Annotated in this window: 52 protein-coding genes and 1 pseudogene (2 of these 53 only partly in view); 30 read left to right on the forward strand and 23 right to left on the reverse strand. The window is 66.2% G+C overall.

Annotated features, from left to right (window positions below):
* Positions 1–378, forward strand: partial view of a CoA ester lyase gene (locus ABIA30_RS13630; protein ID WP_370066095.1) — the 3' end only. The gene continues 579 nt to the left of window position 1, outside the view; the window shows 378 of its 957 coding nt (coding positions 580–957); its start codon lies off the left edge, out of view; its stop codon occupies positions 376–378.
* On the opposite strand, the gene ABIA30_RS13635 is transcribed toward ABIA30_RS13630, so the two are convergent.
* On the reverse strand, positions 375–899 hold the full coding sequence (locus tag ABIA30_RS13635) for a DUF4190 domain-containing protein (RefSeq protein ID WP_370066097.1): 525 nt from the start codon (positions 897–899) through the stop codon (positions 375–377). The genes ABIA30_RS13630 and ABIA30_RS13635 overlap by 4 nt on opposite strands.
* 55 nt (positions 900–954) lie before the next feature.
* Here ABIA30_RS13635 and ABIA30_RS13640 point away from each other — a divergent pair, with 55 nt between their 5' ends.
* Genes ABIA30_RS13640 through ABIA30_RS13665 form a run of 6 tightly spaced genes read left to right on the forward strand, consistent with a single transcriptional unit; the run spans position 955 to position 6,319 of the window.
* Positions 955–1,443, forward strand: a complete 489-nt coding sequence (locus ABIA30_RS13640; RefSeq protein ID WP_370066099.1) for a general stress protein — start codon at positions 955–957, stop codon at positions 1,441–1,443.
* A 55-nt stretch (positions 1,444–1,498) separates the two neighbouring features.
* Positions 1,499–2,896: an extracellular solute-binding protein gene (locus ABIA30_RS13645; protein WP_370066101.1), complete on the forward strand. Its 1,398-nt coding sequence runs from the start codon at positions 1,499–1,501 to the stop codon at positions 2,894–2,896.
* A 5-nt stretch (positions 2,897–2,901) separates the two neighbouring features.
* On the forward strand, positions 2,902–3,774 hold the full coding sequence (locus tag ABIA30_RS13650; protein WP_370066334.1) for a carbohydrate ABC transporter permease: 873 nt from the start codon (positions 2,902–2,904) through the stop codon (positions 3,772–3,774).
* The gene (locus tag ABIA30_RS13655; protein WP_370066103.1) at positions 3,771–4,619 is read left to right on the forward strand and encodes a carbohydrate ABC transporter permease; all 849 of its coding nucleotides are present in this window, start codon (positions 3,771–3,773) and stop codon (positions 4,617–4,619) included. Before ABIA30_RS13650 ends, ABIA30_RS13655 begins: the two co-directional genes overlap by 4 nt.
* Before the next feature lie 3 nt (positions 4,620–4,622).
* Positions 4,623–5,738: an ABC transporter ATP-binding protein gene (locus ABIA30_RS13660; RefSeq protein WP_370066105.1), complete on the forward strand. Its 1,116-nt coding sequence runs from the start codon at positions 4,623–4,625 to the stop codon at positions 5,736–5,738.
* Positions 5,735–6,319 (forward strand): suppressor of fused domain protein, encoded by a 585-nt coding sequence (locus ABIA30_RS13665; protein WP_370066106.1) that lies wholly within the window; start codon positions 5,735–5,737, stop codon positions 6,317–6,319. The genes ABIA30_RS13660 and ABIA30_RS13665 overlap by 4 nt, the downstream gene beginning before the upstream one ends.
* Before the next feature lie 9 nt (positions 6,320–6,328).
* Here the strand turns inward: ABIA30_RS13665 and ABIA30_RS13670 are convergent, their stop codons facing one another.
* Together ABIA30_RS13670 and corA are read right to left on the reverse strand one after the other, a co-directional pair.
* Positions 6,329–6,604 (reverse strand): hypothetical protein, encoded by a 276-nt coding sequence (locus tag ABIA30_RS13670; RefSeq protein WP_370066107.1) that lies wholly within the window; start codon positions 6,602–6,604, stop codon positions 6,329–6,331.
* A 221-nt stretch (positions 6,605–6,825) separates the two neighbouring features.
* On the reverse strand, positions 6,826–7,929 hold the full coding sequence (corA, locus tag ABIA30_RS13675; RefSeq protein ID WP_370066108.1) for a magnesium/cobalt transporter CorA: 1,104 nt from the start codon (positions 7,927–7,929) through the stop codon (positions 6,826–6,828).
* 88 nt (positions 7,930–8,017) lie between these two features.
* On the opposite strand from corA, the gene ABIA30_RS13680 reads away from it, so the two are divergent.
* Both ABIA30_RS13680 and ABIA30_RS13685 read left to right on the forward strand, forming a co-directional pair.
* Positions 8,018–9,187, forward strand: coding sequence for an NADP-dependent malic enzyme (locus ABIA30_RS13680; RefSeq protein ID WP_370066109.1), 1,170 nt, complete (start codon positions 8,018–8,020; stop codon positions 9,185–9,187).
* Positions 9,188–9,195: 8 nt separating this feature from the next.
* Positions 9,196–10,035, forward strand: coding sequence for a glycine betaine ABC transporter substrate-binding protein (locus tag ABIA30_RS13685; RefSeq protein WP_370066336.1), 840 nt, complete (start codon positions 9,196–9,198; stop codon positions 10,033–10,035).
* On the opposite strand, the gene ABIA30_RS13690 is transcribed toward ABIA30_RS13685, so the two are convergent.
* The 4 genes from ABIA30_RS13690 to ABIA30_RS13705 form a co-directional block, all read right to left on the reverse strand.
* Positions 10,032–10,865, reverse strand: a complete 834-nt coding sequence (locus ABIA30_RS13690) for an SDR family NAD(P)-dependent oxidoreductase (RefSeq protein WP_370066110.1) — start codon at positions 10,863–10,865, stop codon at positions 10,032–10,034. The genes ABIA30_RS13685 and ABIA30_RS13690 overlap by 4 nt on opposite strands.
* A gap of 41 nt (positions 10,866–10,906) precedes the next feature.
* Positions 10,907–11,698 (reverse strand): class I SAM-dependent methyltransferase, encoded by a 792-nt coding sequence (locus ABIA30_RS13695; RefSeq protein WP_370066112.1) that lies wholly within the window; start codon positions 11,696–11,698, stop codon positions 10,907–10,909.
* A 121-nt stretch (positions 11,699–11,819) separates the two neighbouring features.
* Entirely contained in the window at positions 11,820–15,518 is a 3,699-nt protein-coding gene (locus ABIA30_RS13700; protein WP_370066114.1) for a multifunctional oxoglutarate decarboxylase/oxoglutarate dehydrogenase thiamine pyrophosphate-binding subunit/dihydrolipoyllysine-residue succinyltransferase subunit, read from the reverse strand.
* Positions 15,519–15,685: 167 nt separating this feature from the next.
* A complete protein-coding gene (locus tag ABIA30_RS13705) occupies positions 15,686–16,453 on the reverse strand; it encodes a hypothetical protein (protein ID WP_370066116.1) in 768 nt (255 codons plus the stop codon).
* A 140-nt stretch (positions 16,454–16,593) separates the two neighbouring features.
* Here ABIA30_RS13705 and ABIA30_RS13710 point away from each other — a divergent pair, with 140 nt between their 5' ends.
* Complete coding sequence (locus ABIA30_RS13710) at positions 16,594–17,859, forward strand: multidrug effflux MFS transporter (protein WP_370066118.1); 1,266 nt, start codon at positions 16,594–16,596, stop codon at positions 17,857–17,859.
* 10 nt (positions 17,860–17,869) lie between these two features.
* Positions 17,870–19,633 (forward strand): MFS transporter, encoded by a 1,764-nt coding sequence (locus ABIA30_RS13715; protein WP_370066120.1) that lies wholly within the window; start codon positions 17,870–17,872, stop codon positions 19,631–19,633.
* Between the two features lie 89 nt (positions 19,634–19,722).
* On the opposite strand, the gene ABIA30_RS13720 is transcribed toward ABIA30_RS13715, so the two are convergent.
* The 4 genes from ABIA30_RS13720 to ABIA30_RS13735 all read right to left on the reverse strand — a co-directional run bounded on the left by ABIA30_RS13720 (position 19,723) and on the right by ABIA30_RS13735 (position 27,437).
* A complete protein-coding gene (locus tag ABIA30_RS13720) occupies positions 19,723–21,081 on the reverse strand; it encodes an FAD-binding oxidoreductase (RefSeq protein ID WP_370066122.1) in 1,359 nt (452 codons plus the stop codon).
* The gene (locus ABIA30_RS13725; RefSeq protein ID WP_370066124.1) at positions 21,078–24,500 is read right to left on the reverse strand and encodes a TM0106 family RecB-like putative nuclease; all 3,423 of its coding nucleotides are present in this window, start codon (positions 24,498–24,500) and stop codon (positions 21,078–21,080) included. Before ABIA30_RS13725 ends, ABIA30_RS13720 begins: the two co-directional genes overlap by 4 nt.
* A gap of 43 nt (positions 24,501–24,543) precedes the next feature.
* The gene (locus tag ABIA30_RS13730) at positions 24,544–26,742 is read right to left on the reverse strand and encodes an alkaline phosphatase family protein (RefSeq protein ID WP_370066126.1); all 2,199 of its coding nucleotides are present in this window, start codon (positions 26,740–26,742) and stop codon (positions 24,544–24,546) included.
* A 152-nt stretch (positions 26,743–26,894) separates the two neighbouring features.
* Positions 26,895–27,437: an LppP/LprE family lipoprotein gene (locus ABIA30_RS13735; protein WP_370066338.1), complete on the reverse strand. Its 543-nt coding sequence runs from the start codon at positions 27,435–27,437 to the stop codon at positions 26,895–26,897.
* A 110-nt stretch (positions 27,438–27,547) separates the two neighbouring features.
* Here ABIA30_RS13735 and ABIA30_RS13740 point away from each other — a divergent pair, with 110 nt between their 5' ends.
* The 4 genes from ABIA30_RS13740 to ABIA30_RS13755 all read left to right on the forward strand — a co-directional run bounded on the left by ABIA30_RS13740 (position 27,548) and on the right by ABIA30_RS13755 (position 32,122).
* The gene (locus ABIA30_RS13740) at positions 27,548–29,359 is read left to right on the forward strand and encodes a DEAD/DEAH box helicase (RefSeq protein ID WP_370066128.1); all 1,812 of its coding nucleotides are present in this window, start codon (positions 27,548–27,550) and stop codon (positions 29,357–29,359) included.
* Positions 29,356–30,444, forward strand: a complete 1,089-nt coding sequence (locus ABIA30_RS13745) for an acyltransferase family protein (RefSeq protein WP_370066130.1) — start codon at positions 29,356–29,358, stop codon at positions 30,442–30,444. The genes ABIA30_RS13740 and ABIA30_RS13745 overlap by 4 nt, the downstream gene beginning before the upstream one ends.
* Before the next feature lie 125 nt (positions 30,445–30,569).
* Complete coding sequence (locus tag ABIA30_RS13750; RefSeq protein WP_370066132.1) at positions 30,570–31,316, forward strand: class I SAM-dependent methyltransferase; 747 nt, start codon at positions 30,570–30,572, stop codon at positions 31,314–31,316.
* 89 nt (positions 31,317–31,405) lie between these two features.
* A complete protein-coding gene (locus ABIA30_RS13755) occupies positions 31,406–32,122 on the forward strand; it encodes a siderophore-interacting protein (RefSeq protein ID WP_370066134.1) in 717 nt (238 codons plus the stop codon).
* Here ABIA30_RS13755 and ABIA30_RS13760 read toward each other — a convergent pair.
* The 4 genes from ABIA30_RS13760 to ABIA30_RS13775 all read right to left on the reverse strand — a co-directional run bounded on the left by ABIA30_RS13760 (position 32,107) and on the right by ABIA30_RS13775 (position 36,253).
* Positions 32,107–32,724 carry a TetR/AcrR family transcriptional regulator gene (locus ABIA30_RS13760; RefSeq protein ID WP_370066135.1) on the reverse strand — a complete coding sequence of 206 codons (618 nt, stop codon included), beginning with the start codon at positions 32,722–32,724 and terminating at the stop codon, positions 32,107–32,109. The two genes, ABIA30_RS13755 and ABIA30_RS13760, sit on opposite strands and share 16 nt — an antisense overlap.
* Positions 32,724–33,956 (reverse strand): cytochrome P450, encoded by a 1,233-nt coding sequence (locus ABIA30_RS13765; protein WP_370066137.1) that lies wholly within the window; start codon positions 33,954–33,956, stop codon positions 32,724–32,726. The genes ABIA30_RS13760 and ABIA30_RS13765 overlap by 1 nt, the downstream gene beginning before the upstream one ends.
* Positions 33,957–34,059: 103 nt before the next feature.
* The gene (locus ABIA30_RS13770; RefSeq protein ID WP_370066139.1) at positions 34,060–34,812 is read right to left on the reverse strand and encodes a class I SAM-dependent methyltransferase; all 753 of its coding nucleotides are present in this window, start codon (positions 34,810–34,812) and stop codon (positions 34,060–34,062) included.
* Positions 34,813–34,888: 76 nt separating this feature from the next.
* Entirely contained in the window at positions 34,889–36,253 is a 1,365-nt protein-coding gene (locus ABIA30_RS13775) for an FAD-binding oxidoreductase (RefSeq protein WP_370066141.1), read from the reverse strand.
* A gap of 91 nt (positions 36,254–36,344) precedes the next feature.
* Between ABIA30_RS13775 and ABIA30_RS13780 the strand changes: the two genes are divergently transcribed.
* From ABIA30_RS13780 to ABIA30_RS13790, 3 genes are read left to right on the forward strand one after another with little or no spacing between them, the layout of a single operon-like run.
* Positions 36,345–36,692, forward strand: a complete 348-nt coding sequence (locus ABIA30_RS13780; RefSeq protein WP_370066143.1) for a hypothetical protein — start codon at positions 36,345–36,347, stop codon at positions 36,690–36,692.
* A gap of 32 nt (positions 36,693–36,724) precedes the next feature.
* A complete protein-coding gene (locus ABIA30_RS13785) occupies positions 36,725–37,552 on the forward strand; it encodes a uracil-DNA glycosylase (RefSeq protein WP_370066340.1) in 828 nt (275 codons plus the stop codon).
* 3 nt (positions 37,553–37,555) lie between these two features.
* Positions 37,556–38,608: an LLM class flavin-dependent oxidoreductase gene (locus ABIA30_RS13790; protein WP_370066145.1), complete on the forward strand. Its 1,053-nt coding sequence runs from the start codon at positions 37,556–37,558 to the stop codon at positions 38,606–38,608.
* Here ABIA30_RS13790 and ABIA30_RS13795 read toward each other — a convergent pair.
* Positions 38,605–39,051, reverse strand: a complete 447-nt coding sequence (locus tag ABIA30_RS13795) for a nitroreductase family deazaflavin-dependent oxidoreductase (protein ID WP_370066147.1) — start codon at positions 39,049–39,051, stop codon at positions 38,605–38,607. The two genes, ABIA30_RS13790 and ABIA30_RS13795, sit on opposite strands and share 4 nt — an antisense overlap.
* Positions 39,048–39,494 carry an HIT family protein gene (locus ABIA30_RS13800; protein WP_370066342.1) on the reverse strand — a complete coding sequence of 149 codons (447 nt, stop codon included), beginning with the start codon at positions 39,492–39,494 and terminating at the stop codon, positions 39,048–39,050. The genes ABIA30_RS13795 and ABIA30_RS13800 overlap by 4 nt, the downstream gene beginning before the upstream one ends.
* A 72-nt stretch (positions 39,495–39,566) precedes the next feature.
* Between ABIA30_RS13800 and ABIA30_RS13805 the strand changes: the two genes are divergently transcribed.
* Entirely contained in the window at positions 39,567–40,943 is a 1,377-nt protein-coding gene (locus tag ABIA30_RS13805; protein WP_370066149.1) for an amidase, read from the forward strand.
* Here the strand turns inward: ABIA30_RS13805 and ABIA30_RS13810 are convergent.
* Positions 40,940–41,902: an esterase family protein gene (locus ABIA30_RS13810; protein ID WP_370066150.1), complete on the reverse strand. Its 963-nt coding sequence runs from the start codon at positions 41,900–41,902 to the stop codon at positions 40,940–40,942. The two genes, ABIA30_RS13805 and ABIA30_RS13810, sit on opposite strands and share 4 nt — an antisense overlap.
* Positions 41,903–42,099: 197 nt before the next feature.
* On the opposite strand from ABIA30_RS13810, the gene ABIA30_RS13815 reads away from it, so the two are divergent.
* Together ABIA30_RS13815 and ABIA30_RS13820 are read left to right on the forward strand one after the other, a co-directional pair.
* Positions 42,100–43,134, forward strand: a complete 1,035-nt coding sequence (locus ABIA30_RS13815; protein ID WP_370066152.1) for an acetamidase/formamidase family protein — start codon at positions 42,100–42,102, stop codon at positions 43,132–43,134.
* Positions 43,131–43,541, forward strand: a complete 411-nt coding sequence (locus tag ABIA30_RS13820; protein WP_370066154.1) for a RidA family protein — start codon at positions 43,131–43,133, stop codon at positions 43,539–43,541. The genes ABIA30_RS13815 and ABIA30_RS13820 overlap by 4 nt, the downstream gene beginning before the upstream one ends.
* 12 nt (positions 43,542–43,553) lie before the next feature.
* Here ABIA30_RS13820 and ABIA30_RS13825 read toward each other — a convergent pair whose 3' ends face one another.
* A complete protein-coding gene (locus tag ABIA30_RS13825) occupies positions 43,554–44,042 on the reverse strand; it encodes a DNA-deoxyinosine glycosylase (protein WP_370066156.1) in 489 nt (162 codons plus the stop codon).
* A gap of 42 nt (positions 44,043–44,084) precedes the next feature.
* Between ABIA30_RS13825 and ABIA30_RS13830 the strand changes: the two genes are divergently transcribed.
* Both ABIA30_RS13830 and ABIA30_RS13835 read left to right on the forward strand, forming a co-directional pair.
* Positions 44,085–45,155, forward strand: coding sequence for an adenylate cyclase regulatory domain-containing protein (locus ABIA30_RS13830; protein ID WP_370066158.1), 1,071 nt, complete (start codon positions 44,085–44,087; stop codon positions 45,153–45,155).
* A gap of 44 nt (positions 45,156–45,199) precedes the next feature.
* Positions 45,200–46,000 (forward strand): family 16 glycosylhydrolase, encoded by an 801-nt coding sequence (locus tag ABIA30_RS13835; protein WP_370066160.1) that lies wholly within the window; start codon positions 45,200–45,202, stop codon positions 45,998–46,000.
* Here ABIA30_RS13835 and ABIA30_RS13840 read toward each other — a convergent pair whose 3' ends face one another.
* On the reverse strand, positions 46,001–48,130 hold the full coding sequence (locus ABIA30_RS13840) for a heavy metal translocating P-type ATPase (RefSeq protein ID WP_370066162.1): 2,130 nt from the start codon (positions 48,128–48,130) through the stop codon (positions 46,001–46,003).
* Entirely contained in the window at positions 48,127–48,330 is a 204-nt protein-coding gene (locus ABIA30_RS13845) for a cation transporter (protein ID WP_370066164.1), read from the reverse strand. Before ABIA30_RS13845 ends, ABIA30_RS13840 begins: the two co-directional genes overlap by 4 nt.
* A gap of 79 nt (positions 48,331–48,409) precedes the next feature.
* Between ABIA30_RS13845 and ABIA30_RS13850 the strand changes: the two genes are divergently transcribed.
* The 4 genes and pseudogenes from ABIA30_RS13850 to ABIA30_RS13865 all read left to right on the forward strand — a co-directional run bounded on the left by ABIA30_RS13850 (position 48,410) and on the right by ABIA30_RS13865 (position 51,200).
* On the forward strand, positions 48,410–48,613 hold the full coding sequence (locus tag ABIA30_RS13850) for a hypothetical protein (RefSeq protein WP_370066166.1): 204 nt from the start codon (positions 48,410–48,412) through the stop codon (positions 48,611–48,613).
* Positions 48,614–48,680: 67 nt separating this feature from the next.
* The gene (locus ABIA30_RS13855) at positions 48,681–49,232 is read left to right on the forward strand and encodes a hypothetical protein (RefSeq protein ID WP_370066168.1); all 552 of its coding nucleotides are present in this window, start codon (positions 48,681–48,683) and stop codon (positions 49,230–49,232) included.
* A 65-nt stretch (positions 49,233–49,297) separates the two neighbouring features.
* A complete protein-coding gene (locus ABIA30_RS13860; protein ID WP_370066169.1) occupies positions 49,298–49,771 on the forward strand; it encodes a hypothetical protein in 474 nt (157 codons plus the stop codon).
* A gap of 122 nt (positions 49,772–49,893) precedes the next feature.
* Positions 49,894–51,200 (forward strand): annotated as a pseudogene (locus ABIA30_RS13865) (DUF222 domain-containing protein).
* Positions 51,201–51,223: 23 nt separating this feature from the next.
* Here ABIA30_RS13865 and ABIA30_RS13870 read toward each other — a convergent pair.
* Both ABIA30_RS13870 and ABIA30_RS13875 read right to left on the reverse strand, forming a co-directional pair.
* On the reverse strand, positions 51,224–53,092 hold the full coding sequence (locus ABIA30_RS13870) for an ABC transporter ATP-binding protein (protein ID WP_370066344.1): 1,869 nt from the start codon (positions 53,090–53,092) through the stop codon (positions 51,224–51,226).
* Between the two features lie 100 nt (positions 53,093–53,192).
* Positions 53,193–54,926 carry an ABC transporter ATP-binding protein gene (locus ABIA30_RS13875; RefSeq protein WP_370066171.1) on the reverse strand — a complete coding sequence of 578 codons (1,734 nt, stop codon included), beginning with the start codon at positions 54,924–54,926 and terminating at the stop codon, positions 53,193–53,195.
* A gap of 147 nt (positions 54,927–55,073) precedes the next feature.
* On the opposite strand from ABIA30_RS13875, the gene ABIA30_RS13880 reads away from it, so the two are divergent.
* The 3 genes in view from ABIA30_RS13880 to ABIA30_RS13890 are tightly spaced (each overlapping or abutting the next) and all read left to right on the forward strand, a layout consistent with a single transcriptional unit that may run on beyond the window.
* Positions 55,074–55,583, forward strand: a complete 510-nt coding sequence (locus ABIA30_RS13880; protein WP_370066346.1) for a DUF3558 domain-containing protein — start codon at positions 55,074–55,076, stop codon at positions 55,581–55,583.
* On the forward strand, positions 55,583–56,119 hold the full coding sequence (locus ABIA30_RS13885; RefSeq protein ID WP_370066173.1) for a DUF3558 domain-containing protein: 537 nt from the start codon (positions 55,583–55,585) through the stop codon (positions 56,117–56,119). The genes ABIA30_RS13880 and ABIA30_RS13885 overlap by 1 nt, the downstream gene beginning before the upstream one ends.
* Positions 56,116–56,310, forward strand: the 5' portion of a protein-coding gene (locus tag ABIA30_RS13890) for a DUF3887 domain-containing protein (protein WP_370066175.1). Its footprint extends 219 nt past the window's final position; only the first 195 of its 414 coding nucleotides appear in the window; its start codon is at positions 56,116–56,118; its stop codon lies beyond the right edge, outside the window. The genes ABIA30_RS13885 and ABIA30_RS13890 overlap by 4 nt, the downstream gene beginning before the upstream one ends.

Genomic DNA, 56,310 nt, shown 5'->3' on the forward strand with positions numbered 1-56,310 from the left:
ATTCTGATCGCGGCACGCGCGGCCGGGGTCAACGCCATCGACGGTCCGTACTTCAAAGTGCGTGATACTGAGGCGTTTTCGCGCGTGGCAGGACAGACTGCGGCGCTGGGTTACGACGGCAAGTGGGTGCTGCACCCCGATCAGATCGCTGCGGGCAATGAGATCTTCAGCCCCCGCCAGGCGGACTACGACCACGCCGAGCTGATCTTGGAGGCCTACGAATGGCATACCTCGGGTGCCGGTGGTGCCCGCGGAGCGGCCATGCTCGGTGACGAGATGATCGACGAGGCCAGCCGCAAGATGGCCTTGGTGATCGCGGCCAAGGGCCGGGCCGCCGGCATGGCGCGGACGGGCCCGGCTTTCACTCCTCCGGTCTAGAACGCGGAGTGATTGGTGACGACGAGCGCCAGCACGACCACGATGTACAGCACCGGTGCCACCGCCCCGACGACGATGCCGGTGATGGCGAACCCCCGGCCGTTCTGCGGATGCTGCTTGAGCTGATTGAGCGCCACCACGCCCAGCACGATGCCGACGATGCAGCCGAGGATGCCGACACCGCAGGCAAAGCACAGCGGCGTGGAAACCAATGAGGTCACCATGGCGCCGATGGCCATCCCGTTGGTCGGCGGTTTGGTCGGATATGCGGGTGCGTACATCGGCGGCTGCGGGTATGCCATGGGCGGAGCGAACTGCGGAGGTGGGCCGAATAGCGGAGGTGGGCCGAACTGTGGTGGCGGGCCGAACGGGTATGGGCCTGGGTAGGGTCCCGGCGGCGTCGGCGGCGCGGACGGGAAATCGAGCACCGGCCCGGGAAAGCTGCCAGACTGCTCGATGGGAGGTGCCTCGTAGCCACCGGGAATCGGTGACCGTCCGGCGTCCTTGTCCGGGTTCGTCATGGTGCCCAACCTACCGAAGCATGCAGTACCTGATTTTCGATGGGAGATCTGAGCGATGACAAGCCCGCTACAGCCCGGGCGAGGCGGTGCCGGAAGGCTCCCCACGCCGCCAAAGGGCTGGCCCATCGGTTCGTACAACACCTACGCCGAAGCCCAGCGCGCCGTGGATTTTCTGTCCGACGAGCAGTTCCCCGTGCAGCAGGTGACGATCGTCGGGGTGGACCTGATGCAGGTGGAACGGGTCACCGGCCGCTTGACCTGGCCTCGGGTGTTGGGTGGCGGCGCGTTATCCGGTGCCTGGCTGGGGGTGTTCATCGGCCTGGTCCTGGGTTTCTTCCGGCCAGATCCGTGGGCAGCATTGATCGCCGGGCTACTGGCCGGGGTGTTCTTCGGCTTGATCACCTCCGGCCTGCAGTACGCGATGGCGCATGGCACAAGGGATTTCAGCTCCACACTGCAGTTGGTGGCCGGCCGCTACGACGTGCTGTGCGACCCGGCCGGTGCCGAACAGGGGCGCGATCTGCTGGCACGCCTCAAGCTCTAGACTCCGCTCTAGGAGTTTCTGTCAGGAAACTTCGGCGTGGAAGAGGAGACGTGTGGTGCGCGCTGGGCGGCTGGGTGCACTGGCAGCAGTCGCGCTGATGTTGACGCCGCTCACGGCGGCCTGTTCCTCATCGTCCGATGACAACGTCATCACCCTCTATACCTCGGCCAACGAGAAGGCGACGTTTTCCGCTGCCGCGGGGCGCTGCAACGAGCAGTTCGGCGACCGGTTCCGGATCCGGCAGATCAGCCTGCCCAAGGGCGCCGACGACCAACGTCTGCAACTGGCCCGGCGGCTGACCGGCAACGATCAGAGCCTGGACATCATGGCCCTCGACGTGGTCTGGACCGCTGAATTCGCCGAAGCCGGTTGGGCCCTTCCGTTGTCGGCGGACCCGGCGGGCAAGGCCGAGTCCGACGCCGCCGCCGACACCTTGCCCGGACCGCTGAAGACCGCGCAGTGGAAAGGCCGGCTATACGGCGCACCGGTCACGACCAACACCCAATTGCTTTGGTACCGAGCTGATTTGATGCCCGCACCGCCGGCCACCTGGGACGCCGCAGTGGGCACCGCGACCGCGCTGCACGCGCAAGGGCGGCCGAGTTGGATTGCGGTGGAAGCCAAGCAGTACGAAGGGCTCGTGGTGTGGTTCAACACGCTGCTGGCCAGCGCCGGCGGCAGCGTGCTGTCCGACGACGGCAAGACCGTCACACTGACCGACACCCCGGCCCACCGGGCCGCCACCGTCAAGGCGCTGCAGGTCATCAAGTCTGTGGCCACCGCGCCCGGCGCCGACCCGTCGATCACCCAGACCGACGAAGGCACCGCGCGATTGGCACTGGAGCAGGGGAACGCGGCGTTGGAGGTCAACTGGCCGTTCGTGTTGCCGTCACTGCTGGAGAACGCGGTCAAAGGTGGTGTGGCGTTCCTGCCGTTGGATCGCCGCGACGACCTACGCAGCGCCATCAACGACGTCGGCACCTTCGCGCCCGATGACGCCCAGTTCACCGCGGCGTATCAGGCCAGTCGCAGCGTGTTCGGCTTCGCCGACTATCCGGGTGTGCGGCCGGGTGCCCCGGCGAAGGTCACCCTCGGTGGGCTGAACCTGGCGGTGGGCAAGAACAGTCGGCACGTCGCCGAATCGTTCGAGGCGATCCGGTGCCTGCGCAGCAGGGCCAACCAGCGTTACTTGGCGATCGAAGGCGGCCTGCCTGCGGTGCGTGGCTCGCTGTACGACGATCCGGGATTCCGGGCGCGTTACCCGCAGTACGCGATCATTCGCGCTCAACTGTCCAATGCCGCGGTCCGTCCGGCCACCCCGGTGTATCAGGCGGTGTCCACCCGGATTTCGTCGACGCTGGCACCGATCACCGCGATCGACCCGGAGCGCACCGCCGACGCGTTGACCGCCGAGGTGCAAAAGGCCATCGACGGCAAGGGGCTGATCCCGTGAGCGCCATGATCGACCGGGCGGCACAGCGTCGGCTGGCGCTGTGGCTGATCAGCCCGGCGCTGCTGTTGATGCTGACGGTCACTGCGTATCCCGTCGGCTACGCGATCTGGTTGAGCCTGCAGCGTTACAACCTGGCCGCGCCGAACGACACCGAATTCGTCGGGCTGGCCAACTACCAGACCGTGCTGTCCGACCACTATTGGTGGACGGCATTCGCAGTGACACTTGGCATCACGGTGGTATCGGTACTGATCGAGTTCATCCTCGGCATGGCGTTGGCCATGGTGATGCACCGGACCATTTTCGGCAGCGGCGTGGTCCGCACCGCCGTTCTCATCCCATATGGCATCGTGACGGTGGCGGCGTCCTACAGCTGGTACTACGCGTGGACACCGGGCACCGGCTATCTGGCGGATCTGCTGCCGACCGGTAGTGCGCCACTGACCGAGCAACTTCCGTCGCTGGCCATCGTGGTACTGGCCGAGGTATGGAAGACCACACCGTTCATGGCGCTGCTCTTGCTCGCCGGGCTGGTGCTGGTGCCGCAGGACCTGCTGAACGCCGCCCAGCTCGACGGTGCCGGGCCGTGGACCCGATTCGTCAAAGTCACACTGCCGCTGATGAAACCGGCGATCCTGGTGGCCTTGCTGTTCCGGACGCTCGACGCGTTCCGGATCTTCGACAACATCTACGTGCTGACCGGTGGCTCCAACAACACCGGTTCGGTGTCGATCCTGGGATACGACAATCTGTTCAAGGCGTTCAACATCGGGCTCGGTTCGGCGATCAGCGTGCTGATCTTCGCCAGTGTCGCGGTGATCGCGCTGATCTTCATCAAGGTCTTCGGGGCTTCGGCACCGGGATCGGAGGCGTCGTGAACCGCCGAGCGGTCGGTTGGGCTGCGAACCGCCGAGCGGTCGGTTGGACAGTGGTCAATGTATTGGTGGTCGTGTACGCGCTGGTGCCGGTGTTGTGGATCCTGTCGCTGTCGCTCAAGCCGACGTCGACGGTCAAGGACGGCAATCTGATTCCGCGGCAGATCACTTTCGAGAACTATCGCGGCATCTTCGCCGGCGACGCCTTCAGCTCGGCACTGTTCAACTCGATCGGCATCGGCCTGATCACCACCGTCATCGCCGTGACGATCGGCGGGATGGCCGCCTATGCCATTGCCCGGCTGGACTTTCCAGGTAAACAACTGTTGGTCGGCCTGGCGTTGCTGATCTCGATGTTCCCGCAGATCTCCTTGGTGACACCGCTGTTCAACATCGAGCGTCGGCTCGGCCTGTTCGACACCTGGCCGGGCCTGATCATCCCGTACATCACCTTCGCGTTGCCGTTGGCGATCTACACGTTGTCGGCGTTCTTCCGGGAAATCCCATGGGACTTGGAGAAGGCGGCCAGGATGGACGGCGCCACCCCGGGGCAGGCTTTTCGCAAAGTCATTGCGCCGCTTGCCGCACCGGGAATCGTCACTGCAGCCATCCTGGTGTTCATCTTCGCCTGGAACGACCTGCTGCTGGCGTTGTCGCTGACTGCTACGCAGCGCTCGATCACCGCGCCGGTGGCGATCGCGAACTTCACCGGCAGTTCGCAATTCGAGGAGCCGACCGGGTCCATCGCGGCCGGCGCGATGGTCATCACGGTGCCGATCATCATCTTTGTCCTGATCTTCCAACGACGGATCGTCGCGGGCCTGACGTCCGGTGCGGTGAAGGGGTAGTCCATGGCAGAAATCGTTCTGGATCACGTCAGCAAGAGTTATCCCGATGGCGCGGTGGCGGTTCACGACCTCTCGCTGACCGTCGCCGACGGCGAGTTCGTCATCCTGGTCGGGCCGTCCGGCTGTGGTAAGTCCACCACGCTGAATATGATTGCCGGCCTTGAGGACATCTCATCCGGTGAGCTGCGGATCGGCGGGCAACGGGTCAATGAGAGGGCGCCGAAGGATCGCGACATCGCCATGGTGTTCCAGTCCTACGCGCTGTACCCGCATATGTCGGTGCGGCAGAACATCGCCTTCCCGCTGACTCTGGCCAAGCTGCCCAAGGCCGACATCGCGGCCAAGGTCGAGCAGACCGCGAAGATTCTGGACCTGACCGAGTTGCTGGACCGCAAGCCGGCCCAGTTGTCCGGCGGGCAGCGCCAGCGGGTGGCGATGGGGCGGGCGATCGTCCGCAGCCCCAAGGCCTTTCTGATGGACGAGCCGCTGTCGAACCTCGACGCCAAGCTGCGGGTGCAGATGCGTGCCGAAATTGCCCGGCTGCAAAGCCGGCTCGGCACCACCACGGTGTATGTGACTCATGACCAGACCGAGGCGATGACGCTCGGTGATCGAGTCGTGGTGATGAAAGCCGGTGTGGCGCAACAGATCGGAACCCCCGACGACCTCTACAACCGGCCCGCGAATCTGTTCGTGGCTGGGTTCATCGGGTCGCCTGCGATGAATTTCTTCCCCGCTGAGCTGACCGCCGCCGGGGTGCGGTTGCCGTTCGCCGAGGTCGCGCTGTCCGACTCGGCGCGCGGCGTGCTGCAGCAGCATCCGGAACCGGCCAAGGTGATCGCCGGTGTGCGGCCCGAGAACTTCGAGGCGGCCGGTGCCGGCGGTGGGCCGGCGTTCGAGGTCGACGCCGAACTGGTCGAGTCGCTCGGTGCGGACAAATACGTGTATTTCCGGACGGGGACGGCGGGCGAGCTGTCGGAGAATCTGTTCGTGGCAAGGGTTTCCGGTGATTCGCCGGCGGCCACGGGAGCCACGGTGCGGCTGACTGTCGATGCCGGCAAGCTGACACTTTTCGATGGTGACACCGGGGTCAACCTGTCGATCCCGCCGGCGCGATGACCGACTTCACCGCAGCCGTGCGGGCCCGTCTGGCAGAGGCCTTCGCCGAGCGTGGGATAACCGCGGAACCGGTAGCCGCCAGCGTGACGTTCCTTGGCGCGGAGGCCATCGACGTGCTGCGTTTTGGGCCCGATGGGGATCAGGTCTGCCACTACGCGTCCATCGGTTGTTCGCGCAATCCGATGGTCGACCCGATGGCGATGATCACCGACAGCGGTCCGCGGGCCGAAGTGGTGGTGTCCCTGCGTGGTCCGACGCCGACCGGGCTGGCCCGATCGATCGCGATCCTGGCGTCGTCACCTCTGGTGGAAGGTCTGGTGCTCGAACCCGATGCGTTGATCGACCTGCAAGCACCGCTGTGGAGCGGAGCCTCGTTCAACGCATTTCTGTTGGGCGCCAGTGATATTGGCGAAGTGATGCTGCCGGGCAGCGAGCCGGTGCGGCTACTGTCGGCGACCCCGATCACCGCGACCGAGGCGGCCTGGGTGCGGCTGAAGGGGGCCGCCGCAATGCGCGAGGCCTGGCAGCAGGACGGGGTCGACGTACTCGATCAACAGCGACGAGCTGCCGAACCCAGTTGATCTGTAGCGCTAAGAGGGGTTCGGGCAGGTGACATCGACCCAGATGTTGTCACCCGGCGAGGGTTCGTCCGATGAAGGGTTGTTGACCCGGACCACGGTGCAGCGCGGCAGGAACGTGGTCCGGGCACCGTTGAGCCAATTGATGCTGACGTGGTAGCCCTCGGATTCCAGATCCCTGATGACGGCGTCCGCGCCGTTGGCATGGGCGAGTGGCGCAGCGATGCCGGCAAGGGTGGCGCCTGCAACGGCGACCGCCAACGCGAGTGACTTGGCTCGTAGTGACATGCCGCGATCATGCCTGATCAGTGGAGTCACGTGGCGTGTTTTGCGCAAAGAGTCAGGGCCTCGGGACGGCGACGTTCCGAGGGTGCCACCATCCCAAGCTATTAGACAGGCTTATTTGTCAGGCTATGTTCACCTGACGTGCGCTTGGCATCCAATCTTGTTGGACCGCTTACGGTTAGCCGCTCTGGTCGCGGTGGGCGGCGGTCTGCTCGGGCCCCGGCCTACAGCCAGTGGTTACGCCGGAAGGTCCGGTACAACAGCGTGCAGACTGTCGCCATCACGCTGAGAACTACGAAATACCCATAATGCCAATGCAATTCAGGCATATTCTCGAAGTTCATGCCGTAGATGCCAGCGATCATGGTGGGCACCGCGGCGATGGCCACCCACGCCGAGATCTTGCGCATGTCGACGTTCTGTTCCATGCCGACCTTGCCCAGCGCCGCCTGCACCAATGAGCTGAGCATCTCGTCGAAACCGGTGATCTGGTCGGCCACCTGGCTGTTGTGGTCGTGCACGTCGCGGATGTAGCGACGGACCTCTTTTGACATCAGGTCGTTGTGATCGGACAGCAGTCGCTGCAGCGCCATCGTCAGCGGGATCACCGAATGGCGCAGTTCGACCACTTCGCGCTTGAGCAGATAGATGCACTCGATGTTGGTCTGGGTGGTCGGTGAGAACACCGTCGCCTCGATCGCATCGATGTCGGTCTCGACCAGATGAGTGACCTCGAGGTAGCTGTCCACCACGTGGTCGGCGATGGCGTGCAGTACCGCGTAAGGGCCGAGCGTCAGGATGTTCGGCGAATGGTCCAGCCGATGCCGCACGCCGGCCAGACCGGTGTGGTCACCGTGCCGGACGGTGACCACGAAGTCGGGCCCGACGAACACCATGATCTCGCCGGTTTCGACGATCTCGCGGGCCATGGCGACTGATTCGTGTTCGACGTAGCTGACCGTCTTGAGTACCAGGAAGAGGGTGTTGTCGTACCGCTCAAGCTTGGGCCGCTGATGTGCGTGCACGGCGTCCTCGACAGCCAGTTCATGCAGGCCGAAGATGTCGGCGATGGTCTGCATCTGGTGCTGGTCAGGTTCGTGCAGCCCGATCCACAGGAACGCCGCTTTACCCTCGTCCTGTAGTTCGCGCACTTTGTCGCGGGCTGCCGCAGGGGTGTACTTGCCGGGCAGTCGGGTGCCCTCGGTGTAGACGCCGCAGTCGACCATGGCCCGGGCCACCGGCACGTGAATGGTGCGGGGATCCAGGTTGGTCGCCGGTTTCGTCTGCTGAGGTCGCAGTGACGGTGGTAGCGCGCGGAATGACGGCATGACGGGCCTTCTCTCGGTTAGCCATGTGGCCGAGCAGAAATGCTACGCGTACCGGCGAGTCACGTCAGCGGTGAAGTAACCTGTCGCGGTGTCTGAAAAGGGTCGTACCCCGCAGGTCAAGATCAATGACGAGGAGATCTTCGCTGCCCATGAAGGCGGCAAGCTCTCAGTAGGGCTGAACGAGCCGCTCGATACTCAACGCGCGCTGTCGATCGCCTACACCCCGGGTGTTGCGCAGGTCAGTCGGGCCATCGCCGCCGATCCCGAACTCGCCAAGAAGTACACCTGGTCCAACCGGCTGGTGGCGGTGGTCAGTGACGGAACCGCGGTGCTGGGACTCGGCGACATCGGTCCGGCGGCGTCGTTGCCCGTGATGGAGGGTAAGAGCGCGCTGTTCAAGACTTTCGGTGGACTGGACTCCATTCCGATCGTGCTGGCGACCAAGGATCCCGACGAGATCGTCGAGACCCTGGTGCGGCTGCGCCCGACGTTCGGTGCGGTCAACCTGGAGGACATCTCGGCGCCGCGCTGTTTCGAGATCGAGCGCCGGGTTGTCGAAGCCCTCGATTGCCCAGTGATGCACGACGACCAGCACGGCACCGCCATCGTGGTGTTGGCTGCCCTGATGGGTGCGGCCAAGGCACTCGACCGGGACATCAAGTCCTTGCGTGTGGTGATCTCGGGCGCCGGTGCGGCGGGAGTGGCGTGCGCGAACATCCTGCTGGCCGAGGGCATCTCGGACATCACGGTGCTGGACAGCAAGGGCATCGTGCACAGTGGACGCGACGACTTGAACTCGTTCAAGGCGGAATTGGCGGCCAGGACCAACCCGGCGGGCCGCACCGGCGGCCCAGCCGAGGCGCTCGACGGTGCCGATATGTTCCTGGGTCTGTCGGCCGGGCTGATCGCCGAGGAACTCATCGCGACCATGACACCGAACTGCATCGTGTTCGCGCTGTCGAACCCCGACCCGGAGATTCACCCGGATGTCGCTCGTAAGTACGCGGCGGTGGTGGCTACCGGTCGCAGTGACTTCCCGAACCAGATCAACAATGTGCTGGCGTTCCCCGGAGTGTTCCGCGGGGCCTTGGATGCCGGCGCTCGGCGGATCACCGAAAAGATGAAACTGGCTGCGGCTGAGGCGATCTTCTCGGTCGTGGGTGACGATCTCGCGGTCGATCACATCGTGCCGAGCGCGCTCGATCCGCGGGTGGGTCCGGCGGTCGCCGCGGCCGTGGCGGCAGCGTCGCGCGACTGAGGCCGATGATGCGCCGGTTGGCGGTTGCGCTGGTGGCCATGCTGGCGCTGGCCGGATGTGGCACGGACGCACCGCCTCCGAGGCCGTCATTGGCGGTCGGTGCCGCCCCGACGCGGGAGTCGGCGCTACTGGCAGAGCTGTATGCGTCCGCGTTGCGTTATTTCGGCACCGCCGCGCACGTGCAGACCCAGCCGGATCCGGTGACTGCTCTGGATACGGGGGCGGTCACCGTCGTGCCGGGCCTCACCGGTGAGCTGTTGACCCGCTTCGCCCCGCATCCGGCAGCACGTGCCGACGAGCAGGTATATCGCGAGATGATTTCGGCATTACCCGAAGGTGTTGCGGCAGCGGACTATACGGCTTCGGCGCAGGACAAACCGGCCGTCGCGGTGGCTGCGGCGACTGCTGTCGCGTGGGGTGGCGGCGACGTGGCGGCGCTGCTGCAGCACTGCCCTGGTGTGACGGTCGGTGTCGTTGCGGGAGCCGTGCATCCCGCCCGGGTGGGGGATTGTCGGCTACCGCCGGCTCGCGAATTTGCCGATGTCGCAGCACTTTTCGACGCCCTGACCAAAGGTGCGGTGACGCTGGCCTGGACCTCCACCGCGGCTCCGGCGGCGCCCACCGACGTGGTGGTGTTGTCCGACAAGACGTCGCTGATCCGCGCCGAGAACGTGGTGCCCTTGTACCGGCGCAATGAGCTGAGCGAGCAGCAGGTGTTGGCGCTCAACGGAATTGCCGGTGAGCTGGACACCGTGACGCTCACCGACATGCTCAGTCAAGTGCAACGAGGGGCCGATCCGGCCAATGTCGCGGGTGCATGGCTCGCCCAGCACCCGCTGGACCACTAGTGCGCGCGGGGCATCAGCCGTGAGGTGACCCGGGAGAACAGATCCTGGTAGGCGCCCGAACCGGTGGCCCGGATGATCAGGTCCAACAGCTTGGCGTCCGGGCCGACCAGCACCCGCGCCTGGCCCTTGCGGACCGCTTCGAGAATGATCTTGGCGGCCTGCTCCGGCGTGGTCTTGGCCAGCTTCGCGTCGAAGGTCTTGGCCAGTTCCTTGGGATCGATTCCCTCGACCGCGGTGGCGTTGCGGGCGATTCCGGTCTTGACCCCGCCGGGATGCACGGTGGTCACCTTGACCGGATGACCGGCGAGCTTCATCTCCTGGCGCAGCGCCTCGGTGAAACCGCGGACGGCGAACTTGGAGGCGTTGTAGGCGGCCTGACCGGGGACCGCGAACAGGCCGAACACGCTGGAGACGTTGACCACGTGGCCGTCGCCGGAGGCGATCAGGTGCGGCAGGAATTCCTTGGTGCCGTTCACCACGCCCCAGAAGTTGACGTCCATCACCCGTTCGATGTCCTTGAACTGGCTGACCTCGATGTCACCGGTGAAGGCAATGCCGGCGTTGTTGTAGATCTGGTTGACCTTGCCGTAGTGCTTGGCCACGTCGTCGGCGTACAGGGCGAAGGCTTCGCGTTCGGTGACGTTGAGTCGGTCGGTTTTCACCGGTGCGCCGATGGCCTTGATCCGTTCCTCGGTCTGAGCCAGGCCCTCGGTGTTGACGTCGCTGATCGCTAGTAGCGCGCCGGAGCGGGCCAGTTCGACAGCCAATGCCTGCCCGATGCCGGACCCGGCACCGGTGACGACACAAACTTTCCCCGCGAAGCCCTCCATGAACACTCCCTTGTGTTGACGCGTGTTGAGTTGGCGTCAGGTTATCCGATACTCGCGGTTCTGCTTACGGCAGGCTTGGTCGCGGTGACCAGATGTGTCGACATGCCCGGGCCCCACCACATTCGCCAGCCGAGATTGCGGCGGCGCGCCGAGGTCCAGCCGAGTTCATGCAACTGCCGGACGTGGACAGCTGTCTCAGCCAGATCTGCCAGCACCAGCCGGCCGCCGGGACGCAAAACCCTGGCGGCTTCGCTGATCGCCTGCGCGCGGCCGTGCCGACCCGGAATATTGTGCACCGCAAGGCTACTCACGATCAGGTCGACGCTGTCGTCGGGCAGCGGCAGGTTGGTCATGTCGGCGGTGTGCAACTCGATCCGGTCGGCGACGCCCTCCGATTCGGCGTTGTCCCGGGTGTTGGCTTCGGCGTTGTGGGTCTGGTCGGCGCGCCAGATGTCCACCCCGATTGCCCGTCCGTTCGGCAGGAGCTTGGCCACGGCCAGCAGCACCGCACCGCGGCCACAGCCCAGGTCCAGGACCGTCTCGTCACCGCGCAGTCCCAGACCGCTGAGAATCTGTGCCCACACCTCGAACTTGCCGATCCGTGTGGTCCTGACGAACATCGCCGCCGTGATCATGAGGCAGGCGGCGGTCGCGCCGACCACCAACGCTGCGAGGCGGTGCCGTTTGGCCAGCCGCGCGGAGGTCAGCGCCAGGCCCACACACATGGCCGCGGTGATACCTGCGACACCGGGTGCCGGTATCACCCGGTAGTCGCCGTCATAGCCGTAGTCGGCGCGGTGGTCTCGGAGCAACGCGGCAGTGTCGGGGCTCATCGGACCACGGTATGTCGGCATGGCTCGTCACAGCGACGTCCCAGATCCGTACTGGCAGGCCGAGTGTGAGCTGGTGTGCGAGTTTCGGCGGGACGTTCGCACACGAGCTCACACTCGAGGACTACGGGGCGAAGGCCTCGTCGAGGATCGCCTGCTGCTCGATAGCGTGCACCTTCGAGCTACCCGACGACGGTGCACTCATGGCGCGCCGGGAGATGCGCTTGATCCCGGTCAGCTTGTCCGGCAAGAGCTCGGGCAGGTTCAGCCCGAAGGTCGGCCAGGCGCCCTGGTTGGCCGGCTCCTCCTGCACCCAGAAATACTGCTGCGCGTTCGGGTACTGATCCAGGGTGGCATCGAGCCGGCGCTTGGGCAGCGGGTACAGCTGCTCGATCCGGACGATCGCGATGTCCTCGCGATGGTCCTTGGCCTTGCGCGCCACCAGGTCGTAGTACAGCTTGCCGCTGCACAACAGGACCCGGGTGACCTTCGACCGGTCGCCGATACCGTCCTCGTACGTCGCTTCCTCGAGTACCGAGCGGAACTTGATCTCGGTGAAGTCCTTGACGTCGCTGACCGCCGCCTTGTTGCGCAGCATGGACTTCGGGGTGAACACGATGAGCGGGCGGTGAATACCGTCCAGACCGTGTCGGCGCAGCAGGTGGAAGTAGTTGGCCGGGGTGGACGGCTGGGCGACCGTCATCGAGCCCTCCGCACATACCTGCAGGAACCGCTCGATGCGGCCCGAGGTGTGGTCCGGGCCCTGCCCCTCGTGGCCGTGCGGCAGCAGCAGCACCACGTCCGAGAGTTGGCCCCACTTGGCCTCACCTGAGCTGATGAACTCGTCGATGATCGACTGGGCGCCGTTGACGAAGTCACCGAACTGGGCCTCCCACAACACCATTGCGTCCGGGTTGCCCACCGAGTAGCCGTACTCGAAGCCCACCGCGGCGTACTCCGACAGCGCCGAGTTGTAGATCAGCAGCTTGCCGCCGGTCGGGGTGCCGTCGGTGTTGGTGGCCAGCAGTTGCAGCGGGGTGAACTCCTCGCCGGTGGTGCGGTCGATGATCACTGCGTGCCGCTGGGTGAAGGTGCCGCGCTGGGTGTCCTGACCGGAGAACCGGATCAGCCGGCCCTCGGCGATCATCGAGCCCAGGGCCAGCAACTCGCCGAACGCCCAGTCGATCTTGCCCTCGTAGGCCATCTCCCGGCGCTTCTCCAGCACCGGCTTGACCCGCGGGTGCACGTTGAAGCCCTCGGGTAGGTCCAGGTGGGCGTCGCCGATGCGGGCCAGCAGCGACTTGTCCACCGCGGTCAGCAGCCGCTGCGGGATCGTCTGATCGGCCTCCACCGACTCGCTGGGCTCGATCGTGTGCTTCTCCAGCTCGCGGACCTCGTTGAAGACCCGCTCCAGTTGGCCCTGGTAGTCGCGCAGGGCATCCTCGGCCTCCTTGATCGAGATGTCGCCACGACCGATCAGGGCTTCGGTGTAGGTCTTGCGGACGCCGCGCTTGGTGTCGATGACGTCGTACATGTACGGCTGGGTCATCGACGGGTCGTCGCCCTCGTTGTGGCCGCGGCGGCGGTAGCACAGCATGTCGATGACGACGTCCTTCTTGAACGCCTCACGGAAGTCGACGGCGATGCGGGCCACCCAGGCGCAAGCCTCGGGATCGTCGCCATTGACGTGGAAGATCGGCGCACCGATCATCTTGGCCACGTCGGTGCAGTACTCGCTGGAGCGCGAATCCGCTGGCGCCGTGGTGAACCCGATCTGGTTGTTCACCACGATGTGCAGCGTGCCACCGGTGCTGTAGCCCTTGAGCAGGGCCAGGTTGAGCGTTTCGGCCACCACACCCTGACCGGCGAACGCCGCATCACCGTGCAGCATCATCGGCATGATCGAGAACCGGCCGTGGTCGTCGCTGTCGCTGTGCTCGCCGGCCAGCAGGTCCTGCTTGGCCCGGACCAGACCTTCGAGCACCGGGTCGACGGCCTCGAGGTGGCTCGGGTTGGCCACCAGCGAGACGTCGATCTCGTTGTCGCCGAACATCTGCAGGTAGTGCCCGGTGGCGCCGAGGTGGTACTTGACGTCGCCGGAACCGTGGGCCTGGGTCGGGTTCAGGTTGCCCTCGAACTCGCTGAAGATCTGCGAGTAGGGCTTGCCGACGATGTTGGCCAGCACGTTGAGCCGGCCGCGGTGCGGCATGCCGATCACCACCTCGTCGAGGCTGTGCTCGGCAGCCTGGTCGATGGCGGCGTCCATCATCGGGATGAGGTTCTCCGCGCCTTCGAGCGAGAAACGCTTCTGCCCAACGTATTTGGTCTGCAGGAAGGTCTCGAAGGCTTCGGCCGCGTTGAGCTTGGACAGGATGTACTTCTGCTCGCCGACGGTCAGCTTGTCGTGCTTGACCTCGATGCGCTCCTGCAACCAGCGCTGCTGCTCGGGTTCGAGGATGTGGGTGTACTCCACCGCGGCGTGCCGGCAGTACGCGTCGCGCAGCACCGACAGCACGTCGCGCAGCTTCATGTACTCCTTGCCGGCGAAACCGTCGACCTTGAACTCGCGGTCCAGGTCCCACAGCGTCAGCCCGTGCGAGTTCACGTCCAGGTCGGGGTGGCTGCGGAAGCGGGTCTTGTCCAGGCGCAGCGGGTCGATGTCGGCCATCAGGTGACCGCGGTTGCGGTAGGCCGCGATCAGCTCGATGATGCGGGCGTTCTTGTGGGCGATCGAGTCGGGGTTGTCGATCCGCCAGCGCACCGGCTCGTACGGAATGCCCAGCTCGCGGAAGATCTCGTCGAAGAACTCGTCGTCGAGCAGCAGGTGGTGAATGGTGCGCAGGAAGTCACCGGACTCGGCGCCCTGGATGATGCGGTGGTCGTAGGTCGAGGTCAGCGTGATCAGCTTGCCCAGACCCAACTCGGCGACGCGTTCCTCGCTGGCGCCCTGGAACTCGGCGGGGTACTCCATGGCGCCGGCACCGATGATCGCGCCCTGGCCGCGCATCAGTCGCGGCACCGAGTGCACGGTGCCGATGGTGCCAGGGTTGGTCAGCGAGATGGTGACGCCGGAGAAGTCCTCGGCGGTCAGCTTGCCGTCCCGCGCGCGTCGGACGATGTCCTCGTACGCAGCGATGAACTGGCCGAATTCCATTGTCTCGCAACGCTTGATCGAGGCGACGACGAGCTGGCGCGCACCGTCCTTGCCGGCCAGATCGATGGCCAGGCCGAGATTCGTGTGAGCTGGTGTGACGACATTGGGCTTGCCGTCCACCTCGGCGAAGTGCCGGTTCATGTTCGGGAACTTCTTGACCGCCTGGACGATCGCGTAACCCAGCAGGTGGGTGAAGCTGATCTTGCCGCCGCGGGTGCGCTTGAGGTGGTTGTTGATGACGATCCGGTTGTCCATCATCAGCTTCGCCGGGATGGCCCGGACGCTGGTGGCGGTCGGCACGTCCAACGATGCGTTCATGTTCTTGACGACGGCGGCTGAGGCGCCGCGCAAGATCTGTAGCTCGTCGCCTTCGGCGGGCGCCGGTCCGGGAGCGGGCTTGGCTGCGGCGGGGGGAGCAGCAGGGGGAGCGAGGGCCGGCGCGGCCACGGCGGTGGCCCGCACCGGCTCGGGTGCCGCAACCGGAGCGGGCGCGGGCGCGGGTGCCGCGGGCACTTCGGAAACCGTTGCGTCCGTTACCGGTTCGGGTGAGTAGTCGGCGAGAAACTCGTGCCAGCTCGGGTCCACCGAGGCCGGGTCCTCGCGGAACTTGCGGTACATCTCTTCGACCAGCCACTCGTTCTGTCCGAATGGTGAAGGTGAAGTGCTCACGGCCGCTATTCGCCTCGTTTCCTTCTGCCCCGGCGAGCACCGGACCGTGGCCCGGTGGATGCCCGCCATGTTGTCTGTCGGAGGTCTCCCGCCCCCGTGCCGCCTAAGGCTAGCGCTTCGTCGCGGCGCACGGACTGTGGAATCCCATCCCCGCTTCGGCCGGTTTGCTATTCAGGAAGAGCGCGGGGCGCGGTCGGGGTCGGCAACACCAGCAATGATGTCGGCCATTTCGCCGGCGCCGGGCCGAACGCGTCGTGGGTGTTCTGGATGATCTTCTTGCCCATCAGCCGGTTACCGCCGCCGCCGATCACCGCGCCGATGCCCGCGGGCAACAGCTTGCCGAAGGCGATCGCCCCGCGCTTGAGCGCGAACTTCTTCACGAAGAACTTCAGCAGTCGTGAGTTCAGCTGGCTCATGGCAGGCAACGGCAGGGCGGCCGCACCGTCGGCCAGCCATGCTCCGTTGGTTCGGGTGTTGCCCAACAGGTCACCGATGGCCTGCTTGCCCTCGTCGCCGACCAGCACCGCGAGTACCAGGGCCCGACGGCGCTCGTGGTGGTCGGTGGGAATGCCGTATACCTCGGCGACCGCCAGCACGAACACGGCCGTCGCCTCCAGGAAGACCACGGTCTCACCGGCGACCGCGGCCAACGCGGTGACAGTGCCGATGCCGGGGAACGCGGCAGCCGAACCCACCGCAGCGCCGCTGGCCATGATCGCGGCCAGGTAGTGCTTCTCCAGGCGGGTGGCGATCTCGGCTGGGGTCGAGTTCGGATTGTGCGCACGCAGCTTGCCGACGTACGCCCTGATGGCCGGTGCTTGTACCCGGGCACTGCGTTCGATGACGTGAGACAGCGCGCGGGCAGCAGCGCCCGGATCTTCGGCGGCACTGTCCTTGGCAGGCAGGTGGTTCTTGCTGCCGGAGCGAGCACTCATCATTCGGCCTCTCCATGCGTATAGGCAGATATTGAAGGCTAACGCGTGTTCAACGAACATCGGCATAGGTTGCGTGCCCGGTCTGGCCTGTGGTGGTAACCACAGGAAGAAATAATCGGTATGCATTGCTAACCAATGTCATGGCAACATCGCCCCTTGTGGATGTGACACCAGCACCGAGCCGGACCCGAATGATCGTGGTCCTCGGGCTGTTGGTTGCGCTCGGGCCGCTCACCATCGACATGTACCTGCCGGCGTTGCCGCGGATCGCCGGTGAACTCGGTATCACCTCGTCGGTGGCCCAGTTGACCCTGACCGGAACCCTCGCCGGGTTGGCGCTCGGGCAACTGGTCGTCGGCCCGCTGTCGGACTCGGTGGGCCGACGCCGCCCGTTGGTGGCCGGGATCGTGTTGCACATGGCGGCCTCGGTGCTGTGCATGCTGGCGCCGAACATCGAGATTCTCGGGGTGGCCCGAAGTCTGCAGGGGATTGGCGCGGCGGCCGCATCGGTGGTGTCGATGGCCGTGGTGGGCGATCTGTTCGACGAATCGGTGGCCGCCACCGTGATCTCCCGGTTGATGCTGGTTCTGGGGGTGGCACCGGTGATCGCGCCGTCGCTGGGCGCGGCAGTACTCCTGCACGCTTCGTGGCACTGGGTGTTCGCGGCGCTGGTGGCGTTGGCCGGCGCCCTTTTGGTGGTGGCAGTGCTGTTGCTGCCGGAGACGTTGCCCGTCGAGCACCGTCGGCCGCTGCACCTGCGGGACATCCTGCGGACCTATCGCGAAGTCCTCAGCGACGCCCGTTTTGTGGTGCTGGTGCTCGTCGGTGCACTGGGCATGTCGGGGTTGTTCGCCTACATCGCCGGCGCATCTTTCGTGTTGCAGGGGCACTACGGGCTCAATCAGCAGGCGTTCGCGTTGGTGTTCGCCGCGGGTGCGATCGCGTTGATCGGTGCCACCCAGTTCAACGTGGTGTTGTTGCGCCGGTACGCCCCGCAGACCATCGCGGTCTGGGCGCTGGTGGCGGCCGTGGTACTGGGCGTGATCTTCATCGGACTGACGGTGACCAAGGTCGGCGGCGTGGTCGGCTTCCTGGTGCCGGTGTGGGCGATCCTGGCCGCGATGGGGCTGGTGATTCCCAACACCCCTGCGGTGGCGTTGACGCGTCATCCCGATGCTGCGGGGACCGCGGCTGCCGTGCTGGGGGCCGCGCAGTTCAGCGTCGGTGCGGTGATCGCCCCGGTCGTCGGCATCCTCGGAAACAGTGAGTTGGCCCTCGCCGTGGTGATGACCGTAGGCGTCGTGATCGCCCTGTTTGCCCTGCTGGCGGTCGGCAAGGTCGGCGCGTCCGGACACGAGCGGCATGAACCCACCACTGAACTTGTTCCGGTAACGACCGATCCGTAGCGTCGAGGTGATGCCAAGTCCTGACGCCCACCGGCCGGTTCATCCGTGGCAGGCGCTCTGGGCCATGATGGTGGGCTTCTTCATGATCCTGGTCGACTCGACGATCGTCGCGGTCGCCAACGTGACGATCATGGGCAAGCTGAACACCGACTACGACGGGGTCATCTGGGTCACCAGTGCCTACCTGCTGGCATACGCCGTGCCGCTGCTGCTGTCCGGCCGACTCGGCGACCGGTTCGGTCCGAAGAACCTCTATCTGAGCGGGCTGGCGATATTCACCGTGGCCTCGCTGTGGTGCGGCCTGTCCGGCAGCATCGGCATGCTGATCGCCGCGCGGGTGGTCCAGGGGGTGGGCGCGGCCCTGCTCACCCCGCAGACGCTGTCGACCATCACCAGGATCTTCCCGCCCGAGCATCGCGGCGCGGCGATGAGCCTGTGGGGCGCGACCGCCGGGGTGGCCACCCTGGTCGGACCGCTGGCCGGCGGCGTCCTGGTGGATCACCTGGGCTGGCAGTGGATCTTCTTCGTCAACGTGCCGATCGGACTCGTCGGCTTGGCGCTGGCCTGGGTTCTGGTGCCCCAGTTGCCCACCGAACGGCACCGATTCGACATGCTCGGGGTGCTGCTGTCGGGAGTCGGCATGTTCTGCCTGGTGTTCGGTCTGCAGGAGGGGCAGTCGCATGACTGGTCTTTGTGGATCTGGCTGACCATCGTCATCGGTGTCGGCCTCCTGGCGGCCTTCGTCTATTGGCAGTCGATCAACCCGAACGAACCGCTGATTCCGCTGAAGATGTTCGCCGACAACGACTTCTCCATGTCCAACGTCGGAGTGGCGACCATCGGGTTCACCGTCACCGCAATGATCCTGCCGGTGATGTTCTTCGCCCAGGGGGTCGCCGGCATGAGCGCGACCCGCGCGGCGTTGCTGACCGCGCCGATGGCGATCGCGTCGGGCATGCTGGCGCCGGTCGTGGGCAAGTTGGTCGACCGGGTGTCGCCGCAGCCCATCGTGGGCGGCGGTTTCTCGGCGTTGGCGATCGGCTTGACGTGGTTGTCGTTCGAGCTGACCCCCAGCACGCCGATCTGGCAGCTGATGCTGCCGTTCGTCGTGATCGGTGTCGGCATGGCGTTCATCTGGGCACCGTTGGCGGCCACGGCAACTCGTGGCCTGCCGCCGCGGCTGGCCGGTGCCGGGTCCGGGGTGTACAACGCGACCCGGCAGGTCGGCTCGGTGCTGGGCAGTGCCGGCATGGCGGCGTTCATGACGGCGCGCATCAGTGCCGAACTGCCCGGTGGCGGGCAACGGCCGAGCGGCGCCGAGGGGGCCATGCTGCGGTTGCCCCCGTTCCTGCACGACGCGTTCGCATCTGCGATGTCGCAGTCGCTGCTGCTGCCGGCCTTCGTATCGCTGTTCGGGGTGATCGCCGCGATGTTCCTGCGTGGTCAGGCGGACCCGCTGGCCACCCTGGTCACCCGCAGGCCGGTTGCCGAACCGGAATCAGAATCCGTGGAGCCCAACTACTTTCCCGATTTCGACGACTATCTGGAGTACGTCGTGGACCGCGACCAGCTGGATTTCGAATACGAGTCGGAGCGGATCACCACGCCCATCCCGGTCGAGTCACCGATGTATGCGCCGCTCGATGACCTGTTGGGTGAGGCCGGGGCCGAGCCGGCGCCGACATTGATCGCGCCGAGTCGCGGACGGCACTACCGGGACGACGACGAAGACCTGCAACCCGATCCGGGGATCTACGGCAAGCATTCGATGTAGGGGTGGCCTGGCCCACGCGAGCCCACCTGGGCCGCCGACGGGCATTCCCAACGCTGCTGGACTGTGTTCCGGATCGTTCAATTTCTCGGTTAGCGCAGCAGCACAGCGGGATTGAGATAACCGGTCGGATCGAATGCGGCTTTGACGGCCCGCATGGCGGCGATATCGGCATCGGTGCGCGACATGGTCAGGTAGTCGCGCTTACGGGTGCCGACGCCGTGTTCGGAGCTGACGTTGCCGTCGCAGTCCGCGATCAACGCCATCATCTCTGCGTACAGGGCGTGCTCGATCTCGTCGGAGACGTTGCAGCGCACCAGGTTCAGATGTAGATTGCCCTCGCCGATATGGCCGAACAGTACCGGGATGGCATCCGGGGCGTGCTCGGCGACCACCGCGGTAGCGCGGTCAGAGAACTCGTGGATCTTCGAAAGCGGCAGCGACACATCGAATTTCAGTGGCGGGCCGTACCAGCCGAGGATCTCGGCGATCGATTCGCGCACCTGCCACAGCCGCGCCGACGCAGAGGTGTCCATCCCCACCGCGGGCTCACCGGCCAATTCGGTATCCGCCAACGCGGCAGCGAGTAGCTCGGTCTGGTCGGTCTCGCCGGCCATCTCGATCAGGAGCTGCCAGCAGCCGGGGACCGGTGCGGCCACTCCCAGGTGTTCGGCGGTCAGCGTGCTGGCACGAGAGTCGATCAGCTCCAGCGCCGAGATCCCGTCCGCATCGCGGAACCGCCGGCCCGTGGCGATCAGCGCGTCCAGATCGTCGAACCCGGCCACCGCGGTGACCCGGTGTGGCGGCGTCGGATGCAGTCGTAGATCAAGCCCGGTGATGACCCCGAGGGTGCCCTCGGCTCCGACGAACAATGCGGTCAGGTCGTAACCGGTGTTGTCGCTGCGCACCTGGCTGTGCCGTCGTAACACGGTGCCGTCGGGCAGGGCGACGTCGAGTCCGAGGATCTGCTCGCCCATGTTGCCGTAACGCACGGTGCGCAGGCCGCCGGCGTTGGTCGATGCCATGCCGCCGACAGTGGCTGAGTCCCGTGCGGCGAGATCCACGCCGAATACCAATCCTGCTGCCGCAGCTGCCTTTTGCACTGCCGCGCAGGTGACCCCGGCGCCTACCCGGATCCGGCGCTCGATGGTGTCGACTTCGCCGATGCGCGTGAGCCGCTCGGTGGACAGCAGCACGTCGTCATGCTCGGGGACAGTGCCGGCCACCAACGACGTCCGCCCACCCTGCACGGTGACGTAAGCGCCGGCGTCGCGGCAAACCCGCAGCACCGTGGCGACTTCATCAGAGGTGCCCGGACGGACCAGGGCACCGGCCCGACCCCGGTACCGCCCTGTGTGGTCGACGGTGCGCCCGGCCAGGACATCGGGGTCGGTGCTGAGATATCCGGCACCGACCACCGCCGTGAGGCGCTCGATGAGTGTTTGAGTCATCGAGGTGCCCCCGATGTCACCGAGAGGAACGCACCCAACTCGATCAGCCCGTCGGGAGTGCCCGGCAGATAGTCGGTCAGCTGCGTCGACCGCACCAGGTACGCCGCGTACTTCGCCCGGCTGATGGCCACGTTGAGGCGGTTGCGGTTGAGCAGGAAGCTCATCCCGCGCGGGACGTCGTCGACCGACGAGGCGGTCATCGAAATGAACACCACCGGCGCCTGCCGGCCCTGGAACTTGTCGACCGTGCCGACCTGCGTAGCTTCGTAGCCCGCCGCATCCAGCCGTTCCCGCACCAGAGTGACCTGCGCGTTATACGGTGTCACAACCAGAACATGTTCGGGTCCAAGGGAATTGGCGCCGTGCTCGTCGGTCCACCGGCGGCCCAGCAGGGCGCTGATCGCCGTCACGATCGCGTCGGCCTCCTCGGGGCTCTCGGTGGAATTGCCCTCGTGCGCCACCGTGAGCAGATGCACTCCGGGTTCGGTACCGGACAACTCACGCGCCGCGCTGACCTGTGCTGCCGACTGCAGTCGGTTGTCGTAGGACAACGCGGAAACCGGCGCGCACACGGCCGGGTGCATGCGGTAGGAGACGTCGAGGAAGTATCCGCGTTCGGCGGGCAGGGTGTGTTGCCCCTCGACCAGCCAGCCCAGTGCCGACTCGTCGACCGGCTCGGGGTGGGTGCCCTGGCTGACCTGAGGCAGCTGCTGCGGATCGCCGAGCAACAGCAGGTTGCGCGCGGCCGGTGCGACGGCGATGGTGTTGGCCAGGCTGTACTGGCCGGCCTCCTCGATGACCAGCAGATCCAGGACCCCTGGCGGTACCCGGTTCGGATTGGCGAAATCCCATGCGGTGCCACCGATTACGCAGCCGGTCTGATCATCGATGAACGCGGCGTACTGGTTGTCGGGAACATCCATGAAGGGGGCGTCGTCGGCTGCCTGCTTCTTGCCGACGCGCTGCCCGTCGACGCCCGCCTTGACGACTTCGATGAGCAGGTTTTCCACCACGGCGTGCGACTGGGCCACCACACCGATGCGCCAGTGGTGCAGGTTCACCAGTGCCGCGATGACCCGGGCCGCGGTGAAGGTCTTGCCGGTTCCCGGCGGGCCGTGCACGGCCAGGTACGACGCGTCCAAGTCCAGCAGGGCCGCGGTGATATCGGCCGCCATGTCGTCGCTGTGGGGCAGCGTCGCGCCGGAGGTGGTGCGCGGGTGGTTGCGTAACAGGATGTCCAGCACCGCCGTTGGCGTCAGCGCGGGCAGGCCGGCGGCGACCTCGGCGGCGGTGGTTGCGATCGACTCGCGCATCGGCTTGGTGTTGACCGGGCCGCCTGGGGTCAGTGCGAACGGCAGTTGGCTGAATTCGCCGGCGTCTTTGGGTGTCCGGTGCAGGATGGTCACCTCGGTGCCGTCTTCGTTGCAGTCGATGACCTTCGCCGATCCGGCGGCGCGCACTTCGGGATCGTCGGAAAGCCCTGCCGGCGATGGTGGGTCGTACAGTGCGTAGATCTCCGCGCCGGGCGCCAGCGTTCCGTTCGCGATCTCGCCGATCAGTCGGACCTGCCGCTGTGGCTTGCGGGCCCGCGGTGGGGTGTTCCAGTCGACGACGACCTCGGGCTTCTCGTTGGCCACGAAAACGCCTGCGTTGTCGGACCATTCGTCGACCGGATTGTTGATCCGGTCGAAGTGGGCCCACCAGAACGGTTTGTCTTCGCGCTGGTGGTAGCCGCGGGCCGCCGCCAGCATGGCGACGGCCTGCTGCTCGGCGGTGCGTAGACCGACCCCGTCGCCCGCGAAGTCGGCCAGGGCGCGCTGCGTGGCGTCGTCGACCGCGGCTTCGGAGGGGGAGCCGCCGGTGACCGGGACCGGCCCACGAGGGGCGATGCCTTCGGAGAAGGCCAAGGACAACAACCAGTTTCGCAATTTCTGCGTGGAGACGCAGTCGTAGCGGTTGTAGTCTTCGATCTCTTTGAGTACCACCGCGGCTTCGTCGTGGTTCCCGCCAGCGGTCAGCTCGGTGTACCGCGCGTACTGAGTTATCGAGTCGGTGGCCTTGGTGACCTCGCCGTCGCGCAGCTCGCCGCCCATGTACAGCGGTTCCAGGTATTTGATGCTGTAGCTCTCGGTTCCGACCCGAATGCTCTTGCGTACCAAGGGAAGAAGGTCGACCAGGATACCACTGCGCAGCAGCTCGTCGACCTCGTCCTCGCCGATGCCGTACCGGCCGGACAGTCGCAGCAGCGTGCTCTTCTCATATGCCGCGTAGTGGTAGATGTGCATGTTGGGGTGACGCTTGCGCTGTTTGCGTACCAGGGTCAGGAAGTCGATCAGGGCCTGGCGTTCACTGGATCGGTCGTGTGCCCACAGCGGGTGGAAGCCGCCCGTCGCGGTCAGGGTGCCCCAGAGGTATTCCAGACCCCAGTCGCGTCCGTTGACCGTCCACAGCGGATCGCCCTCGTAGTCGAAAAAGAGGTCACCTTTGTCCGGCTCGGGCAGGCCGGTCAGCGGCTGCGCGTCGATCACCTCGAACCGCGGCTTGGCATCGACCAGGGGCGAGACCTGTAGCCGGGCCTGCCCGGTCAGGCTCGCCGCGATGCGTGTCGACAGCCCGGGCACCGGACCGGTGTGCTCGGCCAGCTCGTGCACGGTGCCGATGCCGGCGTCGTGCAACCGGGCCCGCTGGCTCATCCGCATGCCGGCCACCAGCAGCAGGTCGTCGCGCGCGCGAACCTCGACGGCGCACACCTCGCAGCGGTGGCAAGCCCGCACGGCCGGGTTCTCCCACGTCACCGGTTTGCCGCCGCCGTGGTGCTCGTCGAGTAGCCGTTGCAGCGCCTCGCGCCGCGGCGCGTACACGGGCAGCAGTTCGGCAATGGGATAGCTCGCGATGCTGCCGTCGCCGAGCACCAGATCGACCTCCGGCGCGACGGGCACGCCCGCGGTGGCCAGCGCGTCGGCGTAGGCCGCCAGCTGAAGCAGGGCCTCGACCTTGACCGACCGGGCCAGCTTGGTATCCCGCAGGCGGTATCCCTGGTCGGTCAGGATCAGAAAGTCCGCGAATCCAAGGAACCGTCCGTCGAACATCGCCGCCTGGTAGACCACCGGGGCGCGGCGCTGCACCGCAGCTCGGGTGGCTTCGGCGGCGGCGACCAGCCCGCCGACCGTATAGGGCCGCGGCCGGCCGATCACGGTGACGTTGTCGTCGAACTGGGCGCGCAGTTCGTCGAGGTGACGTTGTTCGTGGTCGTCACCGAGGGTCGCGGTGCGGGTCAGCAGGTCGTCCTGGTCAGATGTGCCTGGCCCCCAGCCCAATTGGCCGTCGAAGGCACGCAACAGGGCATACTCGCACCGGGCCGCTGCGGCCAGGTCCGAGGCGCTGTAGATGACGGTGCCGCCGTCCGCGCTCAGGAACACGTGGTCACCCTATGGCAGCGGGCCGACAGTCACGCCCAGCCGGCTATGGCATCACCGAGGTCGACGAGCCCCAGAAGCCGTTCATGGGCTGGGCGTATTTGTCGTTGTCGGTCAGCGTCGGAAGGCCCAGTGCATCTTCGATGGTGCGCGCCAGGCTGTAGTGGTTGGCATAGCTGTCGTCGGTGAAGTGGCCCGAGCGCATCCCGCCGGCAACGGCGCCGGGCGAGGGGATGACGATCGTCACGACGTGGTTGCCGCCATTGCCGAAGCCGAGTGACAGGTTGTCGGTGTCCTCGTCGAACGTGAGGAAGATGGCGCTCTTCTGCGTCGGGTCCTGCCAGACCGGCGAGTCCATGATCGTCGAGACGGTGCTCTGGATGAAGTTGTCACCCGCTTTGACGTTGTACTGGTGGTTGGTCAGCAAGCCGCCGAGGTACTTGAGTACGCCGGAGACGCCGTCGACGGGGCCTTCCATGTTGTTGGCCTCATTGGCCGCAAACCAGGCGAAATTCGGTGTGGTGGAGGCTGATTGGAGATCGTTGGCCATCTGGGTGAGCGGCAGGATGTGTGCGGTGGCGCGGGCCTGGTTGTTGTAGATGTCCTGGTATGCCAGGAAGGGCAGTTCGTCGGGCGCGTAGTCGCTCGTCGCGACATAGGGTCCCGCCGCGGACATGCCCTGGGCATAGCCGGCCCAGGTCTTGCCCGCTGCTTCGATGCTGTCGGCAAGGTTCGGCGCGTTGATGCAGTTGGTCGCGCAGTTGTAGTTGATGCCGAAGTCGGAACCACCGAGGATCGGGTAGTAGTTGGGATCGCTCGGGTGGGTCAGCGCGTAGTAATCCGTCTCGACCCCATACGTGTTGGCGAGGCTGTTGATGTACGGCGCATTGGGGCTGCCGACGATGTCGCCGTAGCCCTTGTTCTCCATGTAGACCATGAAGACGTGATCGAGTGAGCCGACCGTCGACGCGGGCGGTGTTGGCGGCGCAGGTGCGGGCAGTGCCGCGCCGACGGTGAACGAGAGGTCGTCGGCGTATGCGTTGTTGTAGCCCAGGGACGCCGGGTTTGAATCCTTGAGGGTCAGAACCACCTGTGCGGAGCGGGTGCCGACGGGGATGGTGCCTGAGGTGTCGCGCTGCAGCAGTCCGGTCTGGAAGAAGCGATCGAGCGCGGTGACCGGTCCGATGTTCCCGGTGCCCAGCTGGGTGCCATCGGCGCCCAGGAATCGGACGGTGACCGAGGCCGCCGAGGGGTCGGTCATCGCGCCCCCGAGCCAGCCGCTCAGCTTGAACGGCAGCGAGCCCGCGTCGATGTTCGCGGCTGCACCACTCAGATCGACGGTCTGCGACAGCGTTGCGGTGCCGACGTTGCCGCCGCCGAAGAACTGCACATCCCCGGGAGTCGGACGATCGCTGGGGAAATTGGCGTAGGACGGCATCAACGGTCCGGGCGTGCCGAACGGCACTGCGATGCGGCGCTGGGTGCCGTATTCGATGACCGTCGGGGTGCCGGTCACGGTCCAGCCCGGAATGGTCACCGAGCTGGTACCGGTCAGCGACGGGTCACCGAGTTCCGCGCTCGGGTTGACCAGCAGATTGGGGCTGGTCACCGTCCACGCGGGAGCCGCGGCCTGTGGTGGGAACAGATTCTGTTCGATCTCTTTGCGCACCCACGCCAGCACCGTCCACACCACGGGCGACTGGGCGGGGACGTTCGACGGCAGTGTCGAGACCAGCGGCCCCAGGAGCGTCTTCATGAATTGCTTGGCCGCGCCGACCACCGTGCTCACGATGGTGCGGATGGTGGACGTCGACGACGATGCTGCCGGGGTGAGGACGTGCGAGGTGGTGGAGTTCGTCGCCGCGGCTGTGGCCACGACCGCCGCCGCGGACCGGGCGACGGGGTGGCTGGCCACCGCCGCGACAGGTACCGGCGAAGGTTGGCTCACCTTTACGGCCGCGGTGGGGGACGGCTTGGTGCTGAGCGCGGCGGGAGTTGAACGCTTGGCCGAGTGGACCGCGGTCTTCGGCGGTGTGGCGCTTGCCGGGTCTGCCTGGTGCTTGGGCGCACGCGTGTCGTGCTTCGTGCTGTTCGCAGACGGATGTTTGCCGGCCGCGTTGGTTGACGATGAGGTGGACGCCGATGACGGCTCGGCGCAGGCGGTCGGGCTCGCCGCCATCGATATTCCCACTCCGAGGAAGACTGCCAGTGCCCCGACCCGGCCGACGTATCGTGAGCAACCCATTGACGTTCCCCTTCGCCATTCGCATCGGCCGCGACGCTCAAAATTGACGTCACGGTAACGCCGCATGGCCCCGGACATGGGAAAACTCGCACGTTGGCAGCTGTTGTACAGCTTTCGAGTAGGAGTCGGACAGCTGGAGTCGGCCCCAGTTGTCAGCGGGTGTTGCCGATCAGCTCGACGCCGTTGCCGTTCCAGTGGAATCGCACCACGCTCTTGAGGTCGCTCTTGGGGTTGGCGTAGCTCAGAGCGACGGTGTCCCCGGTGCTCTGGGTCGGGTCGATGCCGTTGAAGCCGAAGGTGTCCGGCACCCCGGTCGGGATGAACTGGCCGAGGTGGAACATCACCGCGCGGGTGCTCGGATTGTCACCGTTGGTGTTGGCCTTGACGATGACCACTGACAGCGGCGCGCACTCGTTGTAGTTGCCGGCCAGCGGTTCGGGGCTCCACCCCTGCTTGCTGCGCGGGTCCGGTGGCAGCGAGGCAACCGCCTTGGTGATGGCGGGTGCGGTCAGGCTGACGGCGCAGGGGTCGGCAGCGGCGGCACCGGTTGTCGGTCCGGCGGCCACGGTCGGGGCGACGCTCGCCGATTTCGGTGTCGAGGGGGTCAGCGGACCGGGAGTTTTGGAGGCTGTGGAGTCGCTCGACCCGCAGCCGCTCAGACCGGTTGCCAGCAGTGCGGCCACCACGATCGCCATCGATTTCGGTTCGGCACAGCGCACCGGGCCACCCTATAAGGCCGGTGCTCACCGGCAGGGCAGGCATGCGGGGTATATCCGACCCGGCAAACCACTAGACTCCACCCATAATGACGACGTCTTCGCCCGAGGCCGACCCGGATTCGGGCCCCGCCGACCTCACCTTTGCCGACCTGCAGATACGCCCTGAGGTACTGCAGGCCCTCTCCGATGTCGGCTATGAGTCGCCGTCACCGATCCAGGCTGCCACCATCCCGGCAATGCTCGCCGGCTCCGATGTGGTCGGCCTGGCCCAGACCGGTACCGGCAAGACCGCGGCGTTCGCGGTCCCGGTGCTGTCCAAGATCGACCCGACCAGCCGAAACACCCAGTGCTTGGTGCTGGCGCCCACGCGTGAATTGGCGCTGCAGGTGGCCGAGGCGTTCGGCAAGTACGGCGCGCATCTGAACGTGAATGTGTTGGCGGTCTACGGCGGGTCGTCGTACACGCCGCAGCTGGCCGGGCTCAAGCGCGGCGCACAGGTCGTGGTGGGCACCCCGGGACGGGTGATCGATCACCTGAGCAAGGGCAGCCTGAACCTGTCGCACCTGGACTATCTGGTGCTCGACGAAGCCGACGAGATGCTGCAGATGGGTTTCGCCGAGGACGTCGAACGGATCCTGGCCGACACCCCGGAGTACAAGCAGGTGGCGTTGTTCTCGGCCACCATGCCGCCGGCGATCAAGAAGATCACCGCCCGGTATCTGCATGACCCGGTCGAGGTGACGATCAAGGCCAAGTCCCAGACCGCGGAGAACATCACCCAGCGCTACATCCAGGTGGCAGGTCCGCGCAAGATGGACGCGCTGACCAGGCTGCTGGAGGTCGAGCCGTTCGAGGCGATGATCGTCTTCGTCCGGACCAAGCAGGCCACCGAGGAAGTGGCCGAAAAGCTCAAGGCCCGTGGGTTTTCCGCGGCTGCCATCAACGGTGACATCGCGCAGGCGGTCCGCGAGCGCACCATTGCCTCGCTCAAGGACGGCTCGATCGACATCTTGATCGCCACCGACGTGGCGGCGCGCGGCCTGGACGTCGAACGCATCTCGCACGTGCTGAACTACGACATCCCGCACGACCCCGAGTCGTACGTGCACCGCATCGGCCGCACCGGGCGGGCTGGGCGGTCGGGCACCGCGCTGCTGTTCGTCACCCCGCGGGAACGTCACCTGCTCAACTCGATCGAGCGGGTCACCCGCAAGAAACTCGTTGAGTCCCAACTGCCCTCGGTTGATGATGTCAACGCCCAGCGGGTATCGAAGTTCTGCGATTCGATCACCGATGCGCTCAATGCGCCGGGAATCGAGTTGTTCCGCAGGCTGATCGAGGACTACGAGCGCGAAAACAACGTGCCGTTGGCCGACATCGCCGCGGCGCTGGCGGTGAAGACCCAGGGCGGCGAAGAGTTCCTGATGAAAGAGCCGCCCCCGGAGAAGCGCCGGGAACGGCCGGACCGCGAGCAGGGCGACCGGGCGGATCGCGGTGACCGCCACCCCCGATCGGTGCGTGAGGATCTGGCCACTTACCGCATCGCGGTGGGTAAGCGGCACAAGGTGATTCCGGGTGCCATCGTCGGGGCCATCGCCAACGAGGGCGGGTTGAACCGCAGCGATTTCGGGCACATCAGCATCCGGGTCGACCACTCGCTGGTCGAGCTACCGGCCAAGTTGAGCAAGGACACGCTCAAAAAGCTTGAGAGCACCCGGATTTCGGGTCAGCTGATCAACCTCGAGCTGGACCATGGCGGTCGGTCGGACCGGGGCTCCTATCAGGACCGGGGCTCGCGCGGTGACCGCGGCTCGTATCAGGACCGCGCCCCGCGTCAGGGCCGTAGCCGCGACGACGACCGGCGGGGTCGGGGCGAAGGCAAGCACAAGCACCAGTGACCCGGGTCGATTCGCTCACCGGGATCCGTGCTGTCGCAGCGTTGTTGGTGCTGCTGACGCATGCGGCGTACACCACCGGTAAGTACACGCACGGATATCTGGGGTTGGTTTACTCGCGCACCGAGATCGGTGTCCCGATTTTCTTCGTGCTGTCCGGGTTCTTGTTGTTCGCTCCGTGGGTGCGGGCATTGGCGCAGGGGCGTTCCGGTCCGTCGCTGCGCCGCTACGGCTGGCATCGGGTGCGGCGCATCATGCCGGCGTATGTCATCACGGTGCTGGCGGCTTTCGTGCTGTATCACTTCCGGGCGGCCGGCCCCAACCCTGGGCACACCTGGGTCGGACTGCTGCGGAACCTCACGCTGACCACGATCTACACCGACAACTATCTGTTCTCGTGGCTGCATCAGGGCTTGACTCAGATGTGGAGTCTGGCCGTGGAAGTCTCGTTCTACGTTGCCCTTCCGGTGCTCGCGTATCTGTTGACCGTGGTGTGCTGTCGACGGCAGTGGCGCCCCGCGGCCTTGATGGCCGGACTGTTCGCGTTGGCGTTGATCAGCCCGGCATGGTTGACGCTGGTGCACACCACGACGTCCCTGCCCGACGGCGCCCGGTTGTGGTTGCCGACGTATCTGGCCTGGTTCCTCGGCGGGATGCTGCTCGCCGTGCTGGCCCAGATGGGTGTGCGGGCCTACGGTTTTTTGTGTATCCCGTTGGCGCTCATCTGTTTCTTCATCGCCTCGACGCCGATAGCGGGGGAGCCGACCACCTCGCCCACCGAATTGCGGGAGGCATTGTTCAAGACGGTCTTCTACACGGTGATCGCGACGCTCATGGTTGCGCCGCTGGCGTTGGGTAACTCCGGTTGGTACGCACGGGCATTGGCGAGCCGGCCGCTGGTGTTTCTCGGCGAGATCTCTTACGAGATCTTTTTGGTGCATCTGGTGGTCATGGAGTTGGTCATGGTCGAAGTGCTGCAGGACCGGGTGTACACCGGTTCGACATTCGCGTTGTTCACCGTGACGCTGGCGTTCACCATCCCGGTGGCGTGGTTGTTGCATCGGGTGACTCGAGTGCGGAACCCTTAGCGGCCGAAGCGCCGAGGGTGCGGTTAACCGCCAGTGGTTCTTCCGGCTAGCTCCGTGGCAGGTCGTCCGGTCGGCGGGCACGCTGATGAGGTGAACAGCATTCTCGCGTTCGCGGAGCTGATCCGATGACCGCCGCGCAGACCTACGACATCATCGGAGCCGGGTACGTTCGGCGCCGGCAGACCGACCCGAACTGGATGGCGGCGATAGATACGGCGCTGGGTGATGCCCGGACGGTCCTGAACATCGGTGCGGGCACCGGTTCGTACGAGCCGCTGGACCGCCTGGTCATGGCCATCGAGCCGTCGATCGAAATGATCCGTCAACGGGCCGCGGACGCTGCGCCGGTGATCTGCGCCGGCGCCGAGCGGCTCCCGGTGGCCGATGACGAGTACGACGCCGCGATGGCGGTGCAGACCGTGCACCACTGGGCCGACTGGCGACGTGGGCTCGCCGAGATGCGTCGGGTGTCCCGGCGACAGGTGGTCGTCTGCTACGACACCCGGCTGCACGCCGACTTCTGGCTGGCGCGCGACTACATTCCGGAGATTGCCGAATTGGAGTTGGCCCGACCGTCCGCGCACGACATTGCGGCCGAGCTCGGCACCGACTCGATGATTCCGCTGCTGGTTCCGTGGGACTTCACCGACGGCGTGTACCCCGCGTACTGGCGACGACCCGAGATGTACCTCGATCCGGTGGTTCGGGAGACCTGTTCGGCGCTGGCGCAGTCGCCGCCCGACGCGGTCACCCGCGGTATGGACCGGCTGCGCGCCGATCTGCAATCCGGTCACTGGCATTGGCGGAATCGCGAACTGTTGCAGCGCAATGAGTTCGATGCGGGCTTTCGGTTGGTGGTTGCAGGCAACTAGCAGGTGCCCGGCCGCGTCCACCAAATCGGGCCGCCCCCGACCGCGGTGAATTAGGTTAAGCTGCCCTAACAAATGTAGGAGGGCGGCGGATGGCCGAGCAGAAGACAACACGCGGACTGCAGGGCGCACTGGTCAAACTGTGGCGTGGTGGCGACTATCAGATGACGGTCACCGGTCGTACCGAGATCACCGCCAATTACCTGCGCCTGCATTTCACGGCGGGTGAACTGCTGGCCGAACGGCCGGTGCATCCGACCATGTGGATCCGCGGGTGGTTCCCCGACGGCGCCAGGTCACATCAGCGTGGCTACACCCTGGTCAACCCGGACCCGTCCAGCGGCACTGTCGATATCGACTTCGCGCTGCATGAGGGCCTGGCGACCCGGTGGGCTCGCGAGGCCCAGCCCGGGGACGTCCTGGAAGTCACGGTGCTCGGCAGTGACTTTGCCCTACCCGAGCCGGCGCCCGTGGGTTACGTCGTGGTCGGTGACGTCGCGTCACTGCCGGCGATCAATTCACTGCTGGCCGCCATCGGTGACAGTCCGGTCCGGGTGTTCCTGGAATCCGCTCACCACGACGATCGTGAACTACCTGTCACCAACGACATCCCGGTGACGTGGGTGGACCGCAAGAACGCAGGGGAGGCGCTGGTCGAGGCGGTGCGTTCGGCGGCTTTCGATGCATCCGAGCACTTCGGCTGGGTGGCATGTGACAGTCGCACGACCCGTGAAGTGGTCAAGGTCCTGCGCGACGGCTACCACCTGCCGCGCAAGTCGATCAAGGCTCGGGGCTACTGGGAGGCGTGATCTGCCGGGCCCGGGCGAGCGAAGCGACGGGAACTATCCGGGACCAGTTGCGTCACAACGAATTCGGTGAGAATCGTGCGCTCGTCTGCTTCGTCTGCACCGGGAAACATCAACAGCGAGACCATCACCCGGATCAGCCAATTGGCCCGGCGCCGCGCGGCATCCGGCTCCAAGTCGGGCCACTGCGCGGTGAGGAAGGCCGCGATGAGTCCGGTGATGACATCGGACTGCGCGGCAAGTTCGCCACCGATCGGCCGCTGGGCTGCGGCGAACCACGATGACAGCGCCGGACTTTCGCGGACGCTGCGCAATGCGATGGTGACGCCGTCCAGCAGCCGGTCCTGGGGATCGGGTACCTCGGCGATCTGCGCGCCTACTTCGGTGAAGACCCGGAACGTCTCGCGGTGCACGTACGCCAGATAGAGCGTATCGCGGTTCTCGAAGTAGCGGTACAGCGTTGCCCTGGAACACCCTGCCGCCCGGGCGATTTCGAGCATCCCGACGGTCGCCGCGTCCTGCTTGGCGAACAGCCGGTCTGCCGCGTCGAGAATGGCTTCGGCAGCTACTTCGGTGCGGCGTGCGGAAAGCCAGTCGTTTGCCATCAACGAATGGTAAACGGTACCGATAGCGGGCGGCGTACATAGCTGCCCCCGGCCCACACGATGCCGGCCTCGTCGACCTCGAATTCCGGTATGCGGTCCAGTAATTCGGTCAGGGCGACCCGCGACTGCATACGCGCGGCGGCGGCGCCCAGGCAATGGTGGGCGCCGTGGCTGAAGGTCAGGATGTTGCGGGGCTTGCGGGTTACCTCCAGTTCGGCGGCATTGTCGCCGTACTGGCGGTCGTCGCGGTTGCCCGAGCCGTACAGCAGCAGAACCTTGCGGTCCTTCGGGATGGTGCGCTCGCCGATGGTGACGTCGCGGGTGGTGGTGCGGGCCAGGCCCTGCACCGGTGAGGTCAGCCGCAGCAGCTCATCGATGGAATCGGTTATCAGGTCCGGGTTTTCGACCAGCAGTCGCCGCTGATCGGGGCGCTGATGCAGCAGCTGCACCGAGCCGCCGAGCATGCCGGTGGTGGTGTCGTTGCCGCCGGTGACCATGGTGAAGGTGAATGCCAGGATGGACAGCACACCGGCGATGTCACCGTCGGCTCCCACCCCCGCGGCGACCAGATGCGACACCGTGTCGTCCTCGGGCTCCTTGCGGCGCCGTTCGATCAGCGCGGTGAAGTAGCCCATCATGTCGCCCAGCGCGCTGCCGAGGGTCTCCAAGGCTCCGGCGATGCCGCCCTCGGCGGTGTTGGCCGCGACGATGGCCTCGGTCCAGCCGTCGAACTGATCGCGGTCCTCCTCCGGTACACCGAGGTAGTGCGCCACCACCATCGACGGCAGTGGTTTGAACAGCTCGGCGACGATATCTCCGCCTCCGTTGGCTCTGAGCTTCTCCAGACGTTGTACGACGAACTCGCGCACCTTGGGTTCGACGGCTTCGACCTGCCGCGGGGTGAAGCCACGCGACACCAGCTTGCGGAACTCGGTGTGCACTGGCGGGTCGGTCATCACCATCGGTGGATTGTCTTGTAAACCAATGAGTTCCAGCTCGCCGTAGTTGACGGTCAGACCTTGCGCGGAGGAGAACGTCTCGTGATCGCGCGCCGCGGTCCAGATGTCGGCGTGCCGGGACAGCACGTAGTAGTCGGCGTCGGGGTGGCCCTCGGGCACCACGTGATGGACCGGGTCGTGGTCGCGCAGCGCCTGATACACGGACCACGGGTTCGACCATCCGGTGGCGTCGGCAAGCTCGAACCGAACGCCGTGAGACACATTGGTATCCATGTCTCAGTTTTAAGGCATTGCAGTATTAATGTCAATGAGCTGACTGCCCCGGCCCCGGCCGGGTGGGTGCGGGTATCCCGTCGGGATGGGAGAACTCCTCAGCTCACCTCTCGCGGTGCGGGGTGGCCACAATGGCCAGCGAATCGCCCTGAAGCGTCAGCTCCGCGTCCCCGATCCGGTCGGTCAGCCGGTGGCGCAGGTCGTCGGCGGCTGCGGGCTCCAGGGTGATGAAGGTCGAATAGGTGAACAGAAGTTCCAGCCACTGGTCGATCGAGAAGCGCAGCGTTCGTGGATATTCGGTGACCGTGGACCCGAAGCCCGCGGCCGTCAGGGCGTCCACCACGGCGTCGGTGCCGAGCCGGTCTGTCGCCTCGACGTTCACATGGTCACCGAAGACGTCATCGACGGCGACGTCCAACGGTCGTGTCGCGCGTAACCGGTTCCACAACAGGGCCAGCCGACCTGTCGAGGTCAGGACGGTGGCGACTTTCGGCAGTGCCACCGCCGGGTCGACCCAGTGGAACGACGCGGCGAACGTCACCAGGTCGAAGCGCCGTCCAGCCGGCTCCCAATCCTCGAAGGTGGCGATCTCGACGGCAATCCCTTTGTCGCGGGCCACCGCGGCCATCCGTTCGTCTGGCTCTACGGCCAGGACCGTGCAGCCGTGGTCGGTGAGCTGGCGGGAGACGATGCCGGTTCCCGCGCCGACGTCGAGCACGCGATGGGTATCCGACGCGAGCAGATCCCTGATCAGGGCATCGGGATATCCGGGGCGGTATGCGTCGTAGCGCTGCGCGGCGCTGCCGAACGAGTTCGCCCGCTGACGGTCGGTGTGCAGATGCGTTGACGGCGGCATGGTTCCGACGGTAGTGGGATGAGCTGGAGCGTCGCTGGGATCGACCTGGGACGTGATTCGGTGTGCCCGTCAGTTGTCAGATGCCCGCCCCCGGGTTGAGGATGTTGTCCGGATCGAGGGCCGCCTTGATCCGCCGGTTGAGTTCCATGACCTCGGGGCCCAACTGTCCGCTCAGCCAGGGCCGCTTGAGCCGACCGACACCGTGCTCGCCGGTGATGGTGCCGCCCAATCGGACTGCCAGGTCCATGATTTCGCCGAAGGCGAGGTTGGCCCTTCGGGTGTTCTCGGCGTCGTGGGGGTCGTGCACGATCAGCGGGTGGGTGTTGCCGTCACCGGCATGCGCGATCACCGAGATGAGCAGGTCGTGCTTGGCTGCGATATCGCCCACCCCGGCGACCAGATCAGCCAATGCCGGCAGTGGCACGCCGACATCCTCCAAGAGCAGTGGGCCCTTGGCCTCGACGGCGGGAATGGCGAATCGCCGGGCGGCGATGAAGGCCTCGCCCTCATCGGGGTCATCGGTGGAGAAGACCTCGGTGGCGCCCGCTTCGGCGAACACCGCGGCCATGAACTCGGTGTCCTCGACGCCGGCCGGCCCGCGTTCGTCGGAGGCGGCCACCAGCATGGCTTTGGCGCCGCGGTCCAGACCCATCTTGAGTTTGTCCTCGACCGCGTTGATCGCGACGTCGTCCATGAACTCGAGCATCGACGGGCGGATCCGGCCGGTGATGGTGAGTACCGATTCGGCGGCAGCCCGCACCGAGTCGAAGCTGGCGACCACGGTGCAACCGCGATGCTGCGGCGGCAGCAACCGCAGCGTCACCTCGGTGACCACTCCCAGCGTGCCCTCGCTGCCGACGAACAGTTTGGTCAGGCTCAGTCCCGCAACATCTTTCAGCCGCGGTCCGCCGAGCCGTACCGCGGTGCCGTCGGCCAGCACCACCTCTAGCCCCAGTACGTAGTCGGTGGTGACGCCGTACTTGACGCAGCACAGTCCGCCGGCATTGGTGGCGATATTGCCGCCGATGGTGCAGATCTCGAATGACGACGGGTCCGGCGGGTACCAGAGTCCATGTGCGGCAACGGCTTCCTTGACTTCGGCATTGAACAGGCCGGGCTGGGTCACCGCTGTGCGGGTCGCGGTGTCGACGGTGATGTCGCGCATCCGTTCGGTGGTCAGCACGATGCCGCCGTCGACTGCGGTGGCCCCGCCGGACAAGCTGGTGCCGGCGCCACGCGGCACCACCGGAATCTTGTGCGCGGTCGCCCACCGCATCACGGTCTGCACTTCGGCTGTGCTGCGTGGGCGCACCACCGCGATCGGGGTGCCGGCATCCGGATCGGCCGCACGATCCTGGCGATAGGACGCGACGATGTCCGGGTCGGTGACGACAGTGCCGTCGGGAAGTTCGGCGATCAGGCTCGGCAGCACGGTGTGCACGTGGCCAAGTCTAGGAGTCGTGGAAAGGGCGCCGGCGAGTTCCGGCTGTATTAATCCCGCGTTACTTCTGTGTTACGCGTACGCTGGCCGTGTGCACAACAAGGCACTGTCGGCCGAGCTAGAGGCGCTGCGGGGGTCGCAGCGCGGGTGTCATGTGTCAGCTGTCGCGCTGGAGGTTCACGTCCGCGCGGTGTACCGCAGCGTCCGAACGAGGTCCCCGGCATTCGTGCCGGATTTCAGTCTGGATGCCATCGCGTCAGGTTCCGTCACGACCATGGCTGCATTGGAGCTGTGCCTGGCCGGGTTGTGGCATCGGTGCGGCGACGGGTATCTGGTCGACGACCCGGATCTGATCGCCCATCTGTCGGTAGGCCCGGTGCGGCGCCTGGCGCGCAAGGCGTGGCGCTACCTGAACAGCGAATCCGTCCTTCCGTTCTGAGTGAGCCGTCCCGGCAGCACAATGGGGAGGTGTTGCCGCATCCGCGTACCGGTGTCCTGTTCGATTCGCCGGTACCGGCGGGTGCCGGCTGGCCGGGTGACCCGGCCGTCGCCGCCACCCCGGTGGCGCGGACCGCGGTGCAGGTCCGGGCCCGGGCGCGCCGGTGCTCTGACATCGGTGAGCTGGATGCTCAGGTGTCGACGTGTCGGGGCTGTCGTCGTTTGGTGACGTGGCGTCAGGACGTCGCCGAGAAGAAGTTGGCCGTGCGCAAGTCCTTTGCCGCAGAACCGTATTGGGGTCGGCCGGTGACCGGGTTCGGCGTCCCGGCCCCACGGATCTGGGTGCTGGGATTGGCTCCCGCCGCACACGGCGCCAACCGAACCGGACGGGTGTTCACCGGCGACCGATCCGGCGACTTCTTGTTCGCCGGCATGTACCGGGCCGGACTGGCCTCGGGTCCCGACAGCGTCGACGCCGCAGACGGGTTGGCGCTCAATGACATTCGGGTGGTCGCGGCGGTCCGTTGCGCCCCGCCCGAGAACGCGCCGACACCGCAGGAACGGGCCACTTGCGCGCCGTGGCTGGAGGCCGAATGGCGGCTCACCGGCACCGCCGTCCGGGTCATCGTGGCGCTTGGCGGGTTCGCCTGGAAGGCGGCGCTGGACCTCACCGGCGCCGGTCGGCCGGCGCCCAGGTTCGGCCACGGCGCGCTTGCGGAACTGCCTGACGGCAGGACGCTGCTGGGCTGCTATCACCCGAGCCAGCAGAACACCTTCACCGGCCGGCTCACTCCGGCCATGCTCGATGACGTGTTCGCCACCGCCAAGGGAATGGTGGCCGAGCCGAAAGGGTTGCACTGACTCGTGCAGTTGTCCGTTCTTGATCTCGTTCCGGTCCGTAGCGACCAGTCCACCGCCGACGCCCTGGCGGCCACCGTCCGGCTCGCCCAGGCTGCGGACGAGCTCGGTTTCACCCGCTACTGGGTGGCCGAGCATCACAACATGCCCGCGGTGGCGGCCACCAGTCCGCCGGTATTGCTGAGCTACCTGGCCGCCCAGACCGGCCGTATCCGGCTGGGTTCGGGCGGCGTCATGTTGCCCAACCATGCGCCGTTGGCGGTGGCCGAGCAGTTCGCGTTGCTCGAAGCCGCGGCACCCGGTCGCATCGACCTGGGTGTTGGACGCGCACCGGGCACCGACCCGGTCACCTCGATCGCGTTGCGTGGCCCGGCCGGCCGTACTGATGAGGACATTCAACGCTTTCCCGAGTACCTCGACGACATCGTCGCGTTGATGAGTCCATCGGGGGTAAAGGTGTCCATCGAGGGCCGAAGCCTGTTGGACCAGGACTACGTGCTCAAGGCCACCCCGGCCGCGGTAAGCCCACCCGAGCTGTGGCTGCTGGGCTCGTCGTTGTACTCCGCCCATCTGGCAGCGGCCAAGGGCCTGCCGTATGTGTTCGCCCACCACTTCTCCGGGCAGGGCACCCAGGAGGCGCTGGCGGTGTATCGCGAAGAGTTCAGGCCCAGCGAGTTCGCCGATGCACCACGGACATTCATGACGGTGAACGCCTGCGTCGCGGCAACCCGGGCCGAGGCCGAAGCGCAGATGCGGCCCAACCTGCACATGATGGCGTGGTTGCGTACCGGTCAACCGCTACGTGCGCTGGACCTGGTCGAGGACTCCGAGCAGGTTCGGCTCACCGCCCAGCAACAGGCCGTGTTCGACTCGGGGCTGGCCCGGGCCGTGGTCGGTGCACCCGGCGAGGCGGCCGGCCAGGTCCGGGAGTTGGCAGCGCATTTCGGTGTCGACGAGGTGATGGTCAATCCGGTGGCCTCGGCCCACCGCGGTACCGACCCGGCAACCGCTCCGGCTCGCGAAAGCACCTTGGGGCTGTTGGCCGCCGAACTGCTCTAGCGGGGCGTCAGCGCGACCACCGGAATCGGTCGGGTGGTGCGCTTCTGGTAGCCCTCGTAGCGGTCGGCGTTGTTCTTGTTCACCAACTGCCACATCCGTGCGTAGTCCGGGTCGTCCTTGCCGACCACCCGGGCGGTGACGCCGATCCGCTTGGGCCCGACATTGATGTCGATCTGCGGATTGGCCTTCAGATTGAAGTACCAGCCGGGAGCCGTCGGCTCGCCGCCTTTGGATGCCACGACCAGATAGGAGTCGCCGTCCTTGGCGTAGGTCAGCGAGGTGGTGCGTGCGATGCCCGTCTTGGCTCCGACGGTATGCAGCAGCAGGCTGGGCGGAACACCGGGAATCCGGTGCCCGATCCGGCCTTCGGTCTTCTGGTAGATGGTGTCGTGCAATTTCAACATCGGGAGACCCAGGTAGCGCTCCCACAGCGGCATACTCATGGGTTCAAGTCTGCCTGCGGGTCGCTCAGGCGCGCTACCGCCCCTCGTAGGATCTTTCCACTGGTTTCGCGGTCGGGATCCCGCCGGAGCAGCATGCCCTTGACGAACGCCAATTTGTCGCCCGCCTGGCGCGGCACCACATGCAGGTGAATGTGGAACACCGACTGAAACGCCGCCCTGCCGTCGTTGATGGCGATGTTGTTGCCGTCGGCGTGCAAGCCGGACTCACGCGAAGCCTGGGCGATGCGCTGGCCGATCCGGGCCAGGTCGGCCACCACGTCGGGCGGGGTGTCGGTGAGATCGACGAAGTGCCGCTTGGGAATCACCAGGGTGTGGCCGCGGGTGAACGGCCGGATGTCCAGGAACGCCAGGTAGTCGTTGTCTTCGTAGATGCGCACCGCGGGCGCTTTCTCGGCGACGATGTCGCAGAACACACAAGCCATGTCGAACATCATGCGGGGTAGGGCAAATACGTGCGATGCCTTTTTGTATCGCCGGCGAGTAGCCTGCGCCAGATGGACTCCCGCGATCTGGCGTTCGCCGGCGCCGCCGAGCAGGCCCGTTTGCTCGCCGCCGGCGAGATCACTGCACCGGAACTGGTCGAGCTGTACCTGGACCGAATTGCCCGCATCGACCCCCAATTACGTTGCTACCGGATTGTTCTGGCGGATACTGCCCGGGCGCAGGCACGTGCCGCCCAGACTCGGCTGGATGCCGGTGAGCGACTACCCCTGCTCGGGGTACCGGTCGCCATCAAGGACGACACCGATATTGCCGGTGAACTGACCACCTTTGGCAGCTGCGCACACGGTCCGGCCGCAACTGCCGACGCCGAGGTGGTGCGCCGGCTGCGCGCCGCCGGCGCGGTGATCCTTGGCAAGACCGCGGTGCCGGAGATGATGATCTGGCCGTTCACCGAGACCCTGACCTACGGCGCGACGCGCAACCCGTGGAACACCGACTTCGCTCCGGGCGGCAGCAGCGGCGGTAGCGGGGCGGCGGTCGGCGCCGGCTTGGCCGCCGTCGCGCTCGGCTCCGACGGCATGGGGTCGATCCGGATCCCGTCGACCTGGTGCGGGCTGTTCGGGATCAAACCACAACGCGACCGGATTCCGATGGCTCCGCATGACGACTCCTGGTGCGGCCTGGTGGCATACGGTCCACTGGCCCGCACCGTCGAGGATGCCGCGCTGTTCCTCGACGCCACCACCGATGGTGGTTTTGTCGACGCCGCCCGCCGTGAGCCGGGCCGGTTACGAATTGCGTTGAGTACCAAGGTGCCTCCGCTGGTCACCGCCAGGATCGGTGCGGCGCAGCGTGCGGCCTTGCGGCAGGCTGGGGCGCTGTTGCGTGAGCTGGGTCATGACGTCATCGAGCGGGATCCCGACTATCCGACGTCGGCGGTCTATGGACACGGCCTGCCCCGGTACTTCCGTGGGGTGTACGACGACGTATCCGCCTTGCCACACCCCGAACGGCTGGACCGTCGCACTCGGACCTTCGCCAGAATCGGTGGATTGTTGTCGCAGCGACGGATCGACGCGATCCGCGCCGGTGAACCGGCGCTGGCCGGGCGAGTCCAATCCATCTACGACACTGTCGATGTGGTCATCACGCCGGGGACGGCATCCGGACCGTCGCGCGTCGGGCAATATCAGAGACGAGGAGCGATCTCGACGTTGGCCGCGGTGGCGGCCAGGGTACCGTTCCAGGCCGTCTGCAATCTCACCGGGCAACCCGCAGCGGTGGTGCCGTGGGGGCTGGATCGCGATGGTATTCCGACGTCGATTCAATTGGTGGGCAAGCCATTCGACGAATCGAACTTGCTATCGCTGAGCGCGCAGATCGAGGCAGCCCGACCCTGGGCGCAGCGGCGGCCCGCAGTCGGTTAATGCGCCCCCAGCGTGTGCTGGATATCGGGCTTCATCTCCTGTAATTGCTGACCCCAGTAGGCCCAGGTATGGGTGCCGGTCGGTGGGTACACGAAGTTCGCGTTGTGGCCGCCTGCGCCGGTGTAGGCGCTCTGAAAGTTGGTGTTCGACTTGAGTGTGAAGCTCTCCAGGAACTGTTGCGGGACACCGCTGGTGGCGCCGGCCAGATCACTGGGAGTTCCGTTGCCGCAGTACACCCATAACCGGGCTCCGCTGCCGATCAGCTTGCCCACGTTGACCGTCGGGTCGTTGCGGGCCCACGCCGGGTCCCCCGGGGGACCCCACATCTGATCCGGGTTGAACCCGCCCGCGTCGTTCATCGCCAGTTTCACCAACGGCGGCCAGAACGGATCGGACAGGTTCAGAAAGCCGGATAGCGAACCCGCGTAACGGAATTCGCCCGGGTAGTTCGCCGCCAGCATCAGGGCGGTCGATCCACTCATCGACAACCCGACAACCGCATTGCCGCTGCGCGAGACGCCCTTGTTGGCGGCCAGCCAGGCCGGCAGCTCGCTGGTCAGGAAGGTCTCCCAGTTGTAGGTCTGGGTGCCGCCCGCGCTGGCGGCGGACTGATACCAGTTGGTATAGAAACTGGATTGACCGCCCACCGGCATCACCACCGACAGACCGGATTGGTTGTACCACTCGAAGGCCGATGTGTTGATGTCCCAGCCGTTGAAGTCGTCTTGGGCGCGCAGCCCGTCAAGTAGATAGAGGGCATGGGATCCGCCGCCCTGGAACTCCACTTTGATGGGGTGGCCCATCGACGCCGACGGCACTTGCAGGTACTCGATGGGCAGGCCTGGTCTGGAGAATCCGCGGGCTGGGCCGGCCGTGGTGGTCCCGCCGACGATCAGAGCCAACAACGCTGCGCCGAGCAACGTGGTGGCGGTCCGCAGAGTCTTGACGATGTGTGCCATTGCGCGCTCCCTGGGTCGAAGCCCGGTTACCCCGCCGCCGGCGCGATAAACCAGAAAGGTGCGCCGAATTTTTCGGCGGCCGCTCGCGTGGCTTCACGTTGTCGATTCAGAGTGCACCAGAACCGCGAAACATGCCGTTAACCTGGACATTTGCTCGTCGCGACAGGAGTGCGGTGCGCTGGCAAGATCCCTGGTTTATGGCGTTGCACCATCTTCCGGCCACCCCGCAGACGGTTCACTGGGGGTATTTCGATTCGCAGCAGCCGCCTGCATTGACGGTTGCGTCCGGTGACCTGGTGGCCATCGAGACGCTGACCCACCACGCGGGCGATGCGCCGGACTTGTTGATGGACAAGGAGATCGAGCGGGTTTTCGACGAGGTTGCCGATCGAGGGCCGGGACCGCACATACTCACCGGCCCGATCGCAGTGGCCGGCGCGCGACCGGGTGACGTGCTGCAGGTCGACATTCTCGAGGCGACCGCCCGGCTGCCCTACGGCTCGAATCTCGCCGCCCACTGGGGTCACCTGTACGACGAGCTCCCCGTCGAACGCGTGACCATCTACGAGTTGGACACCGACGCGCTACTGGGCCGTGCGCTGTTCGGATATGACTGGACCGCAACGCCTTTGGCTGATCAGCCGGGTACCGTGGTGGCAGTGTCCGCGGCCAGTCGCGCGTCGGCGCTGCCGGGTGTGGTGGTGCCGCTGCGGCCGCACTTCGGCACCATGGGTGTGGCCCCGTCCGATGCTGTCCGGGTGTCCTCGGTGCCACCCGGAGATCACGGCGGCAACGTCGACAACTGGCGGATCGGAGCGGGCGCCCGGATGTACTACCCGGTGCAGGTGACCGGTGCGCTGTTGTCGGTCGGGGACCCGCATGTCTCGCAGGGTGATGGTGAGGTCAGCGGTACTGCGCTGGAGGCATCTCTGAACGGGCTGTTGCGCTTGACTGTGCGCCGTGACCTGCCATTTGCCGTGCCGGTGCTGGAGACGTCGACCGAGCTGCTGATCCACGGCTTCGGTGCCAGCTTGGACGCGGCGATGAAGTGTGCGGCGCGGCGGACGTTGGCTGTCCTCGAACAGCACTTCGGGTTGTCCGGCCCGGACGCGTATTCGTTGATGTCGGTGGCCGTCGACTTCACGGTGACCCAGGTCGTCGATCAGCGGCAGGGTGTACACGCTCGCATCGACAAGCGCTGCTTTCCGCACTGGCGAAGCTCGGTTGCATGACCAACGCCGGTATCCGTGCGTTCACCTTCACTCCTGCCGACGGGGTGCCGCCGTCGGTGGCGCCCTTTGTCCACGCGACCGCGGCAGGCCAGAGCTTGTACGTCACCGGCCAGATGCCGACCGACATCACCGGACGGCTGGTCGGCGACGAAGTGGTGGCTCAGACCGATCAAGTGCTGCGGAATCTGCTCACGGTCACCCAATTGTGCGGAGGAGAGCTGGCCGATGTGGTGGCAGTGCGCGCGTATCTGACCGAATGGTCCGACTACCAAGCGTTCAATGCGGCCTACGCCCCGTGGTTTCCCGTGCGGCTGCCCAGTCGCACCTGTGTGGGAGTCAGTGGGCTCGCGGCCGGTGCGCGCGTCGAGATCGATTGGGTCTGCTGGCGGGCCGACGGCTGGGACTAGCGGCCGCGCCGATCAACCCACGGCTCGCCAGGCGGCGAGCTTGTCCTCGAAGGGCATTGTCAGCGCGCCGCTGCTGGACGGTAGGCGCGTGGCGGCCGGCCCGTCGGCGGCCCGCTGGAACAACTCGTGGGCGGTCGCGCCGTTGACGAACACCCGCACGATCGTCGGATGGGTCCCGAGAAAGGCGGAAAAATCGTTGAGCGTCAATGATTTTCGGTCGATATTGGCATCCAGGCTGCCGGCCCGGCGGCAGCTGTGCACGACGTCCCACAATGCCACGCCACCGGCGGTGACGGCATCGACGCGTTGCGCGTATTCGTGGCCGGGATCGAAACCGAGAACCGAACCCAACAACCGCCAGAACTGATTGCGCGTATTTGCGTAGTACTGCCCGGTGTCCAGTGATTTCTCGCTGGGAAACGAGCCGAGAATCAACACTTGTGGGTTCGGGCCGACGATCGCCGGCAGTCCGGCGCGCAGCGGCATCAGTGGTTCGCCCATCTGCCCATTCTGCGGATGCGGGGTGGACGATAGGTTGGCCGGGTGAGCGAAGATGCCGCCGACCGCGCCGAACTCGTCGACTGGCTGTTGACCGAGGGATTCACGCAGGATCAGATCGACGACTCCTTCGCGCCGATGTTGCTGCCGGCCCGCCGAGCCCTGGGTGATGACGGCACGCTGGTGTCGGCCCGGCAGATCAGTGGCCAGTCCGGCATAGATCTCGCCTTCCTGCAACGGCTGCTGCATGCGGCGGGCCGCCCTCGCGTTGACGATCCGGACGCTGCGCTGTATCTGCCGGTGGACGGCAAACTGGTCGAGTACGCCCAACAGGCTCTGGAGGTCGGGCTCGGCGAGGAGCAGATCCTGGCGGTAGTGCAGGTCATGGCCGAGGGACTGACCCGCACCGTCGAGGTCATGCGCTACGCGGTGCTGTCGGCGGTGGTGCAGCCGGGCGGCACCGAGCTGGACGCTGCGAAGGCCACCGCTGCGATCACCGCCGAAGTCGCCCCGCTGCTGGGTCCGCTGATCCAGGACATGCTCCGCACTCAACTGCTGCACGCCATGCAGGAAGAAGAGGTCAGCGCGACCGAGCGGCTGGCCGGCAGGCCGCTGCCCGGCTCGGGACTGATATCGGTTGCCTTCGCTGACCTAGTCGGCTTCACCAGCCTGGGTGAGGAGCTGCCGCCGGAGGATTTGGAGCGGTTGTCGCAGCGGCTGGCCGACCTCGCTCGCGATCTCGCCGAGCCGCCGGTTCGATTCGTCAAGACCATCGGCGACGAGGTGATGTTGGTCAGCGCCGAGCCGGTGCCGCTGCTGCAGATGGTCTTGCAACTCGTGGATGCCGCCGATGCCGACGAGGCATTGCCCCGTCTCAAGGCCGGGATGGCGACGGGTCTGGCGGTGAGCCGGGCGGGGGACTGGTTCGGCAGCCCGGTGAACCAGGCCAGCCGGGTGACCGGAGCGGCTCGCCCGGGTGCCGTGCTGCTGGCCGAATCGGCGCGGGAGGCGGTCGGCGATGCCGAAGGTTTCACCTGGTCATTCGCGGGCGCACGGCGGCTCAAGGGCATCCGCGACGAGGTGAAATTGTTCCGAGCCCGGCGCGCCGAGCCCTAGGCTCGATTTGCACCAGGTCTGGCACCCGGCTTTCATGGGTACTCATGCCTGAGATTGATCGTCGCAGCATGCTGTCGATGGCGGGGATGGGCCTGCTGGCAGCCGCGCTCCCAATTCCCGAGGCCCGTGCCGACAAGCCGGGTAAGTACCTCTTTGTCGATGATTTCGATGGACCGGCCGGATCCTCGCCGGATACCTCGAAGTGGGAGATTGCCACGGCCCGAGAATCGATGCAGGACCCGACCTACTGGGAGCTGCCAGAGCACGTCGGCCAGTACCGCAACGATCGTCGGAACCTGTTCCTGGACGGCAAATCGAATCTGGTGATCCGGGCCGCCAAAGACGGCAACACCTTCTACAGCGGCAAGATCTTCGGAACGTTCCACGGCGGTATCGGCACCACGTGGGAGGCCCGGATCAAGCTCAACTGCCTGACCCCGGGCTGCTGGCCGGCCTGGTACCTGGCCAACAACGATCCGGTGGTCGGCGGCGAGGTCGACATCATGGAGTGGTACGGCAACGGCCACTGGGCGGCAGGCACTGCAGTGCATGCCAAACTCAATGGCGGCGAACATGTTTCGCAGACGATCTCACCGGATAGCGGGTGGCACACCTGGCGTTGCCAATGGGACACCGCCGGCATCCGGTTCTGGCAGGACTACACCGATGGCGCCCAGCCATACTTCAGTGTGCCGGCAAAAGCACTGCCGGACTGGCACTTCAGTGACCCTGGCTACACCCTGTTCCCGATCATCGACCTGGCGGTGGCGGGTTCCGGTGGTGGCGATCCCGGCCCGGGTACCTATCCGGCCGACATGCTGGTCGACTGGATCAAGGTCTGGTAGTTACCGAGACGGCTGGAAACGGCGCAGCCGCAGGCTGTTGCTCACCACGAACACCGAGCTGAATGCCATTGCGGCACTGGCGATCATCGGATTGAGCAAGCCGAACGCGGCCAGCGGAATGGCGGCGATGTTGTAGGCGAAGGCCCAGAACAGGTTGCCCTTGATGGTGTTCAGTGTGGCCCGGGACAGTCTGATGGCGTCACCGACGGCCCGCAGATCACCACTGACCAGCGTCAGGTCGGACGCCTCGATCGCCACGTCGGTACCGGTGCCCATGGCCAGACCCAGATCGGACTGAGCCAGCGCAGCAGCGTCATTCACGCCGTCGCCGACCATCGCGACCACCCGGCCGTCGTCTTGCAGCCGTTTGACCTCGTCGACCTTGCCTGCGGGCAGCACCTCGGCGATCACGGTGTCGATTCCGACTTGAGCCGCCACCGCGCGCGCCGCGCGGTCATTGTCACCGGATAGCAGGATCGGGGTCAGTCCGAGGTTCTTCAGGTCGGTGATCGCTTCGGCGGCAGAGCCTTTCACCGCGTCGGCAACCACGACCACCGCGACGACCACGCCATCGACTGCTACCCACACCGGGGTGCGACCGGCTGCTTCTGCCGCGGCAGCTGCATCCTGCAGGTCCTTGTTGCCCTCGCCGAGCCATGATTGCCTACCCACCGAAACCTGTTGACCTTCAACGATTCCGGTGACTCCGCGCCCATCGTGGTTGGCGAATTCGGTGACCGTCGGCAGCGGGCCGTCCTGGGCTGCGCGGGCCGCGATGGCTTGGGCGATCGGGTGCTCCGAGGCGTGTTCGAGTGCGCCGGCCAGGCGTAACGCGCTGTCCGACAGGGCATGCACGTCGACCACGGACATCCGCCCTGTGGTGACCGTTCCGGTCTTGTCCAGGACCACGGTGTCGATCGTGCGGGTGGACTCCAACACCTGCGGCCCCTTGATCAGGATCCCCAGCTGGGCGCCGCGTCCGGTGCCGACCAACAGCGCCGTCGGCGTGGCCAGGCCCAATGCGCATGGGCAGGCGATGATCAGCACTGCCACCGCCGCAGTCAGTGCGGTGCTGGCCGGACTGCCGGCCAACAGCCAACCGAGCAGCGTCAGCGTGGCCAGGCCGATGACCACCGGCACGAAAACCGCAGAGACGCGGTCGGCGAGGCGCTGAACATCGGCCTTGCCGCTCTGTGCGTCGGCCACGAGCCGGGCCATGTGGGCAAGTTGCGTGTCGGCGCCCACCCTGGCGGCCCGGATCTGCAGTCGGCCACCGACATTGACTGTGGCTCCGGTAACGGAATCGCCCGGACCGACATCAACCGGTACCGATTCGCCGGTCAACATCGAAGCGTCCACCGCCGAGCGCCCCGCGATCACCTCACCGTCGGTGGCGATCTTCTCGCCGGGCCGAACCACGAAGACGTCGTCGACTGCCAATTGTCCTATGGGAATCCGGATTTCGGTGCCGTCTCGCAGTACCGCCACCTCTTTGGCGCCCAGGTCTAGTAGTGCACGCAGAGCCGCGCCGGACTGGCGTTTGGCCCGGGTTTCGAAGTACCGGCCGGCCAGAATCAGGGTGGTGACGGTGCCGGCCACTTCCAGGTAGAGGTGCTCGCCGGTGCCGGCCGAGCCGGCAATCAGACCAGCCCCCAGCATCCAGGCCGACCACAGGTAGGAGGCCAGCACGCCGATGGACACCAGGGTGTCCATGGTGGCCGCGCGGTGTCTCAGATTGGTCCAGGCGGCGTGGTGCAACGGCCAGGCGCCCCAGGTCACCACCGGCGTGGTGAGTGCGAAAGCCCATGACTGCCAATGGGGAAACTGCAGGGCCGGGATCATCGACAGCGCCAGCACCGGCAGGGTCAGCGTCAAAGAGACCAGCAGTCGCGGCAGGTATGAGGGTCCGGCTTCGGCGGGTCGGTCAACACTGGCCGTGTACCCGGTGGCCGCGACGGCGGCCACCAGTTCGTCGGTGGTCACGCTGCCCGGAAACGTGACAGCGGCCTGCTCGGTGGCGAAGTTCACGCTGGCGTGAACCCCGTCAATCCTGTTGAGCCGCTTCTCGATTCTGGCGGCGCACGACGCGCACGTCATGCCGCCGACGGACAGCGTGACCGAGGAGGTCATGCCGATTGCACGACGTCGTATCCGGCGTCCTCGATAGCGGCGGCAACGGTTGCCCGGTCGGGTTCGCCGTCCACGCGGACGGTGCCGGCCTTCAGGTCCACCTCGACCGCGGTGACCCCGGCCAGTGGCTCGACGGCTGCGGTGATGGCCGAGACGCAGTGGCCGCAGGACATACCTTGAACTTCGAGTACCTCAGTCATGCCGCCAACTATATACCCATAGGGGGTATAGGTAGCCAGGGGTGTGGCCCTGTCTGCTGTCGAGTGACATGCTGAATTCATGGCTCGTAAGGAGATCGACCCGATCCGCGCGAAGAGTGCACTCGCCGTCGCGAAGGAGCACCCGGGCATGCTGCTGTTCCTGGCATCGCCGGGACTCCTGGTGATCGGCATCGTGTGGTGGCTGATCGGCCCGGGTTGGGCGGCTTTCCTGCTGGTGGCGCTACTGGTTGCCGGTGGCGCCGCGCTGCTGCTCAAGCGCTGACCGGGCGCCTGTTCGCCCCGGGTGAAAGGCCGTGCCACCCGTCATGTAACGGTGTAATCATGTAAACATGAGACAACATCATCATGGCCACGACCGCCGCGGCGGCTGGCAACAAGCGGGACAGCCCGATGCGGGCGACGCCGCTGACTGGTTCGCCGGTCGGCTGCCGGAAGAATGGTTCAGCGGCGATCCGAGCGTCACCGTGGACCGCGAGGAGATCACCGTCATCGGGCGATTGCCCGAACCGGAGAATCCCGAGACCGAAGCCAGGGCGTCGGGGCGGGCAGCTCGGTTCCGGGAGGAGACGCGGTCCGAGCGCATGCGCATCGCCGACGAGGCGGAGGCTCGCTATGGCCGCAAGGTCGCCTGGGGTGTATCGACCGGAGAGTCCGAACAGATTCTGTTCACCCACTTGGCGGTTCCGGTGATGACCCGGCTCAAGCAGCCGGAGCGCCAGGTACTCGACACTCTGGTCGACGCCGGGGTGGCCCGGTCGCGCTCCGATGCCCTGGCCTGGTCTGTGCGTCTGGTCGGCGAGCACGCCGACGAGTGGCTGGCCAAACTGCGGGACGCCATGACCGCCGTCGACGACCTGCGCGCCGAAGGGCCTCAGCTCTGAGCAACCATTGACCTTCGCCATGACGCGGGTGCAGGCTCAAGGGACCGGCCCGATGGGAGCGCGACATGAGCGATCGGTTGTTCGACTACTTCGGTGAAATGTTGTGCGGCAGCCTGGATACTGACCTCGCGTCCGCCGGGGTGATCGAGGCGGGCGATTTCACGAGATTCCTGACTGACGATGTGCGGCTGCACGTCATTGCGGGGCAGTTGGCTGCGGCGGAATGGGGTACCGCGGAAGGCCACGGCCTGGTCCAGGTGACTGCCACCCACATTGTCATCACCGAGCACGGCCTGCTGTACGCGGCCGAAGTCGGCGGTTCTAATCCGGGTTACTACCTGGCGGCACCGCGGGCACTGCTCGAACCCGTTGCCGACCATATTGCCGACAGTCCGCCGCCGTCCGGTGTGGCCGCTGCGGTGGACTGCCGTCTGGACCACGACCTCGCGTCCATGTGGCAGTTCGAGAGCGCACTCCGCCATCGTCTTGAGTCCGATCCGGTCATCCGCGTCCAACTGACAGCTGCATTCGCGGCCTGAGGTCGGTTCGTTGACGAGATGGCTTGGAAAACTCTGACCACTTTGTTTTCGCTGGTCACAGTGGATTACTGGTGTCACAACTGGCCGCATTTCTTGTCGGTGGTTCGAACTAGTGTTCGAGTATGGTTATCGATTCCGACGCGATCGAGGAGGCTTACGCCGACCTCGACGAGGTGCTTGGTCGGATAGCCGCGCTGGACTACACGGGACTCTCGGTGGCGGAATTGTTCGAGTTGCAGTCCCGCCGTGAACGCGCAGCGTGCGCGAGCGCCGCGGTTGACCACCGGATCCTGGCCGCGCTGCAGACCCAGATCACTGCCAAGGAGATCGGTGCGAAAAACTGGGCTGACGTGCTGCGGATCCGGCTACGGATCAGCGGTACCGAAGCCCGGCGCCGGGTCCGCGACGCGGAGAATCTCGGACCCCGTATCTCGCTGACCGGGGAAGCGTTGGCGCCAGTGCGCGAGTCGATCGCCGCGGCGCAGGCTGCCGGCGCCATCAACGCTGAACACATCGAGGCGATCGAGCATTTTTTCGCCACGCTGCCTGCGTGGGTCGACGTGGCAATCTATGCCCAGTGCGAACAGAACTTGATCGCCGGGGCACACCATCAAACGCCGGAAGAGCTCCGTAAGGCGGCCGAGCGGTTGCGGTATCTGCTCGACCAAGACGGCCCCGAACCCGATGACGCTGAACGTGCACGCCACCGCGGCATCCACGTCAGCAAGCAACATCCCGACGGCACGTCTGAAATGCGGGGCCGGCTGACCCCTGAGGCCCGTGCCATCTGGGACGCGGTCATGGACAAGCTCGCCGCTCCTGGCATGTGCAACCCCGACGACCCCACACCGTGCCTCTCGGGTACCCCGAGCCAAACCCAGGTCGATGGCGATACCCGCACGCCTGCGCAACGCAACCACGACGCCTTCGTGACTCTGGGACGGGCGGCGCCGGCCTGGCGGTCACTCACACTGGATCCACGGTGCCGATCCCCGACCTGATCCGCCTGGCATCGAACGCATACTGCTACCTCGCCGTCTTCGACAAACACACCAACATCCCGCTCTATTTAGGTCGCACCCGCCGCAGCGCCAGCGCCGGGCAACGCATCATGATGTTCGCGCGCGACCGCGGTTGTACCCGACCGGGCTGCACCGCCCCGGCCTCGCGCTGCCAGGCCCACCACCTGACCCCGTGGAAACGCGGCGGCACCACCGACATCACCAGCCTGGGGCTGGCCTGCGGCTGCGACAACCGACTCGAAGACACCGGCGGCTGGACCACCACCATGGGCCCCAGCGGCAAAGTCCACTGGACCCCACCGCCACTACTCGACGTCGGCCAACCCCGCACCAACCAGTACCACCACCCAACGCTGTACCCGGCAGAGAGTGAGGGAGAGGGCGAAACGGACAGTCCTGCATGCTGATACGGCGCACCTTCCTGCCGTGTTCAGGCCTGCGTCATCTCCCAATAGGCGCCGCGTTGCTGCAGCAACTCCGCGTGCGTACCCCGCTCGACGATCCGGCCGGCCTGCATCACGAGGATCAGATCGGCGTCCCGAATGGTGGAAAGCCGGTGCGCGATAATGAAACTCGTCCGGTTGCGGCGCAGCTCCGCGGTGGCCTGGGCGATCAGCAACTCGGTCCGGCTGTCCACCGAGCTGGTCGCCTCGTCCAGGATCAGCAGCCGTGGTCGGAGCAACAGTGCCCGGGCGATGGTGATCAACTGCTTCTCGCCGGCGCTGATGTTCACGCCGTTCTCGTTGAGCCGAGTCTGATAGCCACCGGGCAGCGTATGCACGAAATGATCGACGCGCGCTGCCCGCGCGGCATCGATCACCTCGGCCTCTGTGGCGTCCGGCCGGCCGTAGGCGATGTTGTCGTAGATGGTCCCGCCCAACAGCCAGGTGTCCTGCAGCACCATCCCTATCCGTGACCGCAGATGCTGACGGCTCATCGACGCAATGTCCTGACCGTCGACCAGGATTCGGCCGGAGTCAGGCTCGTAGAACCGCATCAGCAGATTCACCAAGGTGGTCTTGCCTGCGCCGGTCGGACCGACGATCGCCACGGTGCTGCCGGGCTCGGCGACCAGTGACAGGTCTTCGATCACCGGGGTGCCCGGCCGGTAGGAGAAGTTGACCCGATCGAACTCCACCCGGTCCGGGGCGCGCGATGTCTGCGCCGGGCCGGGCGCCGGCCCCGCGGGTTCCTCGTCCGCGTCGAGGAACTCGAAAACCCGCTCTGCGCTGGCAATCCCGGATTGCAGTGTGTTGTACATCGACGCGATCTGGGTCAATGGTTGGTTGAACTGCCGCACGTATTGGATGAACGCCTGAATGCTGCCCAGGCTGATCTGCCCGGTGGCGACCTGGATGCCGCCGACCACCGCGACGGCCACATAGCTGATGTTCCCGACGAATGTGGTGATCGGTGCGACCAACCCGGACAGTGACTGCGCGCCGAAACTCGCTTGGTACACATCGTTGTTCAGCTCACGGAACTTCGCTTCGGCCAGTGCCCGGTGTCCGAAGGTCTTCACCACGGTGAAGCCGCTGTAGGTCTCCTCGATGTGTGCGTTGAGCCGGCCGGTGTTGCGCCACTGTGCCAGGAACTGCTGCCGCGACCGTTTGGTGATGACCCGCGTGGCCAGCAGCGTCAACGGCACCGTCAGCAGCGTGATCCCTGCCAGCAGCGGTGAGATCCACAACATCGCGGCGAACACGGCCAGCACGGACAGCGCCGAGGTCAGCAGCTGGCTGACAGTGATCGACAGCGAGGTCTGGATGTTGTCGATGTCGTTGGTGACCCGGCTGAGCACTTCGCCCCGCTGCCGGGAATCGAAGTAGGACAGGGGTAATCGGTGAATCTTGTCCTCGACGTCAGCGCGCAGCCCGATCATGGTCCGCTGCACGATGGTGTTGAGCAGTCGGGCTTCGGCAAAGACCATCAGCGCCGAAACCAGATACAGCAGCAAGGCCAGGCACAACACATGCCCGACCGCAGCGAAGTCCACCCCCTGGCCGGGTACCGCGTGCGACCTGGCCAGCAGATCGGCAAAAGTGTTGTCGCCGTGGGCCCGTGCGGTGGCCACGGCCTGCTCATGACTGGTCCCGGCAGGCAGACCGCGACCCAGCACACCGGCGAACAACAGGTCGGTGGCATGCCCCAGGATGCGTGGGCCGATCACCCCGACGGCGATCCCGCCGATCCCGAGCAGCATCACCAGGACGACCCGACCGCGTTGCGGCAACAGCCGTTTCACCAGACGCAGTACCGAGCCGCGGAAGTCCTCGGACCGCCCGGTATCGGCCAGCATGGCGGCCGACGGGGGCCGCGTCACGCGTGCACTCCGTCGGCCTGTGTAATGAGTCGTCTCCGGCGACCGTGCATCATGAGACGCCTCCGGCGACGATGCATCATGAGACGCCTCCGGCGACGATGGCCTGCGAGTCGGCGAACTCGCGGTACACCGGGCAAGAGTCGAGCAAGTCCGAGTGGGTACCCACACCGACCACCTGGCCGCCGTCGAGCACGACGATCTGGTCGGCCGTCGTAACCGTCGAAATGCGTTGCGAGACAATGATCACCGTGGCTTCGGCGGCCACCTGAGCCAGCGCCGAACGGACCCGGGCGTCGGTGTGCACATCCAGGGCGGAGAAGGCGTCGTCGAACAGGTACACGGCCGGCCGGCGGATCACCGCACGCGCGATGGCCAGCCGCTGGCGCTGCCCGCCGGAGAAGTTCATGCCGCCCTGGGCGACGGGCATCGCCAAGCCCTCGGGGTGCGCCGCCACGAAATCGGCCGATGCCACCGCCAATGCGGACCACATCTCGTCCTCGGTGGCGTCGGCCTTGCCATACCGGAGGTTCTCCGCGACGGTGCCGGAGAACAGATGTCCGCGCTGCGGCACCAGCCCGATCGCCGACCAGAGGTCTTCTGGGTCGTAGTCGCGTACATCGACGCCGTCGACCAGCACTGCGCCTCCGGTCACGTCGTAGAGCCGGCACAGCAGCGACAGCAGGGTCGACTTGCCCGAACCGGTGGACCCCACCACGGCGGTGACGGTGCCCGGTCGGGCGGTCAGTGAAACCCCGTGCAGCACTGGGCTGTCCGCGCCCGGATATCCGAAAGTGGCGGCGTCGACTCGCATTTCGCCTCGCGCGACGGCCGGTCGTTCCGGTTGTGCGGGCGCGACGATGGACGGCTCGGTCGACAGCACGGCGGTGATCCGCTCGGCGCACACCGACGCCCGCGGCAGGATCACCAGCACGATCGTCACCATCAACACGGCCATCAAGATCTGCATGAAGTAGGACAGGAACGCGATCAGTGAGCCGACCTGCATCTGACCGCTGTCGATCCGCATGCCGCCGAACCAGATCACCGCCACGCTGGACAGGTTCACCACCAGCGTGGTCACCGGCAGCATGAACGCCTGCCAGCGCCCCACGGTGAGCGCGGTGTCTGCCAGCTCGTGATTGGCGGCGGCGAACCGGTCGCGTTCGGCGTCTTCCCTGGAGAACGCCCGGATCACGCGGATACCGGTGAGCTGCTCGCGCATCACGCGGTTGATGTTGTCGATCAACCGCTGCATGCTGCGGAACAGCGGCAACAGCCGCGAGATGATCCAGTAGTTGCACACGCCGAGCACCGGCACGCTGACCACCAACAGCCAGGACAGTCCCGCATTCTGGTGGATCGCCATGGCGATACCGCCGACGCACATGATCGGCGCGGTGATCAGCATCGTGCAGGTCATCTGCACCAGCACCTGAATCTGTTGGACGTCGTTGGTGGTGCGGGTCATCAGGGTCGGCGCGCCGAACCGCACGGCCTCGGAATTGGACCAGCCGAGCACCTGCCGGAACACCGCCGCGCGCAGGTCCCGGCCGAAACCCATGCCGGCGCGGGAACCGAAGTACACCGCGCCGATCGAACACAGCACCTGCAGCGCGCTGAAACCGAGCATCCCACCGCCCAGGCGCCCGATCACGGCGGTGTCCCCCCGGGCGACACCCTGATCGATGATGCGGGCGTTCAGTGTGGGCAGATACAGCGAGGCCAGGGTGCTGATCAGTTGCAGCGTCGCGACCACTGTCAGCGGCCCGCGATAGGGCCTGGTGAACCGCCGCAGCAAGCCCCAGAGCATGCGGTAACTGTGGCACACCGGTGAACGGGCAGGGAAAGACCAGGTCAATCGGCATGTCGGTGGTTGCTATGCGGCCCTGCCGCTACAGTGCAAGGCGTGACTCCCCGACAGGTGCTGACCGCATCCGCGACTGTGGTTGTGGCCGCGATGATTCCACTGGTTTCCGCCTGCTCGGACTCGCACAATTCAAGTGGCTCGTCCTCGGACCCGTCGGGCCCCACCACTGCGGCAGCGGCCAAGCACGGCCCGATGTTCCCCGAATGTGGCGGCGTCACCGACCAGACCGTCGCGCAGCAGACCCGGGTCACCGGACTGGTCAACACCGCGCGCAATTCCGTGGGCTGCCAGTGGCTGGCCGGCGGCGGAATCCTGGGACCGCACTTCTCCTTCACCTGGTACCGCGGCAGCCCGATCGGCCGCGAGCGCAAGACCGAAGAGCTGTCGCGGGCCAATGTCAACGACATCAACATCGGCGGGCACAGTGGTTTCATCGCGCAGGGCGCGGACCCGACGCTGGGTAACAGCCTCTGTGAGGTGGGCATCCAGTTCGATGATGACTTCTTCGAATGGTCGATCAGCTTCGCCGACAAGCCGTATCCCGACCCGTGCGACATCGCGAAGGAATTGGCCCGACAGACGATTGCGAACGCGAAATGATGTCCCTGAAGCGGGCCCTGGTGTTGGTGGCGGCGGTGACCATGACGGCCGGTTGTGCGAATTCGGTCAGCGGCACCGCGATGAAGGAAGGCGCCGGTGACTCCAGCGGCGGGCAGGATTCGGCGAAGACCTATCCGAACCTGCTCAAAGAGTGCGATGTGCTGACCAACGACGTGTTGGCCAAGACCGTCGGTGCCGATCCGTTGGACATCCAGAGCACGTTCGTCGGTGCAGTGTGCCGGTGGCAGGCGCTCAACCCGAGCGGGCTGATCGACATCACCCGATTCTGGTTCGAGAAGGGCAGCCTGGATGAGGAAACCCAGGTGGCCCAGCACCTCAACTACAAGATCGACAACAAGTCGATCGCCGGGGTCAAGTCCATCATCATGCATCCGAACGACCCAAACGGCTCGTGTGGCGTCGCCAGCGATGCCGGCGGTGTGGTCGGTTGGTGGGTCAATCCGCAGGCGCCGGGTATCGACGCGTGCACCATGGCCAGCAAGTTGATGGAGCTGACGTTGGCCACCAACTCATGAGGCGGCTCGCGGCCGCGTTGTTGGCGCTGTGCGCCCTGATGTCGCTGGCCGGGACCGCCTCGGCACAGCCGCCGCAGCCGCAGCCGCCCCTGGCCCCGACGGACCGCGCCGCTCAGTTGCTGGACGCGGTGGTGGCTGGGAATTACGCCGCCGTGACGGCGGACTTCGACCCCACCATGCGAAAGCGCCTG

The sequence above is a fragment of the Mycobacterium sp. MAA66 genome (genome assembly GCF_041261665.1).
Taxonomy (GTDB): domain Bacteria; phylum Actinomycetota; class Actinomycetes; order Mycobacteriales; family Mycobacteriaceae; genus Mycobacterium.

Coding starts and splice junctions, on each gene's coding strand:
- ABIA30_RS13635 (WP_370066097.1), bottom strand. CDS start 899: ATGACGAACCCGGACAAGGACGCCGGACGGTCACCGATTCCCGGTGGC.
- ABIA30_RS13640 (WP_370066099.1), top strand. CDS start 955: ATGACAAGCCCGCTACAGCCCGGGCGAGGCGGTGCCGGAAGGCTCCCC.
- ABIA30_RS13650 (WP_370066334.1), top strand. CDS start 2,902: ATGATCGACCGGGCGGCACAGCGTCGGCTGGCGCTGTGGCTGATCAGC.
- ABIA30_RS13660 (WP_370066105.1), top strand. CDS start 4,623: ATGGCAGAAATCGTTCTGGATCACGTCAGCAAGAGTTATCCCGATGGC.
- ABIA30_RS13665 (WP_370066106.1), top strand. CDS start 5,735: ATGACCGACTTCACCGCAGCCGTGCGGGCCCGTCTGGCAGAGGCCTTC.
- ABIA30_RS13670 (WP_370066107.1), bottom strand. CDS start 6,604: ATGTCACTACGAGCCAAGTCACTCGCGTTGGCGGTCGCCGTTGCAGGC.
- corA (WP_370066108.1), bottom strand. CDS start 7,929: ATGCCGTCATTCCGCGCGCTACCACCGTCACTGCGACCTCAGCAGACG.
- ABIA30_RS13685 (WP_370066336.1), top strand. CDS start 9,196: ATGCGCCGGTTGGCGGTTGCGCTGGTGGCCATGCTGGCGCTGGCCGGA.
- ABIA30_RS13690 (WP_370066110.1), bottom strand. CDS start 10,865: ATGGAGGGCTTCGCGGGGAAAGTTTGTGTCGTCACCGGTGCCGGGTCC.
- ABIA30_RS13695 (WP_370066112.1), bottom strand. CDS start 11,698: ATGAGCCCCGACACTGCCGCGTTGCTCCGAGACCACCGCGCCGACTAC.
- ABIA30_RS13705 (WP_370066116.1), bottom strand. CDS start 16,453: ATGAGTGCTCGCTCCGGCAGCAAGAACCACCTGCCTGCCAAGGACAGT.
- ABIA30_RS13710 (WP_370066118.1), top strand. CDS start 16,594: ATGGCAACATCGCCCCTTGTGGATGTGACACCAGCACCGAGCCGGACC.
- ABIA30_RS13715 (WP_370066120.1), top strand. CDS start 17,870: ATGCCAAGTCCTGACGCCCACCGGCCGGTTCATCCGTGGCAGGCGCTC.
- ABIA30_RS13720 (WP_370066122.1), bottom strand. CDS start 21,081: ATGACTCAAACACTCATCGAGCGCCTCACGGCGGTGGTCGGTGCCGGA.
- ABIA30_RS13730 (WP_370066126.1), bottom strand. CDS start 26,742: ATGGGTTGCTCACGATACGTCGGCCGGGTCGGGGCACTGGCAGTCTTC.
- ABIA30_RS13735 (WP_370066338.1), bottom strand. CDS start 27,437: ATGGCGATCGTGGTGGCCGCACTGCTGGCAACCGGTCTGAGCGGCTGC.
- ABIA30_RS13740 (WP_370066128.1), top strand. CDS start 27,548: ATGACGACGTCTTCGCCCGAGGCCGACCCGGATTCGGGCCCCGCCGAC.
- ABIA30_RS13750 (WP_370066132.1), top strand. CDS start 30,570: ATGACCGCCGCGCAGACCTACGACATCATCGGAGCCGGGTACGTTCGG.
- ABIA30_RS13755 (WP_370066134.1), top strand. CDS start 31,406: ATGGCCGAGCAGAAGACAACACGCGGACTGCAGGGCGCACTGGTCAAA.
- ABIA30_RS13760 (WP_370066135.1), bottom strand. CDS start 32,724: ATGGCAAACGACTGGCTTTCCGCACGCCGCACCGAAGTAGCTGCCGAA.
- ABIA30_RS13765 (WP_370066137.1), bottom strand. CDS start 33,956: ATGGATACCAATGTGTCTCACGGCGTTCGGTTCGAGCTTGCCGACGCC.
- ABIA30_RS13770 (WP_370066139.1), bottom strand. CDS start 34,812: ATGCCGCCGTCAACGCATCTGCACACCGACCGTCAGCGGGCGAACTCG.
- ABIA30_RS13795 (WP_370066147.1), bottom strand. CDS start 39,051: ATGAGTATGCCGCTGTGGGAGCGCTACCTGGGTCTCCCGATGTTGAAA.
- ABIA30_RS13800 (WP_370066342.1), bottom strand. CDS start 39,494: ATGGCTTGTGTGTTCTGCGACATCGTCGCCGAGAAAGCGCCCGCGGTG.
- ABIA30_RS13805 (WP_370066149.1), top strand. CDS start 39,567: ATGGACTCCCGCGATCTGGCGTTCGCCGGCGCCGCCGAGCAGGCCCGT.
- ABIA30_RS13810 (WP_370066150.1), bottom strand. CDS start 41,902: ATGGCACACATCGTCAAGACTCTGCGGACCGCCACCACGTTGCTCGGC.
- ABIA30_RS13815 (WP_370066152.1), top strand. CDS start 42,100: ATGGCGTTGCACCATCTTCCGGCCACCCCGCAGACGGTTCACTGGGGG.
- ABIA30_RS13820 (WP_370066154.1), top strand. CDS start 43,131: ATGACCAACGCCGGTATCCGTGCGTTCACCTTCACTCCTGCCGACGGG.
- ABIA30_RS13825 (WP_370066156.1), bottom strand. CDS start 44,042: ATGGGCGAACCACTGATGCCGCTGCGCGCCGGACTGCCGGCGATCGTC.
- ABIA30_RS13835 (WP_370066160.1), top strand. CDS start 45,200: ATGCCTGAGATTGATCGTCGCAGCATGCTGTCGATGGCGGGGATGGGC.
- ABIA30_RS13840 (WP_370066162.1), bottom strand. CDS start 48,130: ATGACCTCCTCGGTCACGCTGTCCGTCGGCGGCATGACGTGCGCGTCG.
- ABIA30_RS13845 (WP_370066164.1), bottom strand. CDS start 48,330: ATGACTGAGGTACTCGAAGTTCAAGGTATGTCCTGCGGCCACTGCGTC.
- ABIA30_RS13850 (WP_370066166.1), top strand. CDS start 48,410: ATGGCTCGTAAGGAGATCGACCCGATCCGCGCGAAGAGTGCACTCGCC.
- ABIA30_RS13855 (WP_370066168.1), top strand. CDS start 48,681: ATGAGACAACATCATCATGGCCACGACCGCCGCGGCGGCTGGCAACAA.
- ABIA30_RS13860 (WP_370066169.1), top strand. CDS start 49,298: ATGAGCGATCGGTTGTTCGACTACTTCGGTGAAATGTTGTGCGGCAGC.
- ABIA30_RS13870 (WP_370066344.1), bottom strand. CDS start 53,092: ATGCTGGCCGATACCGGGCGGTCCGAGGACTTCCGCGGCTCGGTACTG.
- ABIA30_RS13875 (WP_370066171.1), bottom strand. CDS start 54,926: ATGCTCTGGGGCTTGCTGCGGCGGTTCACCAGGCCCTATCGCGGGCCG.
- ABIA30_RS13880 (WP_370066346.1), top strand. CDS start 55,074: ATGATTCCACTGGTTTCCGCCTGCTCGGACTCGCACAATTCAAGTGGC.
- ABIA30_RS13885 (WP_370066173.1), top strand. CDS start 55,583: ATGTCCCTGAAGCGGGCCCTGGTGTTGGTGGCGGCGGTGACCATGACG.